52 protein-coding genes and 2 rRNA genes (2 of these 54 only partly in view) are annotated in these 56,972 nt (G+C 69.7%); 27 read left to right on the forward strand and 27 right to left on the reverse strand.

The window, feature by feature from the left end:
* Together SACGLDRAFT_RS02915 and rrf are read left to right on the forward strand one after the other, a co-directional pair.
* Positions 1-2,033 (forward strand): 23S ribosomal RNA (locus SACGLDRAFT_RS02915) (it extends 1,098 nt beyond the left edge of the window).
* Between the two features lie 70 nt (positions 2,034-2,103).
* A 5S ribosomal RNA gene (gene rrf / locus SACGLDRAFT_RS02920) occupies positions 2,104-2,220 on the forward strand.
* 73 nt (positions 2,221-2,293) lie between these two features.
* Here rrf and SACGLDRAFT_RS02925 read toward each other — a convergent pair.
* The 5 genes from SACGLDRAFT_RS02925 to SACGLDRAFT_RS02940 all read right to left on the reverse strand — a co-directional run bounded on the left by SACGLDRAFT_RS02925 (position 2,294) and on the right by SACGLDRAFT_RS02940 (position 7,028).
* Positions 2,294-2,746, reverse strand: a complete 453-nt coding sequence (locus SACGLDRAFT_RS02925) for a flavodoxin family protein (RefSeq protein ID WP_005461624.1) — start codon at positions 2,744-2,746, stop codon at positions 2,294-2,296.
* Between the two features lie 93 nt (positions 2,747-2,839).
* Complete coding sequence (locus SACGLDRAFT_RS02930; protein WP_040918447.1) at positions 2,840-4,492, reverse strand: phospho-sugar mutase; 1,653 nt, start codon at positions 4,490-4,492, stop codon at positions 2,840-2,842.
* A 182-nt stretch (positions 4,493-4,674) separates the two neighbouring features.
* Positions 4,675-4,857, reverse strand: coding sequence for a hypothetical protein (locus tag SACGLDRAFT_RS22235; protein ID WP_157608749.1), 183 nt, complete (start codon positions 4,855-4,857; stop codon positions 4,675-4,677).
* Positions 4,858-4,872: 15 nt separating this feature from the next.
* Positions 4,873-5,682, reverse strand: coding sequence for a purine-nucleoside phosphorylase (locus tag SACGLDRAFT_RS02935; RefSeq protein WP_040918450.1), 810 nt, complete (start codon positions 5,680-5,682; stop codon positions 4,873-4,875).
* An 86-nt stretch (positions 5,683-5,768) separates the two neighbouring features.
* A complete protein-coding gene (locus SACGLDRAFT_RS02940) occupies positions 5,769-7,028 on the reverse strand; it encodes a serine/threonine-protein kinase (RefSeq protein WP_005461627.1) in 1,260 nt (419 codons plus the stop codon).
* A gap of 108 nt (positions 7,029-7,136) precedes the next feature.
* Between SACGLDRAFT_RS02940 and SACGLDRAFT_RS02945 the strand changes: the two genes are divergently transcribed.
* From SACGLDRAFT_RS02945 to SACGLDRAFT_RS02970, 6 genes are all read left to right on the forward strand, one after another.
* Positions 7,137-8,987: a methylmalonyl-CoA mutase family protein gene (locus tag SACGLDRAFT_RS02945; RefSeq protein ID WP_005461629.1), complete on the forward strand. Its 1,851-nt coding sequence runs from the start codon at positions 7,137-7,139 to the stop codon at positions 8,985-8,987.
* Positions 8,984-11,164 (forward strand): methylmalonyl-CoA mutase, encoded by a 2,181-nt coding sequence (gene scpA / locus SACGLDRAFT_RS02950; RefSeq protein WP_005461630.1) that lies wholly within the window; start codon positions 8,984-8,986, stop codon positions 11,162-11,164. Before SACGLDRAFT_RS02945 ends, scpA begins: the two co-directional genes overlap by 4 nt.
* A gap of 2 nt (positions 11,165-11,166) precedes the next feature.
* A complete protein-coding gene (meaB, locus tag SACGLDRAFT_RS02955) occupies positions 11,167-12,168 on the forward strand; it encodes a methylmalonyl Co-A mutase-associated GTPase MeaB (RefSeq protein ID WP_005461632.1) in 1,002 nt (333 codons plus the stop codon).
* Between the two features lie 32 nt (positions 12,169-12,200).
* On the forward strand, positions 12,201-12,509 hold the full coding sequence (locus SACGLDRAFT_RS02960; protein WP_332306647.1) for a hypothetical protein: 309 nt from the start codon (positions 12,201-12,203) through the stop codon (positions 12,507-12,509).
* A 206-nt stretch (positions 12,510-12,715) separates the two neighbouring features.
* Positions 12,716-13,996, forward strand: a complete 1,281-nt coding sequence (locus tag SACGLDRAFT_RS02965; RefSeq protein ID WP_005461635.1) for a M20 family metallopeptidase — start codon at positions 12,716-12,718, stop codon at positions 13,994-13,996.
* Between the two features lie 256 nt (positions 13,997-14,252).
* Complete coding sequence (locus SACGLDRAFT_RS02970; RefSeq protein ID WP_005461636.1) at positions 14,253-15,083, forward strand: DUF559 domain-containing protein; 831 nt, start codon at positions 14,253-14,255, stop codon at positions 15,081-15,083.
* Between the two features lie 160 nt (positions 15,084-15,243).
* Here the strand turns inward: SACGLDRAFT_RS02970 and SACGLDRAFT_RS02975 are convergent, their stop codons facing one another.
* Entirely contained in the window at positions 15,244-15,696 is a 453-nt protein-coding gene (locus SACGLDRAFT_RS02975; RefSeq protein WP_040918455.1) for a gamma-glutamylcyclotransferase, read from the reverse strand.
* A 99-nt stretch (positions 15,697-15,795) separates the two neighbouring features.
* Here SACGLDRAFT_RS02975 and SACGLDRAFT_RS02980 point away from each other — a divergent pair, with 99 nt between their 5' ends.
* A complete protein-coding gene (locus SACGLDRAFT_RS02980) occupies positions 15,796-17,196 on the forward strand; it encodes an NAD(P)H-quinone dehydrogenase (RefSeq protein ID WP_005461638.1) in 1,401 nt (466 codons plus the stop codon).
* 135 nt (positions 17,197-17,331) lie between these two features.
* Positions 17,332-18,138 carry a VOC family protein gene (locus SACGLDRAFT_RS02985; RefSeq protein ID WP_005461639.1) on the forward strand — a complete coding sequence of 269 codons (807 nt, stop codon included), beginning with the start codon at positions 17,332-17,334 and terminating at the stop codon, positions 18,136-18,138.
* Between the two features lie 63 nt (positions 18,139-18,201).
* Here SACGLDRAFT_RS02985 and SACGLDRAFT_RS02990 read toward each other — a convergent pair whose 3' ends face one another.
* The 5 genes from SACGLDRAFT_RS02990 to SACGLDRAFT_RS03010 all read right to left on the reverse strand — a co-directional run bounded on the left by SACGLDRAFT_RS02990 (position 18,202) and on the right by SACGLDRAFT_RS03010 (position 22,611).
* On the reverse strand, positions 18,202-18,801 hold the full coding sequence (locus SACGLDRAFT_RS02990; RefSeq protein WP_005461640.1) for a DUF305 domain-containing protein: 600 nt from the start codon (positions 18,799-18,801) through the stop codon (positions 18,202-18,204).
* Between the two features lie 79 nt (positions 18,802-18,880).
* A complete protein-coding gene (locus SACGLDRAFT_RS02995) occupies positions 18,881-19,486 on the reverse strand; it encodes a DUF305 domain-containing protein (protein ID WP_005461641.1) in 606 nt (201 codons plus the stop codon).
* An 80-nt stretch (positions 19,487-19,566) separates the two neighbouring features.
* Positions 19,567-19,962: a DUF6153 family protein gene (locus SACGLDRAFT_RS03000; RefSeq protein WP_005461642.1), complete on the reverse strand. Its 396-nt coding sequence runs from the start codon at positions 19,960-19,962 to the stop codon at positions 19,567-19,569.
* 151 nt (positions 19,963-20,113) lie between these two features.
* Positions 20,114-21,628 (reverse strand): glycerol kinase GlpK, encoded by a 1,515-nt coding sequence (gene glpK / locus SACGLDRAFT_RS03005; protein ID WP_005461643.1) that lies wholly within the window; start codon positions 21,626-21,628, stop codon positions 20,114-20,116.
* 29 nt (positions 21,629-21,657) lie between these two features.
* Positions 21,658-22,611: an MIP/aquaporin family protein gene (locus SACGLDRAFT_RS03010; protein WP_005461645.1), complete on the reverse strand. Its 954-nt coding sequence runs from the start codon at positions 22,609-22,611 to the stop codon at positions 21,658-21,660.
* Positions 22,612-22,813: 202 nt separating this feature from the next.
* On the opposite strand from SACGLDRAFT_RS03010, the gene glpD reads away from it, so the two are divergent.
* Positions 22,814-24,529: a glycerol-3-phosphate dehydrogenase gene (glpD, locus tag SACGLDRAFT_RS03015; protein ID WP_005461646.1), complete on the forward strand. Its 1,716-nt coding sequence runs from the start codon at positions 22,814-22,816 to the stop codon at positions 24,527-24,529.
* 71 nt (positions 24,530-24,600) lie between these two features.
* Here glpD and SACGLDRAFT_RS03020 read toward each other — a convergent pair whose 3' ends face one another.
* The 3 genes from SACGLDRAFT_RS03020 to SACGLDRAFT_RS03030 all read right to left on the reverse strand — a co-directional run bounded on the left by SACGLDRAFT_RS03020 (position 24,601) and on the right by SACGLDRAFT_RS03030 (position 27,409).
* Positions 24,601-25,116: a GNAT family N-acetyltransferase gene (locus SACGLDRAFT_RS03020; RefSeq protein WP_005461647.1), complete on the reverse strand. Its 516-nt coding sequence runs from the start codon at positions 25,114-25,116 to the stop codon at positions 24,601-24,603.
* 46 nt (positions 25,117-25,162) lie between these two features.
* Positions 25,163-25,567, reverse strand: coding sequence for a DUF1707 SHOCT-like domain-containing protein (locus tag SACGLDRAFT_RS03025; protein ID WP_040919529.1), 405 nt, complete (start codon positions 25,565-25,567; stop codon positions 25,163-25,165).
* A 72-nt stretch (positions 25,568-25,639) separates the two neighbouring features.
* On the reverse strand, positions 25,640-27,409 hold the full coding sequence (locus tag SACGLDRAFT_RS03030) for an acetyl/propionyl/methylcrotonyl-CoA carboxylase subunit alpha (RefSeq protein ID WP_005461649.1): 1,770 nt from the start codon (positions 27,407-27,409) through the stop codon (positions 25,640-25,642).
* Between the two features lie 181 nt (positions 27,410-27,590).
* On the opposite strand from SACGLDRAFT_RS03030, the gene SACGLDRAFT_RS03035 reads away from it, so the two are divergent.
* Entirely contained in the window at positions 27,591-28,313 is a 723-nt protein-coding gene (locus tag SACGLDRAFT_RS03035) for a hypothetical protein (RefSeq protein WP_005461650.1), read from the forward strand.
* A 6-nt stretch (positions 28,314-28,319) separates the two neighbouring features.
* Here the strand turns inward: SACGLDRAFT_RS03035 and SACGLDRAFT_RS03040 are convergent, their stop codons facing one another.
* Genes SACGLDRAFT_RS03040 through SACGLDRAFT_RS03050 form a run of 3 tightly spaced genes read right to left on the reverse strand, consistent with a single transcriptional unit; the run spans position 28,320 to position 30,886 of the window.
* On the reverse strand, positions 28,320-28,949 hold the full coding sequence (locus SACGLDRAFT_RS03040; protein WP_005461651.1) for a Maf family protein: 630 nt from the start codon (positions 28,947-28,949) through the stop codon (positions 28,320-28,322).
* Positions 28,950-28,987: 38 nt separating this feature from the next.
* A complete protein-coding gene (locus SACGLDRAFT_RS03045; protein ID WP_005461652.1) occupies positions 28,988-29,209 on the reverse strand; it encodes an acyl-CoA carboxylase subunit epsilon in 222 nt (73 codons plus the stop codon).
* Between the two features lie 36 nt (positions 29,210-29,245).
* The gene (locus SACGLDRAFT_RS03050) at positions 29,246-30,886 is read right to left on the reverse strand and encodes an acyl-CoA carboxylase subunit beta (protein ID WP_005461653.1); all 1,641 of its coding nucleotides are present in this window, start codon (positions 30,884-30,886) and stop codon (positions 29,246-29,248) included.
* Positions 30,887-30,989: 103 nt separating this feature from the next.
* On the opposite strand from SACGLDRAFT_RS03050, the gene SACGLDRAFT_RS03055 reads away from it, so the two are divergent.
* The 7 genes from SACGLDRAFT_RS03055 to SACGLDRAFT_RS03085 all read left to right on the forward strand — a co-directional run bounded on the left by SACGLDRAFT_RS03055 (position 30,990) and on the right by SACGLDRAFT_RS03085 (position 36,590).
* Positions 30,990-31,823 carry a biotin--[acetyl-CoA-carboxylase] ligase gene (locus tag SACGLDRAFT_RS03055; RefSeq protein WP_005461654.1) on the forward strand — a complete coding sequence of 278 codons (834 nt, stop codon included), beginning with the start codon at positions 30,990-30,992 and terminating at the stop codon, positions 31,821-31,823.
* 82 nt (positions 31,824-31,905) lie between these two features.
* Complete coding sequence (locus SACGLDRAFT_RS03060) at positions 31,906-32,481, forward strand: PH domain-containing protein (RefSeq protein WP_005461655.1); 576 nt, start codon at positions 31,906-31,908, stop codon at positions 32,479-32,481.
* A complete protein-coding gene (locus SACGLDRAFT_RS03065) occupies positions 32,468-33,412 on the forward strand; it encodes a hydroxymethylglutaryl-CoA lyase (RefSeq protein WP_005461657.1) in 945 nt (314 codons plus the stop codon). Before SACGLDRAFT_RS03060 ends, SACGLDRAFT_RS03065 begins: the two co-directional genes overlap by 14 nt.
* A gap of 129 nt (positions 33,413-33,541) precedes the next feature.
* Positions 33,542-33,985: a YbaB/EbfC family nucleoid-associated protein gene (locus SACGLDRAFT_RS03070; protein WP_005461659.1), complete on the forward strand. Its 444-nt coding sequence runs from the start codon at positions 33,542-33,544 to the stop codon at positions 33,983-33,985.
* On the forward strand, positions 33,982-34,320 hold the full coding sequence (locus tag SACGLDRAFT_RS03075; RefSeq protein ID WP_005461660.1) for a type VII secretion target: 339 nt from the start codon (positions 33,982-33,984) through the stop codon (positions 34,318-34,320). Before SACGLDRAFT_RS03070 ends, SACGLDRAFT_RS03075 begins: the two co-directional genes overlap by 4 nt.
* Before the next feature lie 9 nt (positions 34,321-34,329).
* Complete coding sequence (locus SACGLDRAFT_RS03080) at positions 34,330-36,321, forward strand: TNT domain-containing protein (RefSeq protein ID WP_005461661.1); 1,992 nt, start codon at positions 34,330-34,332, stop codon at positions 36,319-36,321.
* Positions 36,318-36,590, forward strand: coding sequence for a hypothetical protein (locus SACGLDRAFT_RS03085; RefSeq protein WP_005461662.1), 273 nt, complete (start codon positions 36,318-36,320; stop codon positions 36,588-36,590). Before SACGLDRAFT_RS03080 ends, SACGLDRAFT_RS03085 begins: the two co-directional genes overlap by 4 nt.
* A gap of 100 nt (positions 36,591-36,690) precedes the next feature.
* Here SACGLDRAFT_RS03085 and hisN read toward each other — a convergent pair whose 3' ends face one another.
* Entirely contained in the window at positions 36,691-37,491 is an 801-nt protein-coding gene (gene hisN, locus SACGLDRAFT_RS03090; protein WP_005461663.1) for a histidinol-phosphatase, read from the reverse strand.
* Positions 37,492-37,500: 9 nt separating this feature from the next.
* Here hisN and SACGLDRAFT_RS03095 point away from each other — a divergent pair, with 9 nt between their 5' ends.
* Together SACGLDRAFT_RS03095 and SACGLDRAFT_RS03100 are read left to right on the forward strand one after the other, a co-directional pair.
* Positions 37,501-38,223 (forward strand): response regulator transcription factor, encoded by a 723-nt coding sequence (locus SACGLDRAFT_RS03095; RefSeq protein WP_005461664.1) that lies wholly within the window; start codon positions 37,501-37,503, stop codon positions 38,221-38,223.
* A 6-nt stretch (positions 38,224-38,229) separates the two neighbouring features.
* On the forward strand, positions 38,230-39,513 hold the full coding sequence (locus tag SACGLDRAFT_RS03100) for an ATP-binding protein (RefSeq protein WP_005461666.1): 1,284 nt from the start codon (positions 38,230-38,232) through the stop codon (positions 39,511-39,513).
* Here the strand turns inward: SACGLDRAFT_RS03100 and SACGLDRAFT_RS03105 are convergent.
* Both SACGLDRAFT_RS03105 and SACGLDRAFT_RS03110 read right to left on the reverse strand, forming a co-directional pair.
* Positions 39,510-40,052, reverse strand: a complete 543-nt coding sequence (locus SACGLDRAFT_RS03105; RefSeq protein WP_040919531.1) for a GtrA family protein — start codon at positions 40,050-40,052, stop codon at positions 39,510-39,512. The two genes, SACGLDRAFT_RS03100 and SACGLDRAFT_RS03105, sit on opposite strands and share 4 nt — an antisense overlap.
* Before the next feature lie 10 nt (positions 40,053-40,062).
* Complete coding sequence (locus tag SACGLDRAFT_RS03110) at positions 40,063-42,219, reverse strand: sigma-70 family RNA polymerase sigma factor (RefSeq protein WP_005461669.1); 2,157 nt, start codon at positions 42,217-42,219, stop codon at positions 40,063-40,065.
* A gap of 234 nt (positions 42,220-42,453) precedes the next feature.
* Between SACGLDRAFT_RS03110 and SACGLDRAFT_RS03115 the strand changes: the two genes are divergently transcribed.
* From SACGLDRAFT_RS03115 to purE, 3 genes are read left to right on the forward strand one after another with little or no spacing between them, the layout of a single operon-like run.
* Positions 42,454-43,812 (forward strand): glycosyltransferase 87 family protein, encoded by a 1,359-nt coding sequence (locus SACGLDRAFT_RS03115; RefSeq protein ID WP_005461670.1) that lies wholly within the window; start codon positions 42,454-42,456, stop codon positions 43,810-43,812.
* A 13-nt stretch (positions 43,813-43,825) separates the two neighbouring features.
* Positions 43,826-45,007, forward strand: coding sequence for a 5-(carboxyamino)imidazole ribonucleotide synthase (locus tag SACGLDRAFT_RS03120; protein WP_005461672.1), 1,182 nt, complete (start codon positions 43,826-43,828; stop codon positions 45,005-45,007).
* Positions 45,008-45,045: 38 nt separating this feature from the next.
* Entirely contained in the window at positions 45,046-45,552 is a 507-nt protein-coding gene (gene purE / locus SACGLDRAFT_RS03125) for a 5-(carboxyamino)imidazole ribonucleotide mutase (protein WP_005461673.1), read from the forward strand.
* Between the two features lie 13 nt (positions 45,553-45,565).
* On the opposite strand, the gene SACGLDRAFT_RS03130 is transcribed toward purE, so the two are convergent.
* Complete coding sequence (locus SACGLDRAFT_RS03130; protein WP_005461674.1) at positions 45,566-47,224, reverse strand: class I adenylate-forming enzyme family protein; 1,659 nt, start codon at positions 47,222-47,224, stop codon at positions 45,566-45,568.
* A gap of 194 nt (positions 47,225-47,418) precedes the next feature.
* Entirely contained in the window at positions 47,419-47,814 is a 396-nt protein-coding gene (locus tag SACGLDRAFT_RS21735) for an SDR family NAD(P)-dependent oxidoreductase (protein WP_005461675.1), read from the reverse strand.
* A gap of 96 nt (positions 47,815-47,910) precedes the next feature.
* Here SACGLDRAFT_RS21735 and SACGLDRAFT_RS03140 point away from each other — a divergent pair, with 96 nt between their 5' ends.
* The gene (locus SACGLDRAFT_RS03140) at positions 47,911-48,414 is read left to right on the forward strand and encodes a GNAT family N-acetyltransferase (RefSeq protein ID WP_005461676.1); all 504 of its coding nucleotides are present in this window, start codon (positions 47,911-47,913) and stop codon (positions 48,412-48,414) included.
* 7 nt (positions 48,415-48,421) lie between these two features.
* On the opposite strand, the gene SACGLDRAFT_RS03145 is transcribed toward SACGLDRAFT_RS03140, so the two are convergent.
* From SACGLDRAFT_RS03145 to SACGLDRAFT_RS03155, 3 genes are read right to left on the reverse strand one after another with little or no spacing between them, the layout of a single operon-like run.
* Positions 48,422-49,126: a TIGR03089 family protein gene (locus tag SACGLDRAFT_RS03145; protein WP_005461677.1), complete on the reverse strand. Its 705-nt coding sequence runs from the start codon at positions 49,124-49,126 to the stop codon at positions 48,422-48,424.
* Positions 49,127-49,181: 55 nt separating this feature from the next.
* A complete protein-coding gene (locus SACGLDRAFT_RS03150; RefSeq protein ID WP_005461678.1) occupies positions 49,182-50,654 on the reverse strand; it encodes an LCP family protein in 1,473 nt (490 codons plus the stop codon).
* Between the two features lie 43 nt (positions 50,655-50,697).
* The gene (locus SACGLDRAFT_RS03155) at positions 50,698-52,296 is read right to left on the reverse strand and encodes an LCP family protein (protein ID WP_005461679.1); all 1,599 of its coding nucleotides are present in this window, start codon (positions 52,294-52,296) and stop codon (positions 50,698-50,700) included.
* A gap of 177 nt (positions 52,297-52,473) precedes the next feature.
* On the opposite strand from SACGLDRAFT_RS03155, the gene rfbB reads away from it, so the two are divergent.
* Both rfbB and rfbD read left to right on the forward strand, forming a co-directional pair.
* On the forward strand, positions 52,474-53,466 hold the full coding sequence (gene rfbB / locus SACGLDRAFT_RS03160; protein WP_005461681.1) for a dTDP-glucose 4,6-dehydratase: 993 nt from the start codon (positions 52,474-52,476) through the stop codon (positions 53,464-53,466).
* A gap of 78 nt (positions 53,467-53,544) precedes the next feature.
* Positions 53,545-54,495 carry a dTDP-4-dehydrorhamnose reductase gene (gene rfbD / locus SACGLDRAFT_RS03165; RefSeq protein ID WP_005461682.1) on the forward strand — a complete coding sequence of 317 codons (951 nt, stop codon included), beginning with the start codon at positions 53,545-53,547 and terminating at the stop codon, positions 54,493-54,495.
* On the opposite strand, the gene SACGLDRAFT_RS03170 is transcribed toward rfbD, so the two are convergent.
* Together SACGLDRAFT_RS03170 and SACGLDRAFT_RS03175 are read right to left on the reverse strand one after the other, a co-directional pair.
* A complete protein-coding gene (locus SACGLDRAFT_RS03170) occupies positions 54,471-55,553 on the reverse strand; it encodes a glycosyltransferase family 4 protein (protein WP_005461685.1) in 1,083 nt (360 codons plus the stop codon). The genes rfbD and SACGLDRAFT_RS03170 overlap by 25 nt on opposite strands.
* Positions 55,546-56,972: the 3' portion of a glycosyltransferase gene (locus SACGLDRAFT_RS03175; protein ID WP_005461689.1), read on the reverse strand. 1,096 nt of this gene lie beyond the right edge of the window; only the last 1,427 of its 2,523 coding nucleotides appear in the window; the start codon falls outside the window, past its right edge; the stop codon is at positions 55,546-55,548. Before SACGLDRAFT_RS03175 ends, SACGLDRAFT_RS03170 begins: the two co-directional genes overlap by 8 nt.

Genomic DNA, 56,972 nt, shown 5'->3' on the forward strand with positions numbered 1-56,972 from the left:
TGCTGAGTGGGAAAGGATGTGGAGTCGCTGAGACAACCAGGAGGTTGGCTTAGAAGCAGCCATCCTTGAAAGAGTGCGTAATAGCTCACTGGTCAAGTGGTTCTGCGCCGACAATGTAGCGGGGCTAAGCACACCGCCGAAGCTGTGTCATTCACATGTGTGATCGGCTCGAGTCCTTCGGGGTTCGGGTCCAGTCGTGTGGATGGGTAGGGGAGCGTCCTGCATCCAGGGAAGCGGCCGGGGAACCGAGTCGTGGAGGGTGCGGGAGTGAGAATGCAGGCATGAGTAGCGAATGCAGAGTGAGAATCTCTGCCGCCGGATGACCAAGGGTTCCTGGGCCAGGTTGTTCCGCCCAGGGTAAGTCGGGACCTAAGGCGAGGCCGACAGGCGTAGTCGATGGACAACGGGTTGATATTCCCGTACCCGCGTAGGCGCGTCCCTGGTGAGGCAGGTGAGACTAACCACCCGCTCCGCGCGTTCGCCCTTCGGGGTGGTGTGTGGGGTGCGTGGGACCTGAGCTTGTAGTAGCCAAGCGATGGGGTGACGCAGGAAGGTAGCCCCGCCAGTCAGTGGTGATACTGGTGTAAGCGTGTGGCCCGCTCGATAGGCAAATCCGTCGAGCTGTCCTTCGAGGACGAGGGTGAGGCGTGATGCATAGCCGTTGCGGCGAAGTAGGGTGATCCTCTGCTGCCGAGAAAAGCCTCTAGCGAGTGCCTTCGCGGCCCGTACCCCAAACCGACACAGGTGGTCAGGTAGAGAATACCAAGGCGATCGGGTGAACTGTGGTTAAGGAACTCGGCAAATTGCCCCCGTAACTTCGGGAGAAGGGGGGCCAAAGCACCTGAAGCTCCTTGCGGGCTAGGGTGGGTTGGCCGCAGAGACCAGCGGAAAGCGACTGTTTATTAAAAACACAGGTCCATGCGAAGACGTAAGTCGATGTATATGGACTGACGCCTGCCCGGTGCTGGAACGTTAAGAGGACCGGTTAGCCCCTTTCGGGGGGTGAAGCTGAGAATTTAAGCGCCAGTAAACGGCGGTGGTAACTATAACCATCCTAAGGTAGCGAAATTCCTTGTCGGGTAAGTTCCGACCTGCACGAATGGCGTAACGACTTTCCGGCTGTCTCAACCACAGGCCCGGCGAAATTGCACTACGAGTAAAGATGCTCGTTTCGCGCGGCAGGACGGAAAGACCCCGGGACCTTTACTACAGCTTGGTATTGGTTTTCGGTTCGGCTTGTGTAGGATAGGTGGGAGACTGGGAAGCGGCCACGCCAGTGGTCGTGGAGTCGCTGTTGAAATACCACTCTGGCCGGATTGGGAATCTAACCTCGGACCGTGATCCGGTTCAGGGACAGTGCCTGGTGGGTAGTTTAACTGGGGCGGTTGCCTCCTAAAGGGTAACGGAGGCGCCCAAAGGTTCCCTCAGCCTGGTTGGCAATCAGGTGTTGAGTGTAAGTGCACAAGGGAGCTTGACTGTGAGACCGACGGGTCGAGCAGGTGCGAAAGCAGGGACTAGTGATCCGGCACCTCCTGGTGGAAGGGGTGTCGCTCAACGGATAAAAGGTACCCCGGGGATAACAGGCTGATCTTGCCCAAGAGTCCATATCGACGGCATGGTTTGGCACCTCGATGTCGGCTCGTCGCATCCTGGGGCCGGAGTAGGTCCCAAGGGTTGGGCTGTTCGCCCATTAAAGCGGCACGCGAGCTGGGTTTAGAACGTCGTGAGACAGTTCGGTCCCTATCCGCCGCGCGCGTTGGAGACTTGAGGAAGGCTGTCCCTAGTACGAGAGGACCGGGACGGACGAACCTCTGGTATGCCAGTTGTCCCGCCAGGGGCATGGCTGGTTAGCTACGTTCGGAAGGGATAACCGCTGAAGGCATCTAAGCGGGAAGCCTGTTCCAAGATGAGGTCTCCCACCACCATGGAGTGGGTAAGGCCCCCCAGAGACGATGGGGTTGATAGGCCAGACATGGACGCACAGTAATGTGTTTATGAGTGGACTGGTACTAATCGGCCGAGGGCTTGACCACAAAGACGCTACGCACCCACTCTGCGACTCTGAAACACCACCCTGGTGTGCCAGTGGTTGTTTCACAGAGTTTCGGTGGTAATAGCGGTGGGGAAACGCCCGGTCCCATTCCGAACCCGGAAGCTAAGCCCACCAGCGCCGATGGTACTGCACCCGCCGGGGTGTGGGAGAGTAGGACACCGCCGAACATATTCTTCCAGCCGGGGCCCGTCAGACACCTGACGGGCCCCGGTTTTTGTGTTGTTTTTTTATTTCGAGAAATCAGGACATGAGCCCGGCGGCCACCGTCGCGCCGAGCTCCCAGCATGCTTCGAGATCGTCCTTGGTGGGTTCGCCGTGGACCACCACCGCCGGAGCGGCCTGTTGCCAACCCAGCCCCGTGACCACCGTGTCGATCGATTTCGTGGCGCCTTCCGTGCCTTGATTGCCGTGCACGTAGTAGCCGAAAGGGCGTTTACGGGTCGCTTCAAGACACGGGTAGTAGATCGTGTCGAAGAAATGCTTCAACGCCCCCGACATGTAGCCCAAATTGGCCGGTGTCCCGAGCAGGTAGGCGTCGGCGGCCAGTACGTCCGACGCGGTGGCCGACAAAGCGGGCTCGCGCACGACCTCGACACCGCTGATCTCGGGGTCGGTGGCTCCGGACAGCACGGCGTCCAACATGGCCGCGAGATGTGGGGAAGGGGTGTGATGGACGATCAGCAACCTGGCCACGGTATTCGAGCGTGCCCGGTCGGGCGTGGTGGCGCAAGGGAAGTGCTGTGGAGACCACCGCGACGGGAGGCGCTGGTCTCCACAGCGGTGACGTCACCGGGTGGTGAGCAGATTCGTGACGTCGTCGCGTAGGGCGGCGAGGGTTTCCCGCGCGGCGCGGCGGGTCTCGGCGAGGTCCTCCGGTGCCGGCGCCGGCGTCGTGACTTCGAGATACGCCTTCACCTTGGGTTCCGTGCCCGACAAGCGCACGATCACGCGGATGCGTTCCCCGCTCAACTTGAGCGCCTGGGCTTCCGGGAGTTCCTCGGCGGTGACCGAGATTCCCGCCAGTGTCGTTGGGGGCTCGGCGCGAAGCCGCTCCATGACCGCGGCCCGCTCGGCGAGGTCGGCGAACCGAGGAGCGACCTGCCCGGTGACGGAGACGCCGTGCGCCAACGTGAGATCGTCGAGGAGATCCAGCAGCGTACGGCCTTGGCTTTTGGCCTCGGCGGCGACGTCGGCCGCGAACACGGCCGCAGCGATACCGTCCTTGTCCTTCACGAAGTCGGGATTGACGCAGAGCCCCAGTGCTTCCTCGTAGGCGTAAACGAGCCGTTCGCCCGCCCGCATCAGCCATTTGAAGCCGGTCAGCGTGCGTGCGTGGCGAGCACCGTGCGCTTGTGCCACCTGAGCGAGCAGGGAGGACGACACGAGAGTCGTGGCCACGAGGGGGTCAGCCGTCTGGGTGCGCGCCAGCAGCCGGTCGCCGAGCAGCACTCCGGTCTCGTCGCCGGTCAGCATGCGCCACGTGCCGTCGCGGTCCCGAGTGCCGACGGCGCACCGGTCGGCGTCGGGGTCCAGCGCGATGGCGAGATCGGCGTCGATGTCGGCGGCGAGGTTCAGCAGCAGATCGGTGGCGCCCGGTTCCTCGGGGTTGGGGAACGCGACCGTGGGGAAGTCCGGATCGGGTTCCGCCTGCGCTTCGACGAGGTGGACGTCGGTGAAACCCGCGCGGTGCAACGCGTCGCGTACCACCGTGCCTCCGACACCGTGCAGGGGGGTGACGGCGATTCGCAGGTCGCGTGCCCCGCTCGTGGCGAGCTCGGCGACCCTGTCGAGATAGGAGTCGAGGATTTCCTCACCGAGGGGACGAGCGCCCTTCCCCCTGGGTATCGACACCGCCGCGGGAGCCGCCGTGATCTCCGCTTCGATCTCCGAGTCCGCGGGCGGGATGATCTGGATCCCGGTGTGGTCGAACACCTTGTACCCGTTGTCGGCCGGGGGATTGTGGGACGCGGTGATCTGAATTCCGGCGCACGCGCCGAGGTTCAGCGTGGCGTAGGCGAGTACCGGAGTCGGGAGAGGACGCGGCAGCACTCGGACGTCGAACCCGGCGGCGTCGAGTACTTCGGCGGCGGCCGCGGCGAACCGTTCGGAGCCGTGCCGGGCGTCGCGGCCGACCACGACCGTGCCACTCGGAGCGCGCTTGGCGAGCCACGCCGCGAGGCCGGCCGTGGTGCGCACGACCACCGCGGTGTTCATTCCGTTGGGACCGGCCCTCACCGGTCCGCGGAGACCCGCCGTGCCGAAGGTGAGGGTCCCGTTCATGCGGTCGTCGAGTTCGGACAGAGCGTCGGGGTCTCCCGCCATCGCGCGGGCGAGCAGGTCTTGCATCTGCGCACGCGAGTCGGCGTCGACGTCGTCGGCGATCCAGCGGAACGTCGTGTCCCGGAGCTCGGGAGTGAGCCGAGGCGGTTTCTGTTGCATCACGTCATAGTGGCAAGGGGAGTCGCGAGCGGAGCGCGCGACCCCCGCGTGACCGAATCCACGATTATCGATCGTGTCGCAAAATGCAGTCCTCATATTGCAGAACAGAGCCCTGATCTGCATTGACGAAATATTTCCCCGCATAATCCGCGACGGCATCGCTCAGTGTCAGCGATGCCGCGCTAGCAGCACACGATCGGGTTATTGTCTCCTTGCCAATCATCCGACAGATTTTTCTCGCCACCGCGGAACACCGCGAACTCTCCATCGGGCATGGCCGGGCCGCTGCCCACGGGAAAGGAATCGACGATGACACCACTGTTCGTATTCACCGATGTGCCGATCACCGTTGGTGCGACGACCAAGAAGTGAACGGCGCCTCAGGCGCGAGTGACGAGGTCCCGCAACAGGGTCCCCATGCGTTCGGCCGACGCCCGGCCCGCTTCGAGAACCTCCTCGTGGTTCAGCGGTTCACCCGTCATGCCCGCAGCGAGGTTGGTGACCAGTGACAGTCCGAAGACCTCGACGCCTGCGGCGCGGGCCGCGATGGCTTCCAGCACGGTGGACATGCCCACGAGGTCGGCGCCGAGCGTGCGGAGCATGCGGATCTCGGCGGGGGTCTCGAAGTGGGGGCCGGGAAGGCCCGCGTAGACGCCCTCGGCCAGAGTGGGGTCGATCTCCTTGGCGATCTTGCGCAACCGCTCGGAGTACAGGTCGACCAGGTCGACGAAGTTCGCACCCGTGATGGGCGAGGTGGCCGTCATGTTCAGGTGGTCGGAGATGAGCACGGGCTGACCGACCCGGAAACCCTCGCGCAGACCTCCCGCGGCGTTGGTCAGCAACACCGCACGGACCCCCGCCGCGGCGGCGGTGCGCACGGCGTGGACGACCCTGGCCACACCCTTGCCCTCGTAGAGGTGGGTGCGGCCGAGCAGGACGAGGACCCGCTTGTCCCCGACCTCCACCAGGCGGGCGGTGCTGCCGTGCCCGACCGCGCTGGGAGTTTCGAAACCGGGCAGCTCCCCGAGCGGGATCTCCGCTCGGGGCTCGCCGATCACGTCGGCGGCGGGTCGCCAGCCGGAACCGAGAACGACGGCGATGTCGAACGCCTCGACGCCGGCGCGGTCGGTCAGGACGGACGCGGACGCGGCGGCGAGGTCATGTGGCTGCGTGTTGCTGTTGGAGTTCACGACCGTGGAGCTTAGGACCCGGTGAACCACGCCCGGCCCACCGGACCGTCGGGGGCGGGGTGTCCGACGAGGTCGGAGCCGCTCGGCTAGCCGGCCAGCAGGCGGGCGAGAGCGAAACCTAAAGCAGCGGTGAGGACGAACACCACCACGGCCACCCCGTAGAGAACGCCTCTGCGCTCGGACACCGTGGCCACCAGGCCGGTGAACAGGTCCGCGTTCGGCCGGGGCAGCCAACCCCACCGCGGCGTGGTCGGCTTCGCGGTGACGGACCTGCGAGCGGGCTGCCGCGGCTCCCGCCCGGCGGACGACGTCGCGGAGTCCTCGACGGCGAACGGCAGCGGGCCCGGATCGGGGGCCAGTTCCGCCTCGCCGTCACTCGCCCCACCCGTGTCGTCGGGGGCGTCGCTCAGCATCGGAACACGGGGAATCACCCTGGTGGCGCTGGCCTCGTCGCGGACACGGCCGGCGTCGCTCTCGGTGAAGAGCTCGGCGGGGAAAAGCGTGTGTCCCGGTTCGGTGAGCAACGGGTACAGCCTGCGACGCACTTCCGACAGCGACATGCGCTCGGAGGGTTTCTTCATCATCAGCCCGCGGATCACCGGCGCCAGCGGGCCGGGGGACGGACGTGGCACGTCACCCTGGACGACGCTGACCACGGTTTCCAGCGGATCGCCGTCGGCGTCGTACGGCGGGCGCCCCTCGGTGGCGGCGAACAGCGTCGCCCCCAGTCCCCACAGGTCGGCCGTGTAGGTGACGGGACCGCCGGTGGCGACCTCGGGCGCGATGAACGCCGGGGACCCCAGCATCATGCCCGTGTGCGTCATCGTCGCCTCGGAGACGTTGCGGGCGATGCCGAAGTCGGTGAGCTTGACGCGGCCGTCGTCGGCCACGAGCACGTTGCCCGGCTTGACGTCGCGATGGGTGATGCCCGCGGCGTGGGCCGCCTCCAGCGCGGCCGCGACGGCCTCGCCCACGGTCGCGGCCTGTGCGACCGTGAGCCTGCCCACCTGTCGGAGCAGTCCGGCGAGGCTCCGGGAGGGCAGCAGTTCCATCACGACGTACGGGTCGTCGTGCTCCCTGACGACGTCGTGCAGGATCACCACGTTGGGGTGGGACAGCACGGCGATCGCTCTGGCCTCGCGCAGCGTCCGTTCCCGTAGTTCGGCGACCCTGGCAGGGGGCACACCGGGCGGCATGCGGACCTCCTTCACCGCCACGGGACGGTGGAGGAACTCGTCGTAGGCCGACCACACGGTGCCCATGGACCCGGAGCCGAGCACGGACCGCAGCCGGTAGCGGCCGGCCACGAGTCGTCGGTCGTCAGTCGGAGCGGACACGCGTTCCATTGTCGCCGACCGGGGCCGCGCCGCCCCTCAGGCTCTCGGGACGGGCGTTTCGCGGCAGAGATCAGTGTCATAGTGCAGGGGAAAAACCCAGCCCTAGGATGACTGGCTATGGGCAAGGGCGCTGAGCGCACGGGGCTCACCGGCGAACTGGCACTGGCGGCCGAGTTCGAGACACCGAGCCGACAGGAGTGGGAACGCCTGGTCGAGAAGGTGCTCGAACGAACGGGTTCGAGCCGTGACCGGTTGGTGACCACCACCGACGACGGCATCGAGGTGCTGCCTCTCTACACCGCCGACGACCCCGCGCCCCCCGCCGGTTTCCCCGGCGTGCCCCCGTTCGTCCGAGGTTCCCGTCCCGACGGTCACGTGCGTGAGGGCTGGGACGTTCGGGCCCTGCACGAGGTGGTCGACGCGGCCGCCGGTAACGAAGCCGTGCTCGCCGACCTCGAAGGCGGGGTGACGTCGCTCTGGCTGCGGGTGGGCGAAGGCGGTGTGCCGGTGTCCTCCCTCGGCGACGTGCTGCGCGAGGTGCGCCTCGATCTCGCGCCCGTCGTCCTCGACGCGGGGGCGGAGTACGAGCGGGCGGCGGAGGCCCTCCTCGCGCTGCACGCCGAGCAGGGCGTGCCCGACACCGAGGTCACGGGCAACCTCGGCGCCGACCCGATCGGGCTGCGGGCCCGCACGGGCCGCGAACACGACGTCGCCCCCGCGGCGGCGCTCACCGCCCGGCTCGCGAGGCGGCACCCGCGGCTGTCGACGCTCGTGGCCGACGGTCTGCCCTACCACGAGGCGGGCGGCTCCGACGCCCAGGAACTCGGCGCGGCGACGGCCACTGCCGTGGCGTACCTACGGGCCCTGACCGAGGCGGGGCTCGACGTGGCGGACGCCGCGGCTCGCATCGAGTTCCGTCTGGTGGCCACCACCGACCAGTTCGGCACCATCGCGAAGTTGCGGGCCGCGCGCAGGGTGTGGGCGCGGGTCATGGAGGTGTGCGGAGCGCCCGACGTCGCCATGCGCCAGCACGCGGTCACCTCGCCGGCCATGCTGACCCGTCGCGATCCCGCCGTGAACCTGCTGCGCACCACCGTCGCGAGTTTCGCGGCGGGCATCGGTGGGGCGGACGCGATCACCGTGCTGCCGTTCGACCACGCCATCGGGCTTCCCGACCGGTTCTCGCGGCGACTCGCCCGCAACACCCAGGCCATCCTGCTGGAGGAGAGCAAGCTCGCCGCGGTGATCGACCCGGCGGGCGGCTCGTGGTACGTCGAGAACCTCACCGACGCCCTCGCCCACAAGGCCTGGGACGAGTTCACGGCCATCGAGAAGGCGGGCGGCATCGAGTCCGAGCTCGCTTCCGGGGCGTTGGCCGACCGACTCGCGCGCACCTGGCGGGCGCGGTCCCGGCGAATCGCCACGCGACGCGACGCCATCACCGGGGTCAACGAGTTCCCGCTGCTGGAGGACAAGACCTTCGACCGCGCACCTCGGCCCGAGGTGGCGACCGGTGGCCTGCCGAGGGTGCGTTACGCGCAGGACTACGAACGGCTGCGCGACCGCTCCGACGCGCACCTGGCGGAACACGGCAGCAGGCCGAAGATCTTCCTCGCCACCCTCGGCTCGCTCGCCGAGCACACGGCGCGGGCCACGTTCGCGGCCAACCTGTTCCTCGCGGGTGGGATCGAGCCGGTGAACCCCGGCCTCTCCGAGGCCACCACCGACGAGCTCGTCCGGGCGTTCCGCGACAGCACGACCCCGGTGGCCTGCGTGTGCGGCACCGACGAGGCCTACGCCGACCGCGCGGCCGAGGTGGCGAGAGCGCTGCGCGAGGCGGGAGCCACCACGGTGTTCCTCGCGGGCCGCCCCTCGGACGTCGACGGCGTCGACGGACACGTCCACCGAGGCTGTGACGCGCTCGCCGTCCTCACCGACACTCTCGACACCCTGGGAGTCGCGCCATGACGATCCCCGACTTCGGCGACATCGAACTCGGTTCCCCCTCGGGTTCCGATTCGGACAGGCAGAAGTGGATGGAGGCCGTGCGCGCGGCCACCGGCAAGGACGTCGACGCGCTGGTGTGGGAGACCCCCGAGGGCATCGGCGTCAAACCGCTGTACACGGCCGAGGACCTCGCCGGACTCGACTTCCTGCGGACGTATCCCGGTATCGCGCCGTACCTGCGGGGCCCGTACCCCACGATGTACACGACACAGCCGTGGACCATCCGGCAGTACGCCGGTTTCTCCACGGCCGAGGAGTCCAACGCCTTCTACCGGCGCAACCTCGCCGCGGGCCAGAAGGGCCTGTCGGTGGCGTTCGACCTCGCCACCCACCGCGGCTACGACTCCGACCACCCGAGGGTGTCCGGTGACGTCGGGATGGCCGGGGTGGCCATCGACTCGATCTACGACATGCGGCAGCTCTTCGACGGCATCCCGCTCGACCGCATGAGCGTGTCGATGACGATGAACGGTGCCGTGCTGCCCGTGCTGGCGTTGTACGTGGTGGCGGCCGAAGAGCAAGGTGTGCGTCCCGAACAGCTCGCGGGGACCATCCAGAACGACATCCTCAAGGAGTTCATGGTCCGCAACACCTACATCTACCCGCCGCAGCCGTCGATGCGGATCATCTCCGACATCTTCGCCTACACGTCGCGGCACATGCCGAAGTTCAACTCGATCTCGATCTCCGGCTACCACATGCAGGAGGCCGGGGCCACGGCCGACCTGGAGCTGGCGTACACACTCGCCGACGGCGTCGAGTACATCCGGGCGGGACTGGCCGCGGGGCTCGACATCGACGCGTTCGCGCCGCGGCTGTCGTTCTTCTGGGCGATCGGCATGAACTTCTTCATGGAGGTCGCGAAGCTGCGGGCGGCCCGGCTGCTGTGGGCGAAACTCGTGAAGCGGTTCGAGCCGCGCAACCCCAAGTCGCTGAGCCTGCGCACGCACTCCCAGACCTCCGGGTGGTCGCTCACGGCGCAGGACGTCTACAACAACGTGGTCCGGACCTGCGTCGAGGCGATGGCCGCCACGCAGGGCCACACGCAGTCGCTGCACACCAACGCCCTCGACGAGGCGTTGGCGCTGCCCACCGACACCAGCGCCCGCATCGCGCGCAACACGCAGCTTCTGCTCCAGCAGGAGTCCGGCACCACGAATGTCATCGACCCGTGGGGCGGCAGCGCGTACGTCGAGCGGCTCACCTACGAGCTGGCGAAGCGGGCGTGGGGACACATCGAGGAGGTCGAGGCCGCGGGCGGGATGGCGAAGGCCATCGACGCGGGCATCCCCAAGCTCCGCATCGAGGAGGCCGCGGCTCGCACGCAGGCCCGTATCGACTCGGGCAGGCAGCCGGTGATCGGTGTCAACAAGTACCGCGTCGGAGCGGAGGACGACATCGAGCTCGAGGTCCTCAAGATCGACAACGCCGAGGTGCGGGCGCAGCAGATCGAGAAGCTGCGCAGGCTGCGTGCCGAACGCGACGAGGAGGCGACGAGGGAGGCCCTGCGCAGGCTCACCGCGGGCGCGGAGGGCGACGGCAACCTGCTCGAACTCGCTATCGACGCGGCGAGGGCCAAGGCCACGGTCGGCGAGATCTCCGAGGCCCTGGAGAAGATCTGGGGCAGGCATTCCGGTCAGATCCGTACCATTTCCGGCGTGTATCGCGAGGAGGTCGGCAACACGTCGAACGTGGAGACCGCCAGGCGGCGGGTCGAGGCGTTCGCCGAGGAGGAGGGCCGCCGTCCGCGCATCCTCGTGGCCAAGATGGGACAGGACGGTCACGACCGTGGCCAGAAGGTGATCGCCTCCGCGTTCGCCGACCTCGGTTTCGACGTCGACGTCGGCCCGCTGTTCTCCACCCCGGCGGAGGTCGCGCGGCAGGCCGTCGAGGCCGACGTGCACATCGTCGGGGTGTCGTCGCTGGCGGCGGGGCACCTCTCGCTCGTCCCGGCGTTGCGGGAGGAGCTGGAGCGGCTCGGCAGGGACGACATCATGATCGTGTGCGGCGGGGTCATCCCACCGCAGGACTACGACGCGCTGCGCGAGGCCGGTGCGGTCGCGATCTTCGGACCGGGCACCGTGATCGCCGACTCGGCCATCACGCTGCTCGACGAACTCGAGGCTCGACTCTCGTAGGCATGGCACGCATCCTCGACGTCTCCGCCTACGCCAAGGGAGTCCTCGACGGCGACCGCGGCATGCTCGCCAGGGCGATCACCCTGGTGGAGTCGCAACGCGCCGACCACCGCGAACGGGCTCAGGAGCTGCTCGTCGAACTGCTGCCCCACGCGGGCGGCGCGTTCCGGGTGGGCATCACGGGCGTGCCCGGCGTGGGGAAGTCGACGTTCATCGACCAGCTCGGCACCCGGCTCACCGCCGCGGGACATCGGGTCGCCGTCCTGGCGGTCGACCCGTCGTCCACCCGCACCGGCGGCAGCATCCTCGGTGACAAGACGCGAATGGCTCGGCTCGCCGTCGACCCGGCCGCGTTCATCAGGCCCTCGCCCACCTCGGGCACGCTCGGCGGGGTGGCCAGGGCCACCCGCGAGACCATCGTGCTGATGGAGGCCGCGGGCTACGACGTCGTGCTGGTCGAGACCGTGGGCGTCGGGCAGTCGGAGGTCACCGTCGCCGGCATGGTCGACTCCTTCCTCTTCCTCACACTGGCACGCACGGGCGACCAGCTGCAGGGCATCAAGAAGGGCGTGCTCGAACTCGCCGACGTCATCGCCGTCAACAAGGCCGACGGCGAACACGAGCGGGACGCGCGGCGCGCGGCCAGGGAGCTCTCCGGGGCCCTGCGCATGATCTACGGGCCCGACGCGGCCTGGACCCCGCCCGTGCTCACCTGCAGCGGGCTCACGGGAGCGGGCCTCGACACCGTGTGGCAGCAGCTCGAACGGCATCGAGCGCACCTGGCGGAGTCCGGGGAGCTGGAGGCCAAGCGGCAACAGCAGCAGGTGGACTGGACCTGGGCGATGGTGCGCGATCAGCTGCTCGACCGGCTGGAACGGCATCCCGGTGTGCGCGAGATCGTCGACGAGGTGGAAAGCGACGTCCGGGAGGGCCGCAGCACCGCGACTCTGGCCGCCGAACGCATCCTGAGGGCGTTCGGCGGCGAGTCCTCGTCCGGGGGCTGACGCACCGCCGTCTCTCACGGCAGACTGTGAGCGTGCGTGTTCTGTCGGTTGTGCTCAGTGTGCTCGCCGTCCTCGTGATGTCCGCCACCGGTCCCGCTCCCGAGGCGCGTGCCGCGGTCGACGGCCCGGTGCTCGCCCACGCGTTGGCCCAGGACTCCGAGGAGTCGAGTTCGTCGTCCTCCTCCGAGACGGCCGAGGAAGGGCCGGAGCTCGATCCCCAGACCGAGGCCGAGGCGCAGAAGAACCGGAGCAGGATCGTCGTGGGCATCATCGCCGCGGCGTTGCTCGGCATCGTGGCCTGGGGGCGGTACCTACGGAGCAAGAAGGCCAAGAGCGGCTAGGGCTCCACGTACAGCGTGACCGAACGATCCGTCACCGTTTAGCGCAAACGGGCTACCTTCTGTCTACCCATTAGGACATCTGGGTTACGCATACGCTGGTTGGTGTCAAACTGAGAGCAAATGCGTACGGCAACGACTTACCAGCGGACGACAGAGGTACGCGACAGTTCCAACCTCGCCACGCTGGTTGCGTGCGGAGGTGCGGCGTGACCGTTCTGGACTCGCGCCCCGAGGTGCCGGGCGAATCCGACCACGACGCGTCGGTCGAAGCCCTGCTCGCCGCCTCGGGTGCGGCCACCATCGGTGATGTGGGACAGGGACGTGGCCCGGCCTGGCTCGACGCCTGGCTGACCGACCGTGCGACGGACGTGGTGGCGTGGCGCAGGCACATCCACGCCCACCCCGAACTCGCCCGGCGGGAATACGGGACCACCGAACTCATCACCAAGCTGCTCACCTCGGCCGGGCTGCGGCCGAAGGTGTTGCCCGGTGGCACCGGCGTCGTATGCGACGTCGGGACCGGGTCGCGATGTGTGGCGTTGCGGGCGGACCTGGACGCCCTTCCGCTGACCGAGGCCACGGGGTTGCCCTTCGCCTCCACCGTGGACGGTGTCGCCCATGCATGCGGCCACGACGTGCACACCACGGTGCTGCTCGGCGCCGGGCTCGCCCTGGCCACCGCCGACGAGCTCCCCGGCAGGGTGCGGCTCGTCTTCCAGCCCGCCGAGGAGGTTATGCCGGGCGGTGCGCTCGACGCCATCGACGCCGGGGTGCTCGACGGGGTGGAGCGCATCTTCGGGCTGCACTGCGACCCCCGGCTGCCGGCCGGCAAGATCGGGACGCGGGTGGGAGCGTTGACGTCCGCCGCTGACCTGGTGGAACTCACGTTGACCTCGCCGGGTGGGCACACCTCGCGGCCTCACCTCACGGCCGACCTCGTGCACGGTCTCGGTACCGTTATCACGTCGTTGCCCGCGGTGCTGTCGCGGCGCGTGGACCCGAGGTCGGGCACCGTGCTCGTGTGGGGCGCCGTGCACGCCGGTGAGGCGGCCAACGCCGTGCCGCAGGAGGGGATACTGCGTGGCACGCTTCGGACCGCCGACCGCGACACGTGGCGGATTCTGGAGCCGTTGGTCGAGTCGTCGGTCAAGGCCCTGCTCGCGCCCACCGGGGTGGGGTACGAGCTGAACTACCGGCGGGGAGTCCCGCCCGTGGTGAGTGACGAGGAGAGCACCACGCTGCTGCGCGCGGGCGTTGAGGCGGCGCTCGGGCCCGACGCGCTGGCCCCCACGGAGCAGTCGTCGGGTGGTGAGGACTTCGGGTGGTACCTGGAGCACGTGCCCGGCGCGTTCGCCCGGCTCGGAGTGTGGTCGGGCGAGGGGCAGATGCGTGACCTGCACCAGCCGACGTTCGAGGCCGACGAGCGTGCTCTCCTCACCGGCATCCGGGTGATGGTTCACACGGCCCTGGCGGCGCTGGCCTCCTGACCCCCGCGTGTCCGCAGGCTGCGCACTCGTGTCCGCAGGCTGTGTACGCGTGTTCGCACTTTTCGTACGGGTGTTCGCGTCGTGCGATGCGAACACCCGTACCTAGGCTGCGGACACGAGTTGTCCACAGATTCGCGAGTTGTCCACAGGCTGTGGACAACTCGTGGTGTGGCGTCCGAAGGGCGTCCAACCTGGGAGGATGCCGCAGAACTGGGGAGTTCGTGGAGTTGTCTCGCGGCGGGAAGCCGCCGCCATCATGGGTGAAAGGGCGCTAAGGACGGCCCTCGAGGTCGGGACGTTGACCCAACCATGGCGAGGGGTCGTGGTGCGGACGGCCGACCTGAGTGATCTTCGTACGCGCGCCGAGGCGGCCGTGTTGTTCGTCGGGGACCCCGTGGTGGTGTCGGGGCCCACGGCGCTGGCCTTGCACGGGTGCGCCGCGGTGAGCGGCACCGGTCCGATTCATGTCACGGTGCCGTATTCGCGGTCGGCGCGGTCGCGGCCGGGGCTGGTGATGCACCAGAACCGGTACGGACCGGACGACGTCGTCGAGGTCGAGGGACTTCCCGTGTTCGCACTCGACCTCGCGGTCTCGGAGCAGCTGTGCGACGGTGACAGACGGGTGGCGTTCGGATGTCTCGACGAGGTGCTGCGTCGTCACGCCGATCCGGAGTCGTTCCGGGCCGCGGTGCGGGAACGACTCGCCGCGCGCGACGACCGGCGGCACGTCGCCAGGGCTTTAGCGCTCACCGAACTTGCCACGGGGCGTGCGGACTCGCCGCCGGAAAGCTCGCTGCTGATGATCGTGGTGGAGGCCGGGTTCCCCGTTCCGGAGGCGCAGGTGCCGGTGCACACGATCGACGGTCGGTTGCTCTACGTACTCGACCTGGCCTGGGAGTCGTGGCGGATCGCCTTGGAATATGACGGCTACGACGCTCACGAAAGCCGGGAAGCCTACGACGCCGAGCGCGACCGGAGGCTGGCCGGGCGTGGATGGCGGGTGATCAGGGCAAAGGCTCGAGACCTCCGTGACCCGTCGCGGGTGCTGAACGAGTTGGCGCAGGCCTTTGCCGAACGCTCGCGCTAGGCCGTGTCCGCAGTCTGTGTACTCGTGTCCGCAGGTTGGGGACGGGTGTTCGCACTTCTCGTACGGAGATTGGAGGTCTAAGGGAGCGTGTCCGCGCCGTAGGCTGCGGACACGCGTACGGGATCTGCGGACACGCGTACGGGATCTGCGGACACGCGGGTTAGGGGCCGATGCGCTTGCAGGGGCGGGTGCGCAGGTCGTCGACGTAGTCGGCGGGGGCGCCCGCTGCTTCGGCCGCGTCGGCGAGCACACCCAGGTAGCGGGCCGAGGGCAGGCCACCTTCGTACGCGTCGAGGACGTACAGCCACGCCAGCGCCGACCCGTCCATGGTCTGCACGCGCAACCTGATCTTCGTGTGCAACCCGAGCTCGCCGCCCTCCCACTGGTCGAGACGTGACTCGTCCAGCGGCGTGACGTCGTAGAGCACGACGAAAACTCGCGATCCGGGGTCCTCGACGATGGTGGCGAGTGCGCCCTCCCAGTTCAGGTCCTCGCCGCCGAAGGTGAGCCGCCAGCCTTCCAGCCAGCCGGTACCCGCCATCGGCGAGTGCGGGGCTCGCTCCGTCATCTGGGAGGGATCCATGTTGGACCCGTACGCGGCATAGAGGGGCACGCCCCCCAGGGTAGCGACCACTGAGTCACCCGAGCGGATGCACTCCGTGTGTCCCCGCATAGAGTTGGGGAGCAGTGCCGTGCTGAGGAGGGAACGAAGTTGACCAAGATCGTGATCATGGGTGGCGGTCCCGCGGGGTACGAGGCGGCCCTGGTCGCGGCACAACACGACGCGGATGTCACCGTGGTCGAGCGTGACGGTCTCGGTGGCGCGTGCGTGCTGTACGACTGTGTTCCCTCCAAGACGTTCATCGCCTCGTCCGGCGCTCAGGCGAGCTTGCAGAACTTCGGCGAGCTGGGCATCCGGGTGAGCCCGCCGACCATCGACCTGCCGGCCGTGCACGGCCGGGTACGGGGACTGGCGCTCGCCCAGTCGGCCGACATCCGGGCCCGCGTGCAGCGGGAAGGCGTGCGCGTGATCAATGGCACGGCCCGTTTCCGGGACGCCGAGCCCGGCCTCGCGACCCACAAGGTGGGGGTGACCCGCCCCGACACCGACGAGGAGGAGATCCTCGACGCCGACGTGGTGCTGGTGGCCACGGGCGCGACGCCCAGGGTGCTGCCGGGGGCCGTGCCGGACGGGGAGCGGATCCTGGACTGGCGGCAGCTCTATGACCTGCGTGAACTGCCCGAGCACCTCGTCGTGATCGGGTCGGGCGTCACGGGCGCGGAGTTCGCCTCGGCCTACACCGAGATGGGCGTGAAGGTCACCTTGGTGTCGAGCCGGGACCGCGTGCTGCCGCACGAGGACGCCGACGCCGCCGCGGTGCTGGAGGAGGTCTTCTCCAAGCGCGGCACCACGGTCGTGAAGCACGCGCGGGCCGACCGCGTCGAGCGCACGGACGACGGGGTGGTCGTGCACCTTGCGGACGGCAGGCAGATCGAGGCCAGCCACGCTCTGATGACCGTCGGTTCGGTGCCCAACACCAGTGACATCGGCCTCGAACGGGTCGGCATCGAGCCCGGCCCCGGTGGTTTCATCAACGTCGACCGGGTCTCACGGACCAGCGCTCCCGGCGTGTACGCGGCCGGCGACTGCACGGGCGTACTCATGCTGGCGTCGGTGGCGAGCATGCAGGGGCGGATCGCGATGTGGCACGCCCTGGGGGAGGGCGTGGCGCCGATCCGGCTGCGCACGGTGGCGGCCAACGTGTTCACCCACCCCGAGATCGCCACGGTGGGGGTGAGCCAGAAGGCCATCGACTCCGGTGAGGTGCCCGCTCGCACGATCATGCTGCCGCTGGCCACGAACGCCCGCGCGAAGATGGAGGGGGTGCGCCACGGCTTCGTGAAGCTGTTCTGCCGTCCCGCGACGGGTGTCGTGGTGGGCGGTGTCGTGGTGGCTCCCAACGCGAGCGAGCTGATCCTGCCCATCGCGTTGGCGGTGCAGAACCAGCTCACGGTGGACAACTTGGCGCTGACGTTCTCGGTGTATCCGTCGCTGTCCGGGTCGATCACCGAGGCGGGGCGTCAGCTCATGCGTCACGACGACCTCGACTGACGCCTCCGGGTTACGCGGAGACGCTCTCCGTTGGCGGGCGTCCCTGCTCGCGCGCATTCTGGATGGACCCGGCGGTGGCGTGGATCGACGTCTCGCCGGCAGCTCTGTCCACCAGCGCACGCCAGGAGTCCAGCGATGGCTGTTCGCGACACGCCCTATCCCGACGGAACCCCGTGCTGGATCGACCTCATGGTGCCGGATCCCCGAATGGCGATGGACTTCTACGGGGCGTTGTTCGGTTGGGACTTCGCCGACCAGGGTGATGCAGCGGGCAACTACCTGCTGTGCTCGGTGGATGGGCGGGTGGTGGCCGGGATGGGCGGTTCCTCCCCGGACCGCGAGGCCCCATCGGTCTGGACCACTTACCTCGCGACCTCCGATGTCGACGCCACGGCCGCGAGGATCACCGAAGCGGGCGGGCGGCTGCTCATGGCGCCCATGGACGTGATGGCGGAAGGCCGGATGGTGATGGCCTCCGACCCGACGGGCGCGGTGTTCGGCCTGTGGCAGGCCGGCAACACCGTTGGCGTGCAGCTGACCGACATGCCCTCGGCCCTGGTCTGGAACGAGTGCATGACCCGTGACTTCGAGGCGGCGAAGGAGTTCTACCGGCGCGTTTTCGGCTACACCGTCCAGGACATGGAGGACGAGGAGTTCGACTACGCCACCCTGCTGGTGGGCGACCGCATCGTGGGAGGTGTGGGCAGGTTGCCTTCCGAGGTGCCCGCCGACGTGCCGCCGCACTGGATGTCGTACTTCGGCGTCACGGACACCGACGCGACGGTGGCCAGGGCGATCGCGTTGGGCGGCACCGTGGTCTCACCGCCCACCGACAGCCCGTACGGGCGGATGGCCGCCATCGCCGACAACCAGGGCGTGGCATTGTCGGTGATCACCGTGGCGGCCGAGCCGGAGGAGCAGCGGGCCGGCTCGCCGTTCTGACGGCGGGCCCCCGTACCGGGCCGTCGGTGGTGGCCGCCGGGAGGGCGTCCGGTTCCTGGGGCCTTACTGTGCGGCGAGTGTTCTCATCTCGTCGATTTCCTTGTTGTGCCGGTCGATGATGTCCTGGGCGTACATCGAGGCGAGAGCGTTGCGACCGTCGCGGAGTTGAGCTTCGGCCATGTGGACGGCGCCTTCGTGGTGTTCGATCATGGTTTGCAGCCACAGCGCGTCGAACTCCTCCCCCGAGCTCTGCTGGAGTGCCTGGAACGTCTCCTCGGTCATGAGGTGTGAGTGGTCGTGGTCTCGTTCTCCCTCGCCCGGTGTGGCCGTTTCCCCCCACAGGATCGGCAGGGCTAGGAGTCGCTCCAACTCCGGTTCCTGCGCCGCTTTGATGCGTCGGGCGAGGTCGGCGATCTCCGGGTTGGACGCGTGTTCCAGGGCGAGGTCGGCGACCACGACGGCCTGTTCGTGGTGCGGGATCATCCTGGTGGCGAACTCGACGTCGCCGCGGTTGTGGTCGCTGGTGGGTTCGGACGTGGCGGAGGCCGTTTTCGGCGCCGTGCTCGGGGGAGGGCTCGGTTCGGTGGTGTTCTCGGTGCCGCAGGCGGCGGTGAGGGTGAGCAGGAGAGCCAGCGAGGGCAGAATGCGACGTGTGTGCGGCAACGGAGGTCCTTCGTGTGGGAAGGTCGGCAGGGGGAAGGGGCCTGCGGACCCGGCGGCCGGGCCCGCAGGCGGGAGTCGCTCAGCTTTCCAGCAGTGAGCGCATCTCGGTGATCTCGGCTTCCTGAGTGTCGATGATGCGACGGGCGAGGTCCTTCACCTCGGGGTCACTGCCCTTGTCCAGCACGGTGTTGGACATGTCGACGGCACCCTGGTGGTGCTCGATCATCAGCTCCAGGAACAGCCGGTCGAACTCGGTGCCGTTGGCCTGTTCGAGTTTCCGCATGTCCTCGGCGCCCATTCCGGGCATCTCGCCGTGACCCATGTCGCCGTGGTCCATGCCGGGCATGTCATGGCCGACACCCCAGGCGTCGAGCCAGCCTCTCATCTGCTCGATCTCGGGGCCCTGCGCCTGTTCGATGCGGTCGGCGAGGTCGAGGATCTGCGGGTTGTCGGTGCGGCCTTCGGCGAGTTCGGCCATCTCGATGGCCCCCACGTGGTGGGGGATCATCTGCCGGACGAAGGCCACGTCCGCCTCGTTGTGGGCCTGCTGTTGCGCCGACGTGCTCGTTTCGGGGCGGGAGCCCGCGTCACCCGCGGTTTCCGTACTGCCGCCTCCGGCGCATCCGGTGGCCACCGCCGCGGCCATCGCCGCCACGAGGGCAGCGCGAACCAGGGACTTCTTCATGCTGGGTTCTTCCTCCGCTTGACTGCGTTACCTGTGTCTGCCGGGACGCCGCACGAGCTCGGCTCGGCGACGTGGTGACATCACAGCCGCAGCACACAGAGGTCGTAGGCGAAGCCGCTGGTGAGCGGAAGGGGAACAGGCGGGGCGCGTCCCCCACCGGTGTGGGCCGCACGCGGTCTGAGCCTGGCGACGGTGCCAGGGAAGCGACGGACGAATCTCACGGCGAGCAGCAGGACGATCGAGCCGACGAGCACCGCGAAGCACAGGTGGCCCAGTACCGACGAGTGGTCGTGCGACGGTGCCGGCGAATCGTCGGGCACCGGGCCGTGGTGTTCGACGGCGACCTGCTGGAGAGCGGTCGCGGAGCCGGTGTGCTCGCTGTGCTGGTCCACCACGTGATGCATGGTGACCAGCCCCAGCAACACCAGACAGAGCAGCAGCCAGCGTGGTATCACGCTCCGGCGTCCGTCGGTCACCGTGGCTCTCCGTCGAAGGAATCGTCGGTCACTACCGGAACCAGGGTAGTGACCCGGTACCGCCTCGCGCGTGGGCAGGGCTTTGCGGGGGCGGCGCCGGGTCACTGTTTTCACCCTCTCGGAAGGCGACCCGACGCCGTTTCCGTGGTTTTCAGCCGCCGTCTTCGACCCAGTCGAAGGTCCTCGTGACGGCCTTCTTCCAGTTGCGGTACTCGCGTTCGCGCCGGGCCTCGTCCATGTTCGGCTCCCAGCGCTTGTCCTCGGCCCAGTTGTTGCGGATGTCGTCCTCGCTTTCCCAGAAGCCGACGGCGAGTCCCGCGGCGTAGGCGGCGCCGAGCGCGGTGGTCTCGTTGACCTTGGGGCGGATCACCGACACGCCCAGGATGTCGGCCTGGAACTGCATGAGCAGGTCGTTGACCACCATCCCGCCGTCCACTTTGAGCGTCTTCAGCGGAACACCGGAGTCGGCGTTCATCGCCTCGATCACCTCGCGGGTCTGGAACGCCGTGGCTTCGAGCACCGCGCGGCACAGGTGTCCTTTGTTGACGTACCGGGTCAGACCGACGACGGCGCCTCGGGCGTCGGAACGCCAGTACGGTGCGAACAGCCCGGAGAACGCGGGCACGATGTAGGCGCCGCCGTTGTCCTCCACTGTGCGTGCGTGGTCCTCGATCTCGGCCGCCGAGCTGATCATCTTGAGGTTGTCACGCAACCACTGCACCAGCGACCCGGTGACGGCGATGGAGCCTTCGAGCGCGTACACGGTGGGCTTCGACCCGATCTTGTAACAGACGGTGGTGAGCAGGCCGTTCTGCGACATGACCTTGTCGGTGCCCGTGTTGAGCAACACGAAGTTGCCGGTGCCGTAGGTGTTCTTGGCCTCCCCGACCGACAGGCAGGCCTGCCCGAAGGTGGCCGCCTGCTGGTCGCCGAGAATGCCGGAGATGGGCACCCCACCGAGCGCGCCGCGCTCACGGGTGGTTCCGTAGGTCTCGGACGACGATCGGATCTCCGGCAGCATGGACGTCGGGATGCCCATGTCGGCGGCGATGTCCTCGTCCCAGGAGAGGGTGTCGAGGTCCATCAACAGCGTGCGCGAGGCGTTGGTGGGGTCGGTGACGTGGATGCCGCCGTCGACGCCACCCGTCATGTTCCACAACACCCAGGTGTCCATGTTGCCGAACAGCAGGTCGCCGTTGTCGGCACGCTCTCGTGCACCCTCCACGTTGTCCAGAATCCACTTGATCTTGGGTCCGGAGAAGTACGTGGCCAACGGCAGTCCGGTCCGGTCGCGGTAGCGTTCCTGCCCATCGCCGAGCGCGCCGAGCTCCTGGATGATGCGGTCGGTGCGGGTGTCCTGCCAGACGATGGCGTTGTAGACGGGTTTACCGGTCTTGCGGTCCCACACCAGCGTGGTCTCGCGTTGGTTGGTGATGCCGACGGCGGCGATGTCCCCCGCGGTGAGGTCCGCGTTGGCGAGTGCTCCGGCGGCGGTGGCCCTGACGTTGGCCCAGATCTCCTCCGCGTCGTGCTCGACCCACCCCGCCTTGGGGAAGATCTGCTTGTGCTCTCGTTGGTCGGAAGCCACGACCTGCCCGGAGCGATCGAAGATCATCGTGCGAGTCGACGTGGTGCCCTGGTCGATCGCGGCGACGTACGAAGCCATGATGTCCTTTCCTCGTGCTCGGCCGCCGGTCACTCGGCCGACTTGCGGGTCTCGGTCTCGTCGGTGGGCTCGGGCACCCGTCCCGGCGGGGGCGCCTCGACCTCGCCGGAGAGTTCCTGCCTGGCCTTGAGGACCTGACCGATGAAGAGGTCGTAGACCAGGATGCCGACCACACCGCCGATGAGGGGGCCGACGATCGGGATCCACCAGTAGTTGCTGAACCATTCGCCGTTGCCGGGGAACGCCGCTTCGCCCCAGCCCGCGAAGAACGCCAGCAGTCGGGGGCCGAAGTCACGGGCCGGGTTGATGGCGTATCCGGCGTTGGTGCCGAAGCTCAACCCGATGGCCACCACGACGAAACCGGTAACCCACGGACCGAAGTTGCTCTGTGGCGCCTGGTTACGGCTGTCGATCAGGGCGGCGATGGCCAACACGAGAATGGCCGTGCCCACGATCTGGTCGACCAGCGGCCCCCACACTCCGCCTCCGAAGTACTCGGCGGGGAACGTCGCAAAGATGGAGAAGCTCGGTACCGACTCGGCCTTGTCCGCGAAGCCTTCGGCCGCGTTGAACGCGTTGATGGCGTCGGAGTAGACCCAGTACACGATGGCCGCGCCGACGAACGCGCCGAGGATTTGTGCCACCCAGTAAGCCGGTACTTTCGCCCAGGGGAACTGGCGTCTTACGGCGAATGCCAGTGTCACGGCGGGGTTGATGTGGGCACCGCTGATCCCGCCCGCGACGTAGACACCGAACGTCACCGCGAGACCCCAGCCGAACGCGATGATCAGCCAGTTGCCCGGTCCGAAGGCGTCCATTTGTCGTCCGGACCCCGGTAGACCGGCGAGCGCGACAGCGACCGAACCACATCCCAGCAGGATGAGTACCGCTGTCCCCAGGAATTCGGCCAGCAGCTCTCCTCCGGTGTTCGACCGAAGTCTGGCTAGGCTGCTGGTTTGGTGACGGGAGTCCTTCACACTCATGCCACACCTCCGCCTTCAGCCGGGACGTCGTTATCCCTTCACCTCATCGTGCTCTGTCGACACCGCCCGAACAACATCTGAACGGCGCAGTGCGGTTCAGGTTGATTGCCCCTGATTGCCCACACCGGAACGTGGGAAGCTCAATAAGTGCTGTGGACGTGAGATCCGACGGCGAGATGTCCGCCGAGGCGAGGAGGCGAGAGTGACTGTGTCGTTGGGACCGGCGAATCGCGAGGAGTCGTGGCAGCGACTGGGCAGCGAGAGTTTCGACCTCGTCGTTGTGGGCGGGGGTGTGGTCGGCGTGGGCGCGGCTCTCGACGCGGCCACTCGGGGACTCCGGGTCGCCCTGGTGGAGGCGCGCGATCTCGCCTCGGGAACGTCGAGCAGATCGAGCAAGTTGTTCCACGGAGGGTTGCGCTACCTCGAACAACTCGAATTCGGATTGGTGCGGGAAGCGCTACGGGAGCGGGAGCTCATGCTGACCACCATCGCCCCGCACCTGGTGAAGCCGGTGAGCTTTCTGTACCCGTTGACTCACCGGCTGTGGGAGCGCCCCTACACGGCGGCGGGGCTGCTGCTGTACGACACGATGGGCGGCGCGCGCTCGGTTCCGGGGCAGAAACACCTGACCAGGGCCGGGGCGCTGCGTATGGTGCCCGCGTTGAAACGGGACGCGCTCATCGGCGGTATCCGCTACTACGACGCGACGGCCGACGACGCCCGGCACACGATGATGGTGGCGAGGACCGCGGCCCACTACGGCGCCGTGGTGCGGACGTCCACACAGGTCGTGAAGTTCCTGCGCGAGGCCGACCGCGTCACCGGGGTGCGGGTTCGCGACGTGGAGGACGGCAGGGAGACCGACGTCCGGGCATCCGTCGTGGTCAACTGCACCGGCGTGTGGACGGACGAGCTGCAGCACCTTGCGGGCAGCCGGGGACGGTTCCGGGTGCGGGCCAGCAAGGGCGTGCACATCGTGGTGCCGCGCGATCGCATCGTGTCGGAGACCGGGCTGATCCTGCGCACGGAGAAGTCGGTGTTGTTCGTCATCCCGTGGCGGAGCAACCACTGGATCGTGGGCACCACCGACACCGACTGGCACCTCGACCTCGCGCACCCGGCCGCTACCAAGAGTGACATCGACTACATTCTGGACCACGTGAACCGGGTCCTGGCGACTCCGCTGACCCACGACGACATCGAGGGTGTCTACGCCGGACTGCGCCCGTTGCTGGCGGGGGAGAGCGAGGAGACCTCGAAGCTGTCCCGCGAGCACGCGGTGGCGAGGGTGGCTCCCGGCCTGGTCGCCATCGCGGGCGGCAAGTACACGACCTACCGGGTCATGGCGGCGGACGCCGTGGACGCCGCGGCGGCCGACCTGCCGGGGCGAGCTCGACCGTCCATCACGAACAAGGTGCCGCTGCTGGGCGCGGACGGCTATCACGCGCTGGTGAACCAGGCCGATCAGATCGCGGCCACGCATGGGCTGCATCCGTATCGGGTGCGGCATCTGCTCGACCGGTACGGCTCGCTCGTGTGGGAGGTGCTCGCGCAGGCCAAGGACAGGCCCGAGTTGCTGAAGCCGATCGACGCGGCGCCCGACTACCTGCGGGTGGAGGCGGTGTACGCGGCAAGCCACGAGGGCGCGCTCCATCTGGAGGACGTGCTGGCACGGCGCATGCGCATCTCGATCGAGTACCCGCATCGCGGGGTGGACTGCGCCGAGCAGGTGGCCGACCTGGTGGGTGAGGTGCTGGGTTGGTCCGCCGAGACGAAGGCGCGGGAGGTGGAGGTGTACCGCGCGAGGGTCAACGCCGAGCGGGAGTCGCAGAGCGAGCTGAACGACGAGGGGGCCGACGCGCGCAGGCTGGCGGCTCCGGAGGCCAGGGCGGGCCTGGTCGACGTGGCCGCGAGCTGACTTTCCGGGAGCCGGGGCTCCCCGAGCCCGGTGGCCCCGCTCCCGTTCGGGGGTCGAGGTCCGTCGTGGTGTCAGGCGTCGGTGGCGGTTAGCCGGTGCCGGAGCAGGTCCCCGTCGGAGCCCGCCGGGGTGAAGCCGCAGCGTCGGGCCACCTCACGGGAGGCGTGGTTGTCCGGTGAGTGGGCGTAGCAGATCTCCCGCAGCCCCAACGCGTCGAAACCGAAGCGCACCACCGCACCCACCACCGCGGTGGCGACGCCCTTGCCCCGCGCGGCGGGGGTGACCCACACGGCCACCTCCGCGGTGCCCTCGGTCGGGTCGAGGTCCTTGAGCCCCACCTCGCCCAGCAGTTCCCCGGTCGTCGGCTCCGCGATCGCCCAGGAACACCGCCGGTCGGCGGCCCATTCCTCGGCGCGTCGGCGCACGTAGTCGCCGGCGGCGTCGAGCGTGTCGACCACGTAGGAGACGAACCGGCGCATGAGCGGGTCGGCGAAGGCCGCGACGAGTGCGGGACGGTCGTCCACGAGGTGATCCGCCCTCAGTTGCCGCAGGTAGTACCCACCCGTGTTGATCTCGACCGGTTCCACGTTCGGCAGTCTAGGAGTTCGTGCCGCGGCGAGCGGTGTCGCGCGCTCAGCGGCGGTGCCGACCGAGCGATCCCACGAGCAGCGCCACCACGACGGGAAGGACGAACATGAAGATCCCGAACCGGCCCGCGGTGAAGAACAGCGCGATGGCCAGCACCGCCGCGATGGGGACGGCCATCGCCGAGAGGCGGCGGCCGAGCGGCGGTGTCGGAACGGTCGCGCGCACCGCCTCGACCTCCGGCGCCGGTTTCAGCACGGAGGGGTAGGGCTCGGGCAGGTCGGAGAAGACCGCGGCGAGGTCACCCCTCGTCTTGGCAGAGCTGACCGCCGCCGAGCGTTCGTCGTACTCGACGAGATCGAGCCGCCCCGTGCGAACGTGCTCGGCCAGCGCGTCCAGGGCTTCGGCGCGCTCGGCGTCGCTGAGGCGGAAGTTCGGTCGGTCGACGGTCACCACACGATGGTAGGTCGCCGACGACGCCGACCACCAACGTCCGACGCTCCGTGAACGCCCCGACGCGCCGGGTCAGTCCTTGATCTCCAGCAGCACGGCCCCCTGGCTCACCGACGCACCGACTTCGGCGGACAGTCCCGTGACCGTGCCCGCCTTGTGGGCGGTGACCGGATTCTCCATCTTCATGGCTTCCAGCACGACCACAAGGTCGCCCGCCTCCACCTGTTGGCCCTCGGTGACGGCGACCTTGACGATGGTGCCCTGCATGGGCGCGGTGACGGCGTCGCCACTGGCCACGGTCTTGGTGCCGCCCCCGCGTTTGCGCGGCTTGGGCTTGGCGGTGCGGGATGCGCCCCCGAGGGAGAGGTTGCCGGGCAGCGACACCTCAAGCCGGCGGCCCCCGACCTCCACCACCACGGTCTGCCGCGGGGTCTCGTCCTCGGCCACCTCGTTCGGCGCGGTGAACGGTTCGATGGTGTTGTCGAACTCGGTTTCGATCCAGCGGGTGTGCACGGAGAAGCCCGTGCCATCGCCGACGAACGCCTCGTCCCGCAGTACCGCGCGGTGGAAAGGCAGCACGGTGGCGATGCCTTCGACGGTCATCTCGTCGAGGGCGCGCCGGGCGCGTTCGATCGCCTGCTGCCGGTCGGCTCCCGTGACGATCAGCTTGGCGAGCATCGAGTCGAACTGGCCGCCGACCACGGTGCCCTCCTCGACCCCCGAGTCGACGCGCACGCCGGGACCCGTGGGGAGCACGAGCTTCGTCACGGTGCCGGGGGCGGGCAGGAAGTTACGACCGGCGTCCTCGCCGTTGATGCGGAACTCGATGGAGTGTCCGCGCGGGGTCGGGTCCTCCGGGAACGGGAGCGTGCCGCCCTCGGCGATGCGGAACTGCTCGCGCACGAGGTCGATCCCGGTGGTCTCCTCCGAGACGGGGTGTTCCACCTGCAGCCGGGTGTTGACCTCCAGGAACGAGATCGTGCCATCGGCACCCACGAGGTACTCCACGGTGCCCGCGCCGGAGTAGCCGGCCTCGCGGCAGATGGCTTTGGCGGAGCTGTGGATGATCTCGCGCTGTTCGTCGGTGAGGAAGGGCGCGGGCGCCTCCTCGACGAGTTTCTGGTGACGACGCTGCAACGAGCAGTCGCGCGTGCCCACGACGACGACGTTGCCGTGCTTGTCGGCCAGCACCTGCGCCTCGACGTGCCGAGGCTTGTCGAGGTAGCGCTCGACGAAGCACTCGCCGCGCCCGAACGCGGCGACCGCCTCGCGGGTGGCCGACTCGAACAGCTCGGGAATCTCCTCCCGCGTGCGCGCCACCTTCAGGCCACGACCGCCACCACCGAACGCGGCCTTGATGGCCACCGGTAGCCCGTACTCGTCGGCGAACGCCACGATCTCCTCGGCGCTCGACACCGGGTCCTTCGTACCGGGCACCAGGGGAGCGCCCGCCTTCATGGCGATGTGTCGAGCGGTGACCTTGTCGCCGAGGTCGCGGATGGCCTGTGGGCTGGGCCCGATCCACGTGAGACCCGCGTCGAGCACGGCCTGCGCGAAATCGGCGTTTTCGGACAGAAAGCCGTAGCCGGGGTGTACGGAGTCGGCTCCGGAGCGCTTGGCCACGTCGAGCAGTTTGTCGATGACGAGGTAGGTCTCCGCCGCCGTGGAACCCCGGAGGGCGAACGCCTCATCGGCCATCCGTACGTGCGGTGCGTCGCGGTCGGGATCGGCGTAGACGGCGACACTGGCCAGTCCCGCGTCCCGTGCTGCGCGGATGACCCGCACGGCGATCTCCCCGCGGTTGGCGATGAGCACCTTTCGCACGGCGGCTGGTTCCGGCACGCTTACCTCCTCGTTAGCTGCTCACGCGAGAGTCTACGGACGCCGCCCGGACGGTGAGACGAGAGAAGAGTCACCCCTCGTGAGGGAAAGTCACTGTCTCGGCTGGTCGGCGGGTCAAGGTCCGAACCACTTCTTGGGGACTGCCTTACCCTCTTCGCAAAAAGCAGTGAGGAGGTCGGTCGTGACGCGCGCTTCGCCACCCCGGAGCGTGGTGGTGACCGTGGCGGTTGCCTGGGTTCTCGCCCTCGCCGCCCAGGTGGCCGCCGCCGTGTGGGGGTCGACCGCGTCCGATCCCGCGCGGCCCGAGCCACCGCGGTCGGCGGACGACGTCGGGTGCGGCGACGAACCGTGCCGGGTGCTCGCGTCCACCGTGGTCAACGGGATGCCGGTGGAGCTCCTGGCCGATCGCGAGGGCGGTCACGGCAGGCTCAGAGCGGGTGCGCCCTCGGGCGGGACGGTCACTGCCATGGCGTTGACCGAGCAGGGGGTGCGGCTCCACCACGACTCGTTGCGGTGTGCGGCGAGCGCGACTCCCGTGTGTCTCGTGCGGGGGCCTCTCGACGGTGGCACGGCGGGGGAGGTGCACGCCTGGCGTGCGGACTCCTGGGAGGCCGTGGGCGGCGTCCACTTCGCCGACGTGGGGATAGTGCTCGACGACGTGGTGGGCACCGCGTCGCCCGAGGTTCTCCTCCTGCGGCAGACCTGCACCGACGAGGAGGAGCCCACCGTGCGAAGGGCCGGTTGCTCCGATCCGGGGGTCCTGGCCGAGGTGGTGCGGCTCGACGGCGAGCGGGTCGGGTGCACGGAACCCGTGAACCTGCCCAGCGAGCTGCGTGGGTGGCCCGAGGTGGACGTCAGGGAAGCCGAGCTGACCGAATGCCCGGAGGATCTGGACGTACGGTGAGGCCGCTCACGAGCGGGCGCGCTCGCCCCAGAACGTGACCACGCCGACCCCGACCTCCGCGAGGAGCTGCCGGGTCAGCGGCAGGCTGATGCCGATGACGCTGGACGGATCGCCGTCCACGCCCTCGACGAACCAGCCGCCCAGCCCGTCGAGCGTGAACGCGCCCGCGACCGCCAGCGGCTCGCCGGTGGCGAGGTAGGCGTCGAGTTCCGTGTCGCTGGGGGTGGAGAACCGCACGGTGGTGACCCGCGTGCCTTCCGCGCGTGCCACCACGGCGCCGTCCCCGGAGCGGACCACGGCGTGGCCGGTCAACAACTCGCCCGTGCCGCCCGCCATGTCCTTCCACCGCGTGCGGGCGACCTCGACCGTGCCCGGTTTGCCCACGACCCGACCGCCGATGGAGAGCATGGAGTCGCAGCCGACCACCACGGTGTCCTCCGCGCCGTCCAGGCGAGAGGCGACCTCGTCGGCCTTGGCGGCGGCGAGGGCGGTCACGAGCTCGGCGGGGGTGGGATCGGACAGTGACGCGGCGATCGCGTCCTCATCGACCCCGGAGACCACGACCTCGGGCTCGATCCCGGCGGCACGCAGGACGGCCAGCCGGGCGGGGGAAGCGGAAGCCAGGACGAAACGCACCCCGCAAGGCTAGGACATGCCGTGGGGCGGCTCCGCGGTCAGGCCGGGTAGGCCGACGCCCGCCACGCGGTGGGGCCGGGCCGGGCGGGCAGCCGCAACCGGGAGGCGGGATCGGCCCAGCGCGAGGACGGCCGGGACGCCTCCCCTCCGGCCGCGCCCGCCGAGGCGAGCCCCGCCACGACGACGGTGAGCGCGGCCAGTTCCGCGTCGTCGGGACGGCCCTTCACGACGTGCAGCAGCGGGGTGCCCTCGTCAGCCATCGGCCACCTTCCGGAGGTTCGGGGATACCACGGCGGTCACAGGGGGATGTTGCCGTGCTTCTTGGGCGGGAGCGTCTCGCGCTTGTCGCGGAGCATCCGGAGTGCCCGCGCGACGTGGCCGCGCGTGTGGGACGGCGGGATCACGCTGTCCACGTACCCGCGCTCGGCGGCGACGTACGGGTTGCACAACGTGTCCTCGTACTCCTGGATCAACTGGGCCCGCAGCGCCTCGACGTCCTCGCCCTTCTCGGCCGCCTCGGCGAGCCGCTTGCGGTGCACGATGTTGGCCGCGCCCTGGGCGCCCATGACCGCGATCTGGGCCGTGGGCCACGCGATGTTGATGTCCGCGCCGAGGTGCTTGGAGCCCATGACGTCGTACGCGCCGCCGTAGGCCTTGCGCGTGATGACGGTGACCAGGGGCACCGTGGCCTCCGCGTAGGCGTAGAGCAGCTTCGCGCCCCGGCGGATGATGCCGTTCCACTCCTGGTCGGTGCCCGGCAGGAAGCCGGGGACGTCCACGAACGTCAGCACCGGGATGTTGAAGGCGTCGCAGGTGCGCACGAAGCGCGCCGCCTTCTCGGAGGCGTTGATGTCGAGGCAGCCCGCGAACTGGGTCGGCTGGTTCGCCACCACGCCCACGCTGTGTCCCTCGACCCGGCCGAAGCCGACGATCACGTTGGGCGCGAACAGTTCGTGGACCTCGCAGAACTCGCCGTCGTCCACGACGCGCGAGATGACCTCGTGCATGTCGTACGGCTGGTTGGCGGAGTCCGGGATCAGCGTGTCGAGTTCGCGGTCGGAGTCGGTCACGCCGTCGGCGATGGAGCCCTCACCCGGCTCGGGCGAGTCGAAGACCGGAGGCTCGGACAGGTTGTTGGACGGCAGGTACGACAGCAGCTCCTTGACGTAGGAGATGGCGTCCTCCTCGTCCGAGGCGAGGTAGTGGGCGTTGCCCGACTTCGTGTTGTGGGTCCGCCCGCCGCCGAGTTCCTCCAGCGTCACCTCCTCACCGGTCACCGTCTTGATGACGTCGGGACCGGTGATGAACATCTGCGAGGTCTTGTCGACCATCACCACGAAGTCGGTGAGCGCGGGCGAGTAGACGTGGCCACCCGCGTTGGCGCCCATGATCAACGAGATCTGGGGGATCACGCCGGAGGCGTGCGTGTTGCGGCGGAAGATCTCGGCGTAGAGCCCGAGCGAGACCACGCCCTCCTGGATGCGCGCGCCGCCGCCCTCGTTGATGCCGATGATCGGTCGGCCGGTCTTCATGGCGAGGTCCATGACCTTGACGATCTTCTCGCCGTAGACCTCGCCGAGCGAGCCACCGAACACGGTGACGTCCTGGCTGAACACGCACACCGGGCGGCCGTCGATGGTGCCGTAGCCGGTGACGACGCCGTCGCCGTAGGGCCGGTTGCGGTCCTGGCCGAAGTTGGTGGAGCGGTGGCGGGCCAGCGCGTCGAGCTCCACGAAGGACCCGGGGTCGAGCAGGAGGTCGATGCGTTCCCTGGCGGTCTTCTTGCCCTTGGCGTGCTGCCGTTCGACGGCTCGCGCAGAGCCCGCGTGGACGGCCTCCGAGTCGCGGCGGTAGAGGTCGGCGAGCTTGCCCGCCGTGGTGTGGATGTCCGGCTCGTCTGCTGGTGGCGTCCCGAGTGGCTCCGTCGCGCTGCTCATGGTCGCAGAGCTTAATCAGCGGAGGCCCCTCACAGGCGTCTCGCGTAGGCAATCTCACCGGGGGCGAGGTGCAAACGACTCTCCGCTGTCTAGGGTGAGGCTCGTGACAGCGCCACGACACATCGACGCGGGCCGGTTGCGTTCGCAGTTGCTCGCGCCCGTCGGGCCCTATCCCTCGATCGACGTCGTCGCCCGGACCGGCTCGACGAACGCCGACCTGCGGGCGGCGGTGGTCGAGGGGGAGCCGGACCGCACCGTGTTGATTGCCGAGGAGCAGACGGCCGGATCGGGACGCAGGGGCCGGAGCTGGGCCTCGCCGCCGGGACAGGGCCTGTACCTGAGCGTGCTGCTGCGACCCACCGAGGTGCCCATGGCGGCCCTCGGGTCGCTCGCCGTCGTGGCGGGGCTCGCGCTGACCGACCTCACGGCCGAACTCGGGGTCGACGCGGTGTTGAAGTGGCCCAACGACCTCCTCGCGGGCCCGCAGCGGGCGAAGTGCGCCGGGGTGCTCGCCGAGGCCGTCTCCTCCGACGAACAGGCCGTGGTGCTGGGCATCGGCCTGAACGTGCTCCCTCTGCGGGAGCGGGTGCGTCCGGGGCCCGGCGGACTGCCCGTGACCTCGCTCGCCGAACAGGGGGCTCGCATCACCGACCGCACCGACCTCGCCGCTCTGCTGCTGGCCGCGCTGCACGAGCGGGAACTGCCCTGGCGGTACGCGCACGGCGATCTCGCGGCCGCCGGGCTGCTGGACACCTACCGCGAGCGCTGCGACACCCTCGGACAGCAGGTGCGGTTGGAGGTCGCGGGCGGACGGTCCCGATTGGTCACGGCCGTCGACGTCGACGCGAGCGGTGCTCTCGTGGTGGACGAGGAGGACGGGAGCAGGCACACCGTGTTCGCCGCCGACGTGGTGCATCTGAGGCCGGTGCCGAGGTAGTTCGCGTCCCGTTCCGAACGTGCGCGTGAATCGCCGTCACACGCGGTACGGTGAGCAGCACGGCGAAGCACGAGTGGTGGGGGTGTTCGAGGTGGCCTATCCCGACAGTCTGCTCAGCGAGGGTGAGCGGGTCGTCGCGCACAAGCATCCGCACTTCAAGATGCTCATCTTCCCCGTGATCGTCCTGCTGGTGACCCTGGTGGCGGGGGGCTGGCTCGGGTGGCGGGCCCAGGATTTCGAGTCGCCGTGGGACACGGTCGCCACCATCGCCGTCGCCGCCGTCGGCGGCATCCTGGTGATCTGGTTGTTCCTCGTGCCGTTCGTCCGGTGGCGCACCACGCACTTCGTCGTCACCACGGACCGGGTCATCGTCCGCGAAGGCGTGATCAAGCGCACCGGCATCGACATCCCCATGCAGCGCATCAACAGCGTGCGGTTCGAGCACGGGCTCGTGGACCGCATCTTCGGCTGCGGCACGCTCGTCATCGAGTCGGCGTCGGACGAACCGCTGACGTTCGACGACATCCCGCAGGTCGAGAAGATGCACACCTACATCTACCGCCAGGTCAACGACAATCCCTACGACGACTACGACGCCCCGCGTGCGGGCGGTCACGAATCCGGTGTCGAATGGCGGGAGCGCTATGGGCGTGCGTGAACTCGGACTTCCGGAGCGGATCGGCTCGACCGATTCGCTGCCGTCGAAGGTGACCATCTGGGAGGTCGGGCCCCGCGACGGGCTCCAGAACGAGGCCGAGGTCGTGCCCGTCGAGGTGAAGCTCGAATTCCTCGACCGGCTCGCCGGAGCGGGACTGACGACGCTGGAGGCGACGAGTTTCGTGCATCCCAAGTGGGTGCCGCAGCTCGCCGACGCCGAGGAGGTGCTGGCTCGCCTGCATCGGCACGACGGGGTGCGCTACCCAGTGCTGGTGCCCAACGAGCGGGGGCTCGACCGGGCGCTCGCGGCGGACGTGACCCACATCGCCGTGTTCGCCAGTGCCACCGAGACCTTCGCCCGGCGCAACCTCAACTCCGGTCTCGACGCGCAGTTCGCCATGTTCGAGCCGGTGATCGGCCGGGCGCGGGAGGCGGGCCTGGACGTCAGGGGCTACGTGTCCATGTGCTTCGGCGACCCGTGGGAGGGCGCTGTTCCGCCGGAGCAGGTGGTCGCGGTGGGCAAGCGGCTGCTCGACGCCGGCTGTTCCCAGTTGTCCCTCGGCGACACCATCGGCGTCGCCACCGCGGCGAGTGTCGAACGGGTGCTCGACGCGTTCACCGAGGCCGGGGTCACGATCGGCGACCTGGCCGTGCACTTCCACGACACCTACGGGCAGGCGTTGGCCAACACCCTCGCCGCGCTGCGCAAGGGAGTGACGACGGTGGACTCCTCGGCGGGAGGCCTCGGGGGCTGCCCGTACGCGGAGTCGGCCACCGGCAATCTCGCCACCGAAGACCTCGTATGGTTACTCGACGGACTCGGTGTCGAACACGGCGTCGATCTCGACGCTCTCGTCGAGACCAGTGTGTGGATGGCCGGGAAGCTGGGCAGGCCGAGTCCGTCTCGGGTCGTCCGCGCGCTCGCGGGATGAGGGCGCCTCACTCGTCAAGCCGATCGCGGCGAATGCCGATGAGCACCGGGGAACCGATCCGGCGCAGCGTGCGTCCAACTCGGGGCCACTGCTGTCGTCAGTGACCCTTCGAAAGTCGGGGGAGGGGCCGTGACCGAGTACCGGGCGCAGGTGGAGGAACTGCTCGCCGACTATCGTCGCAGCAGGGAACAGCTTGCGGACGTGCACAGACGGCTCGCGCAGGTCAGTGCGTCGGCGCAGAGCGCCGACGGGATGGTGACCGCGACGGTGGGGGCCCGTGGCGAACTCACCGATCTCGTGCTCGACAGTGAGGCCTACACGCGGTACCGGCCTTCGGAGCTGGCGGCTCACATCGTGCGCGCGGCGAGGGAAGCCGCCGCGGAGGCGTTCTGCGGGGCCGAGGAGATCATGGCTGCCGCGCTCGGACGCGACGTCGATCCGGGCGCGCTGTTGTCCGGAACCGCCGACCTCACCGCGTCCGAACTCGCCGTCGAGGAGGCTGCCGACGAGTCCGACGAGACGTTCGAGGACCAGAACTGGCTCGACGACAGCGAATGGTCGAGGTCACGATGAGTCAGTCGGGCGGCTTCGGGATCGACGCGCACGGGCTCGACGCGCGGGCGGGGGAGTTCGCGACGTTGGCCGAACGGGTGCGTGCCGTGGCCGGGGAGCTGGCCGACGTCCTGGACGCCACCCCCACGCCGTGGGGCTCCGACGCCGTGGGCGAGAGCTTCGCCGCCGGGCACGTCGAGGCGGCGGAGCGCACGAGGGAACAGTTGGCGCGGCTGGCCGGTGAGTTCGAGGAGTTCGGCACCGCCCTGGCCGAGGCGGCGAAGGCGTACGTCGCCGCCGACACCACCGCCGCCGACGAGGTGCGGGCGGTCGACGAACCGGACCGTGCGGGGTGAGGCGGGCCGATGGGGATCGAACTGCCTGCCGAACTGGCCGCCGTCGCACGGGCGATCGGGGTGAGCTGGCCCGAGGCCGACGAGGACGCGCTCCGGGAGCAAGCCGAGTCGTGGCGTAGAGCCGCGCGGGAACTGACCACGCTCGCCGGTGACGCGGACGCGTGCGCCGTCGGAGCTCTCAAGGCCCTGAGCGGGGCCGTGGCGGAGACCGTTCGGCAGCGCTGGGCCTCGCTCGGTGACGCCGACTCGGGATTGCTGGCCGAGGTGACGCGTGGCGCCACGCAGGCGGCCGACCGGTTGGAGCACGCCGCCGAGCAGGTGAGCAAGGCGAAGGTCGAACTCGTGCGGCGGCTCGTGGACGCGGCGAAGACCTTCGACGCCGTCGTGGTGGCCGCCGACTCCGGACATCCGTCGGCGTTGCTCGGGCTCGACACGATGTTGCGGGGCGCGGCGGGCGACCTCGGTGCGGTGACCCGTGACCTGGTGGACTCCGTGGCCGCTCCGGCGGAGTCGCTCCCGCGGCCAGGGGTGGAGGCAGGAGCCGACGGGATCGACGCCGTGCCCCCCGACGCCTCGAAGCTCGGTGAAGTTCCCGAGCCCGAGGAGACCGGGGAAACTCGTGACACCGAGGAGGCCGCCGGCACTCCCGGCGAGCACGTCGACGAGGGAACCTCCGGCGAGGAGCCACCGTCGACGGAGGACACCGCCTCCGACGAACTCTCCACAGAGGACACCGGACCCATCGCGATCTCGCAGATTCCCACCCCGCCGAGCGGGCAGCGGGCCGTTCCCGGTCTCGGAGCCGACGCGCCCACTCCTCCCAGCGGGACGGTTCTCGGGCAGGCCGGGGCCCCGGCCCCGTATGCCGTGGCCCCGCTGCAGCAGGGGCAGACCCATTTGTCCGGGTTCGCGCCCTCGGCCGTGCCGAACCCGATGCCGAACCCCATGGCGAGCCCGATGCCGAACGTCTCCCCGAATCCGATGCCGGGCCCCGTGCCCGGTCCGGCGCCGTACGCGTCGCCGCAGTGGGGTGGGTACGCGGTGGCCTCGAACCAACCCGCCGCGCAGTACGTGCCTCCCGCGTCGCAGGGGCGGTACCAGGCGGCACAGTGGAACCCGGCGGTGCCGTACGTGCCGCAGGGGACACCCGCGCCGCCGCAACCGCCGCGGGGGCATCCGCAGCAACCGGTCCAGGCGCCCGCGTCGCAGCCACCCCAAGGGCACCCGCAGCAGCCGCGGCAGTCGCCCGCCGGGCAGCCCCCGCCTCCCGCGCCGCATCCGGGCGCCGCCGCCGTCGCCGTGGGCGCGCCGCGGAAGGAGCGGGAGAGCATCGTCGCGCTGTTCGTCGTCCACATGTTTCCGATCGGGCACCTGCCGGTGCCCTCCGACCGACCCGCGCGCCAGTTGCCCGTGCCTTCGGGCGACACGGCGTGCGGGGTGTTGCGGTTTCCGCCTCACGACCACCCGGAATCCGACACGGTCGAGGTCGAACGGGCGTTGGCCGAGCTTCGGGGAGGCGGCCGGAAGCCCGCGCCTCCTCCCGCCGAGGTGCTGCCCGGTGTGCCGGAGGACATCACCGAGGGGTACGACCCGCTCGGTGAGAACTCCGAGTCGGAGTGGAACCGTCGCTACCTCGTGCGCGACGGGGAGAAGCCCGAGTACGCCTGGCCGCCGCCCGAGCGGTTCCCCGAGGGCTGTCACGAACGTGGGGAGCCCGTCCTGCTGGAGGAGGGAACCGTGCTCGACCGTTTCGGCACCGCGCACGGTCGCGTTTTCTCCGCCGACGGCACTCGGTTCGCGTCGCGTTCCCTGCCACCCCGCTACCTCGACAGCGGATACCGCCGTTACCGGGTGGTCAAGCGGATGCCCGCGTGGAAGGCGGTCTCGGCGCCGTGGTTCGGTCAACCCGGCGGCGGGGTGCGCTACCGGACCGTGTACTCGGCGGCCGAGCTCGTCGTGCTCGGCCACCTGGCGGACATCACGTTCGAGGAGAGGGCATGAACAGCGAGTCGATCAAGCGTTGGCTGGACGCCGTGGGGGTGCCCGGCGAGGTGGTCTCGGTCGGCAGCGAGACCGACAACGCCTGGTGCCTGCTCCGGACCGAGGACGAGGGCCAGGACGGCGAGGTCGCGTGGGAGGTTTTCTGGCGGGAGCAGGGCAACCGCTACGACTGGGCTCGGTTCACCAACGAGCAGGTCGCCTGCCACTACCTCTTCGGCAGACTCGCGTGGGCGCAGGTGGCCAGGGGCGCCGTCGGCGTGCTGCCCTGAGCCGGGCGCGGTGCGCCTCGCCGAGCCCCGCGGTGACGGCATCCGGCGAGGGATGAGCTCGCGCGGCCGAGGCCGGGAGGACGCCGCGCCTCCCACCGCGTCAGGACTCGGCGGGCGTGGCGACGAGCTCCAACGCGCGGTCGTGCAGCAGGCCGTTGGTGGACAGCGCCGAGCCTCCGTCGAACCGGGGCGCGCCCGAGAGGTCGCTGAACCGGCCGCCCGCCTCGGTCACCAGCACGCGCACGGCCGCGACGTCCCACGGGTTCACGATCGGCTCGATCGCGATGTCGAGCGCTCCTTCCGCGACGAGGCAGTGTTGCCAGAAGTCCCCGAAGGCCCGGCTTTCCCAGCAGGCGTCCACGAGCCTCAGGTAGGCCTCGCGCGAGTGGTACTCGACCCAGGAGCCGAGGTCGGTGGTGGAGACCGTCGCGTCCTCCAGCGTGGAGACCCGCGACACGGAGATCCGGCGCTCGCCCGCCGAGTCGCGCAGCCACGCTCCCCGGCCGGTGGCGGCCCACCAGCGCCTGCCGAGCAGTGGGGCGCTCACCACACCGACCACCGGGACACCGTCGTCCACGAGCGCGATCAACGTGGCCCACACCGGCACGCCGCGGAGGAAGTTCTTCGTGCCGTCGATGGGGTCGATCACCCACACCCGGCCGGGCGCCGTCGCCGAGCCCCCACGCTCCTCGCCCGCCACCGCGTCCTCGGGACGCTCCGTAGCGAGGATTTCACGTACCGCGTCCTCGACGGCCGTGTCGGCGTCCGTCACGGGGGTCCGGTCGGGCTTGCGGTCCACATTGAGGTCGAGCGCGCGGAAACGCGTCGTGGTGATCGAGTCGGCGGCGTCCGCCAGCCGCTTCGCCAAGGCGAGGTCAACGGAGTATTCCAACACGGTCACGATGGTTTCATGAGGGGTCGCCGTAAGGTTGGCAAGGTGAGCGTGGTCCTACTTGCCGAAGACGATCCGGCGATCGCCGAGCCGCTGTCGCGCGCCTTGCGCAGGGAGGGGTACGAGGTCACGGTGGTGTCCGACGGACCGTCGGCGTTGGACGCCACGACTCGGGGTCGGGTCGACCTGTTGGTGCTCGACCTGGGATTGCCGGGCATGGACGGTCTCGAAGTGTGCAGGCGGCTGAGGTCCACCGACCAGAACCTGCCGGTGTTGATGCTGACCGCCAGAACCGACGAGGTGGACTTCGTCGTGGGGCTCGACGCGGGCGCCGACGACTACGTGGCCAAGCCGTTCCGCCTGGCCGAGCTGCTCGCGCGCATTCGCGCGCTGCTGCGCCGGCGTGCGCCGGAGGTACTGGAGTCCGGGGGTGTGCGCATGGACGTCGGTGCCAGGGTCGTCACCGTGGACGGCAGGGAGATCTCGCTGGCCAACAAGGAGTTCGAACTGCTGCGGGTGCTGCTCACCAAGGCCGGGCAGGTGGTCAGCAGGGAGGAGATCCTTTCCGAGGTGTGGAACGACCTCTCCCCGGAGACCTCGAAGACGTCGAAGACACTGGACATGCACATGTCGTGGTTACGGCGCAAACTCGCGCGGGCGGCCAACGGGACGGCCCGCAGACAGGGTGAGGAACACATCGCCACCGTTCGCGGCGTCGGGTTCCGGTTCAACACCGACTAGGACGCCATGCGTCGCCGCATTCTGCTCGCGATCCTGTCGGCCGTGGCCGTAACGGGAGTCGCCCTCGGGGTGCCGCTGGGCATCACCGGATGGCTCCTCGTGGACAACCTCACCAGGGAGGACCTGGCGTCGAGTGCGCAGCGCATCGCGGCCATCCTCGACGACCAGCTCGCCAGCGGCCAACAGCTCGATCTCAGCCACGTGCGGGTCGCGGTGCCGAAGAACGGCAATCTCACCGTGCTCCGCCCCGGAGAGCCTCCGTTGCGTTACGGACGGCCACTCGGGTCGGACGTCGTCGTGGAGACGGTGCCGATAGCCCAGAACGGCACCGTGCGGCTGGCCATCCCGGCTCAGCCGATGCGTACCCAGCAGACGCAGGTGGCGGCGGCGGTGTTGCTGCTCGTGGTGATGTCCGTGGGCACGGGCACCGTGGTGGCCACCGTGACCGCCCGTCGGCTCGCCAGACCGCTGCGGCACGTGGCCGATCGCGCGGCCCGCCTGGGCAGCGGCGACTTCCATCCCGACTCGCGGCGATACGGGGTCGCCGAGCTGGACATGGTGGCCGACGCGCTCGACGCCTCCGCCACCGCGCTCGCCCAGCTCGTCCAGCGGGAGCGGCAGCTCGTCGGTGACGTCTCCCACCAACTTCGCAGTCGACTCACCGCGTTGCAGCTGCGGCTGGAGACCCTCATGGAACACCCCGACACGGAGGTGGCGGAGGCGGCGCGGAGCGCGCAGGAGCAGGCCGACAGGTTGGCCGCCGTACTCGACGACCTGCTCGCCGCGGCGCGTGCGGCGAGCGAGGTGGGTGCCGAGCCCATCGACCTGTCCGTGCTGCTCGGCGAGGTCGCCGACGAGTGGCGTCCCGTGCTCAAACGGCACAACCGTTCCCTGCGGTTGCGCGTCGGTGAGGGGTTGTGGGCGAGGGCCACGCCGGGGCGCCTGCGCGAGATCCTGAGCGTGCTGCTCGACAACTCCGTCAAACACGGTGCGGGCACCGTCACGGTGACCGCGCGCAAGGACGACAACAACCGAACCGTGGTGGTGCAGGTGTCCGACACGGGTACGGGCATTCCCGACGACCTCGCCTCCCACGTGTTCGAGCGCGGGTTCTCCGGCAGCGGTTCGACCGGCGTGGGGCTCGCGTTGGCGCGCGCGCTCGCCGAGGCCGACGGGGGCAGGCTCGAACTGTCGGTGAAACGGCCCGCGACGTTCAGTCTGTTCCTGCGCGTGCCGAGGACCAGCGACGTGGCCGAGGGGAACTGGCCCGTCGAGCGGGTGCCGCGCTAGCGGCGGGAGCCCGCGGTCGCGGTGTCGTCGGTGGGGACGTCACGCCGCTTGCGGCCGAGTTCGTCGGGGAAGACCCACCGGCGCAGTCCCCAGAACCGGAACGCCATCGCCAGCAGCATGCCGATGACCGACCCGCTGGCGAAGTCGGCGACTTCCTGTACGAACCGCGAGACGTGAGGCACCTCCAGGTGGAACACGTATCGCGACATGTACAGCGGGATGAGGTTGATGGCCACGGCCACGCCGCTGACGAGGAAGAACAACGCGGCTTCGTGGGCGCGTTCCCGGCCGCCCCTGGTGCGGAAGGACCACTCGCGGTTCAGGATGTACGACACGATGGTGGCGATCATGATCGCGATGGCCTTGGCCGTCGTGGGCTTCGGCGCCAGGAATGTCAGCTTCAGCAGGTACCAGATGCCGTTGTCGACGAGGAACGTCGTGCCACCCACCACCGCGAACTTGAGCAGCTCCCGGTGCTTGACCGCGAGCGCGCGCAGCGGTTCGGGCAGGTGGGCGAGAACGGTTCCGACGACGGCCACGTGGCGCAGTCTACGCAGATCCACATGGCCGAACGCGGCCCCCGAGAGGTCGCCGACGTCGTTCTCGCGGTGACGAACCGATCGGTGACCCTGCGTCGTCGGCCTCGGGTGTCGCGGAAGTGGTCTCGGCCACGGGCGCCTCGCTCGTGGGCGCGGGCCCCGTCGTCTCGTCCTCCGTCGTCTCGTCCTCGGTGCCGGGGGTGACGGATTCGGCCAGCAGCGAGACGAGGTCGACGCCGGCCGACGCGGTGTCCTCCCCGATCGTGGCCGTGACCGTCACCGTGTCGATCCCGGAGAGCAGGGGGACGTGTGCCCAAAGTCGTGCGGTGTCGCCGGGATCGAGTGGCGAGCGGGAGACGCAGTCCAGCGTGTGGTCCCCGCGGTCGCACCGTAGCCGGTGGGAGTGGAGCACCAGTCCGGGCGCGTCGAGGGACACCGACGCGTCGGCCGCGCGCACCCCGGCGCTTCGCACCGTGACCCGCACGAGCCGCCCCACAGAGCTGACATCGAGCTCGACCACGTCCCGCCGGACGGTGATCGGGACGGTGAAGCGCGCCGGGGCCGCTCCGGTGGCGGTCACCCGCCCTCGCGCGGTGCCCGAATCGGCCTCGGGGGAGGCCGCCACTCGAAACCGCAGCACCTTCTGGTCGTCGGGGGCGAGAGCGTCGGAGACGGTGCAGACCACGGTGCCCTCGCCCTCGGGGCAGGCGACGGGGGACACCGCGGAGGTCCGAACCTCGGTTCCGTCGTCCGGTGAGACGGCCGACACACCGGGCGGCAGGGTCAGCTCCACGGCGGTGCGTTCCGCCGTGACCGCGCCGTCGTTGCGCACGGTGACGTCGAGATCGGTGGCCCGGCCTCCCGCGTCCACGGTGAGGCCATCGTCCGGCACGGACGCCGAGACCCGCGGACGGGACACGGCCTTGGTCGGCGGGGCGAGGCCGGGGTCCTCGTCGGGGTCGGGAGCCGGTTCCGGGCGACTCGGTGGCTCGGTGGGGGAGGGGGCGGGTGGCCTGGAGTCCTCCGAGGGCGCCGGGCGCAGGGGCGGGGGCGGGAAGACGGTCGGTCGCGGCCGGTAGGAGTCCGGGCGCGGTTGCGGGGCGGGCAGCGGAGGAAACGACGGCAACTCGGTCGGTCCCTCCGGGGTCGGCGACGACGGGGCGGGTTCGGACACCGCGGGCCGGGGTGGCTGCGCGGTCTGGGGCCGGTGGGCCACGGGCTCCCCGCTCACCCCACCCGCGGCCAACGCGACGGCCACGGCGGTGACGAGGGCGACTCCCGACACGGCGACGCCCAGGAAGTGGCGTGGTCCGGTCTCCGGCGTGCTCGTGTCCGTCGTGCCCGCGGTGGCGGTGGTCGCCGCCGCGACGGGCGGGGTCGGGCCGCCGGCGAGGTAACCGAGGGCGCCGCCGCCGAGCACGAGGAACGCCACCACGCCGCGCAGCGAGGAGTTGATGTCGGCGAGCTCGTCGGCCAGGGCCCGGCAGCGGGCGCAGTGGTCGAGGTGTTGCTCCACCTGGGCGCGTTCCCGAAGCGACAGGCCGTCGCGGGTCCATGCGCCGAGCTTGTTCGCCGTGGCCCGGCACCGGGGCGACGACGTCTCCGCCAGATGGGCCTGGAGGTACTCCTGGCGCAGCCCCGCGCGAGCGCGGTAGGCCAGTGCCGACACCGCGTTCGGCGACATCCCCAGCAGCGGGGCCACCTCGGAGGCGCTCTGTTGTTCGATCACCGTGTGCCACAGCACGGTCTGCCAGCGTTCGGGCAGCCGCCGGAACGCGCGTGCCACCAAGCTGCGCTCCAGCTCCTCCACCGCCGGATCGGTGAACTCCGTCACCCCACCGACCGCCGTGAGGTTCTCGGTGGGCCGCACTCGGTCCGAGCCCCTCGACCGGCTGTAGGCGGTGTTGCGCACCGTGGTGAGCAGGTACGCGCGAAAGGCGTGGTCGGGGCCCTTGCCGTCACGGAGCGCGTCGAGCACCTTCGCGAACGACTCCGACACCACGTCGTCGGCGTCGGCCGTGGTCGGGCACAGCTGCCGTGCCAGCCGTGCGGCGGCTTCGACGTGGCGTTCGTAGAGCGTGCCGTACTCCTCGATCCGGCCCGCGCGGACCGACGCGATGAGGTCGGCGTCGCTGCGGTCGTACGGACCCGCGGAGTCGGTGGTCACGGCTGTCCTCCCTGCTGGCGAAGAATCGTGAGGGCGGGGTTCGGTCAGTGTGCCGACCCGCCCGACGGCAGCATGCCTCGGGGCACGCCGGGCGGGGAGAGCGACACTCGCTGTCACTCCATCGAGCGACATGGTTCGTCGGGGGCGGAAGTGGGGTCCTCGGTCCTTCGAGACCCTTTCGTGATTTCCTTGTCCCGTGAGGCAGTCGATGTGTGACGAGTGGTGACGCGCCCGATGTCCACCACGACCACCGGCTCCGACGTCCGTGTCGGTGAGGAGCCCAGTCTTTCGCTGAGGGCCGCCCTCGGCAGGTTGTCGGTCCGTCCGCGTTCGGTGGCCCTGTTGCTGGCGCTCCCCGTAGTGGCGGTGATCGCCGGGGTGCTCGGCTGGCTGCTGGACTGGCGGTTGGGGGTCGACAGCGCCGTCTACCGGGCGGGCGCGCTGACGTTGTTGCAGGGCGACCCGCTGTACGCGGGGGACACCCTGGGGTCCGAGCCGTGGTGGGCGTTGCTGCCGTTCACCTATCCTCCCGCGGCCGCCCTGCTGTTCACGCCCCTGGCGTTCTTCCCCGTGCAGGTCGCCTGGGGGCTGGTCGCCGCGGTCTCGTTCCTCGCTCTCGCGCTGGTGATCCGGGTGACGATCGCGGCGCTGCCGCGCCTGGCCGGTGACCTGCCGCGGTGGGCCTCTCCCGCGCGCGCCACGCTGATCTTCACGATCGTCTTCCTGGGGCTGGAGCCCGTGTGGCGCACGATCTTCCTCGGCCAGATCAACATCATCCTGATGGCGCTGGTCATGGTCGACGTGCTCGTCGTGTGCCGTAAGGACAGCCGGTGGGGCGGGGTGCTCGTCGGCATCGCCGCCGCCGTCAAGCTCACGCCGTTGATCTTCATTCCGCACCTGTTGTTCACCGGTCGGAAGTGGGACGCCGCGAGGGCGCTCGGCACGTTCGTCGGGTTGCAGGCGCTGATGTTCGCGATCGCGCCGTCCGACGCCGTGCGGTTTTGGACCCACACGGTGTTCAACCAGGGGCGGATCGGCCCGATGCACTGGGCGGGCAACCAGTCTCTGAACGGCCTGCTGAACCGTGTCACCGACCTGGCGCCGTGGGCGTCGACGGCGGCGCTGGGCATCGGCGCGTTGCTGGCGCCGCTGGCCATCTGGGCCATGCTGCGTTTCCACCGCCGCGGACAGCACCTCTACGCCCTGCTGGTGACGGCGTTCTACGCGCTGCTGGTCTCGCCCGTGTCGTGGTCGCACCACTGGGTGTGGGCGGTGCCGCTCATCGTCGTGCTGGTGGCGCGGCTTCCGCGGACGACTCCCGCCACGGCGTGGCGTCGGTGGTTGCTGGCGGGCTCGGTGATCGTCGTGTTCGTCAGTTGTGTGCTGCTGGTGCTGCCCAACGGCCGCAACCTCGAACTGCACTGGGAGGTCTGGCAGTTCGTCCTCGGCAGCGCGTACCTGCTGGTGCCCGTGGCGCTGGCGCTCGCCCTGGGGCTTCGCTGGTTGACGCGCCGCAGGCGAGCCGCCGCGGTGGCGGACGCGGGCGGCGGAGCGTCCCGGCCTGAGGCGAGCCGTCGCGTGAGTGCCCCGTAGGCTGGAGGCCACCATGGACACCCGAACAGGACTGCCCGTCGTGGGGATGGTGGGCGGCGGCCAGCTCGCCAGGATGACCCACCAGGCCGCTATCTCGCTCGGCCTGTCGCTGCGCGTGCTCGCGGCGGGCGAGGCCGACTCCGCCGGTCTCGTGGCCAGCGACGTCGTGCGCGGTCACCACACGGATCTGGAGGCCCTGCGCTCCTTCGCGCGCGACGTCGACGTGGTGACGTTCGACCACGAACACGTTCCCGGTGAGCACCTGCGGGTCCTGGAGGCGGAGGGCGTCGTGCTCCGTCCGGGGCCGTCGGCGCTCGCGTTCGCCCAGAACAAGCTGCTCATGCGCGAGCGGATCGCCGGCCTCGGTCTTCCCGGCCCGGCGTTCGCCGAGGTCTCGGGCGTGGAGGACGTGTGCAAGTTCGGTGAGTCGTACTCGTGGCCCGTGGTGCTCAAGGCCGCGAGCGGCGGTTACGACGGTCGCGGAGTGTGGCTGGTCGACTCCCCCGACGAGGCGCGCTCGCTCGTGCCCGAGCTGCTGGAGGCGGGCACGCCGCTGCTCGCGGAGCGGAAGGTCGCGATGCGGCGGGAGCTGTCGGCGCTGGTGGCCCGTTCTCCGTACGGGCAGGGGTCGGCGTGGCCGGTGGTGGAGACCGTGCAACGGGACGGCATCAACACCGAGGTGCTCGCCCCCGCGCCGGGGCTCACCGAGGAGCGGACCCACCAGGCGCAGGAACTGGCGTTGCGCATCGCCGAGGAACTCGACGTCGTGGGCGTGCTCGCGGTGGAGCTGTTCGAGACCGACACGGGGTTGCTCGTCAACGAACTCGCCATGCGCCCGCACAACTCCGGCCACTGGACGATGGACGGTTCCCGCACCTCGCAGTTCGAGCAGCACGTGCGGGCCGTGCTCGACTACCCGCTCGGGGTCACGGAACTGTTGTCGCCCACGGTGATGGCCAACGTCCTCGGGGCGCCGAAGCTTCCGGAGATGAGTCCCGACGAGCGGCTGCACCACCTCTTCGCGCGGTTCCCGGACGTGCGGGTCCACCTGTACGGCAAGGGGGAGCGGCCCGGTCGCAAACTCGGCCACGTCAACGTTCTCGGCCCCGTCACCGACGACACCCGGCGCCGAGCTCGGTTGGCCGCGCACTGGCTGTCGCACGCCGAATGGCTCGACGGCTACCAAGTCCACTGACCCGCACGACCTGCGTCCCGTAGCGGAAGGAGCACCACGTGACCACGCCCGCCGTCGGCCTCATCATGGGCAGCGACTCCGACTGGCCGGTGTTGGAGGCCGCCGCGACGGCACTCGACGAGTTCGACGTGCCCTACGAGGTCGGGGTCTACTCCGCGCACCGCACCCCCCAGCGGATGCTGGACTACGCGCGTTCCGCCGCCGAACGCGGGCTGCGGGTGATCATCGCGGGCGCGGGCGGGGCCGCGCACCTGCCCGGCATGGTCGCGGCCGCCACGCCGCTGCCCGTGATCGGTGTCCCGGTGCCGTTGAAGCACCTCGACGGTCTCGACTCGTTGCTGTCGATCGTGCAGATGCCCGCGGGGGTTCCCGTCGCCACCGTGTCGGTGGGCGGGGCACGCAACGCGGGACTGCTGGCGGTGCGGATGCTCGCCGCCTCCGACGCCGCCCTGCGTGAGCGGATGGAACGTTTCCAGGCCGATCTGGAGGCCCTCGTGCTCGACAAGGACGCCGCGTTGCGGCAGCGGGTCGCCGAAGGCCGGTGACGGAGTCCGCGCCTCACCGCAGCCGCTCGCGCAGCTGACGTTTGAGGACCTTGCCCGCCCCGGAGACGGGGATCGCGTCGACGAAGTGCACTTCGCGCAGTCGCTTGTAGGGCGGCACCTGTGCGTTCACGGCCGTCAGGATCGACTCCGCGGTGACGTCGTCCGCGCGGGGTGAGGGCACCACGAAGGCGACGGGCAGTTCGCCGACCTCGGTCACGGGACGACCCACCACGGCCGCGGAGGCCACGTCGGGTAGCGCGAGGAGCAGCTCCTCCAGCTCTCGCGGGTACACGTTGTAGCCCTTGTACAGCAGCACATCCTTCTTGCGGTCTACAATGGACAGAAAGCCGTCGTCGTCGAGCATCCCGATGTCGCCCGTGCGCAGCCAGCCGTGGTCGAGCACGGCGGCGGTCTCCTCGGGACGGTTGTGGTAGCCCTGCATCACCTGGGGTCCCCGAACGCACACCTCGCCCGGCGTGTTCGGCGGTAGCGTGTCCCGTTCCGGGTCACCGTCGACGGCGACGATGCGTACCTCGGTGTCGAACAGCGGCACGCCCACCGTTCCCACCTTGCGGGTGCCGGACCGCCAGCTCGGGTTCGCCGTGACTCCCATCGTCGCCTCGGTGAGCCCGTAGCCCTCGGAGAGCACCGCGTCCGGGAAGCGAGCGAGCAGGGCTTCCCCCAGCACCGTCGGCATCGGCGCGGCGCCCGAGGACAAGGCCCGCACCGACGACAGATCCGCGGTGTGGAAGTCCTCGCACTTCACCAGGGCGGCGTAGAGAGCGGGGGCGCCGCTCAGCGTCGTCACCCCCAGCCGTTCGGCGTCGGCCACGTAGGCACGGGGGTCGAAGCGGTCGTGGATGGTGACGCTCGTGCCGCTGAGCACCCCGATGTTCAGACCGCCGAGTCCCATCGCGTGGAACCACGGGGTGAGGTTGAGCGTCGCGCCGGTGCCGAGGCGACTCGGCCATTCGGCGTCGTCCCCGATCTGGATCACCGTGACGTCGCCGGAGTCGTCGAGCGACGGCACGCCGCCGGAGCCCCAGCAGGCGTACTGCAACGCGTTGACGACGACGTTGCGGTGGGTCAGCCGTACTCCCTTCGACCGGCCGGTGGTGCCGCCGGTGTAACCGAGGTGAGCGAGGTCGGTCCGAGGATCGATCTCCACCTCGGGGCGCGTGGGAGGCGCCTCGGCCACGAAGCGGTCGAAGTCGAGCGCGTCCGTCTCGCGCGGCGAGACCGTGACGACGAGGTCGACGTCGATGTCGCGCAGTGACTCGGCGACCCGGCCGTGGGTGACCACCACCCGAGCCCCGCAGTCGGCGAGCTGGTCGGCGAGCGCGCGCGGCGGCAACAGCGGGTTGACCGGGCTGAAAGTGGCCCCCGCAAGCAGCGTGCCGTAGTAGGCGACGGGGAAGGCCGGGCAGTTCGGCAGGTGCAGGGCCACGACGTCACCGCGTTCCAACCCGTGGCGCCCCAGGGCGGTCGCGAACCGACACGCTTGCTCCCACACCTGCGAGAACGTCAACTCCTCACCGGCGTGTCGGAAGGCGACCCGGTCGCCGTAGCGTCGCGCGGCACCGGCAAGTATCGACCCCACGGGGACGTCCGGGTAGGGCAACGACGTCGGCAGTCCGGGAGGCCGGGGAGACGGCGGTGTGGTGGTCGTCACCGTTCGACGGTACGAAGCCGTGTCGAGCGGCGACAAGGAGACAGGACCGGGTGGAGTAACCCTTCGGCACGGGCGCCCAAACGGGGCTCGGCGGATTGGGCGGAGCGCACGACGCGAGGCCGTGTCGCGCGAACGGGCCTCCGGGCCGTCCGGCGCTGGCGCCCGCGTCGACCAGCAGTGTTGTGTCGGTGACGTTACGGCCCCCTTCGCCGGCCAGGTAGGCCACGGCGGCGATGTCGTCGAGGAACAGGTCGGACAGCGGGCCGCCCCGGGAGTACGCCCGCGTTGTTGACGAGGACGTCGAGCCCACCCAGCTCCTCGACGGGGCGGTCCACGGCGGACACCACCGCGTCGGCGTCGGAGCTGTCGGCCCGGATAGCCAGTCCACGGCGTCCGAGCCCCTCGATCTCGGCCACCACTTCCTTGGCGCGGTCGGAACTGCCGACATAGGTGACGGCCACGTCCATGCCGTCGCGTGCCAGCCGCAGTGCGACGGCGGCACCGATACCCCTGCTGCCTCCGGGGACCGGAGCGATTAGCTTGGTGCCCGTGACTTCCTCCCGTATGGACTCATTTGTCGGGCACAACACATTCGCCGCGGTGATCGACTTCCTTGGGGGGCGTGAATCACGTTCCGGGAAGCGGGTCGATGAGAACCGGTCGACGCGCCTTCCAGGCTGGGCACTGTGAGCGACAACGACGCGGCCGGGGACGGTATCGAGATCCGGGAGGTGGCGGTGGACTCGGCCGAGGCCGCGGCCCTGCTGCGGACCTACTTCGACGACGTCGCCGGCCGCTACTACGGACGCCCGGCCGCCGAGGCGGAACTCGACGAGGCGATGGCGGCAGATCCCAGCGACGCGTTCTCCCCGCCGCACGGCGCGTTCCTCATGGCCCGGCGCGGCGACGAACCGGTCGGCTGCGTCGGCCTGGCACCGTTGAGCGAGGGGGTCCTCGAACTGGGGCGCATGTTCGTGCTTCCGGCGGTCCGCGGCCGTGGTCTGGGGACTCGCCTGTTGAACGCCGCCGAGGAGATCGCCCGCGGCCGGGGCGCGCCCGCGATCCGGTTGAACACCCGCCACGACCTGGTGGAGGCGCGGGCGCTGTACCGGGCGAACGGTTACGGGGAGATCCCCGCCTACACCGACGGCCCCTACGCCGAGGTGTTCTTCGAGAAGCGGTTGCGCTGACGGCGAGTCAGGAGAGATCGACCGTGACGCGCTCGGCGTCACGATGGGCCTGCGTGCGTGCCGGGTCCGGGTTCGTCACCTGCACCACGTGCGCGCCGACCGCGATCGGTGCCAGGAGCGCGTCCACCACACCGTCCGGGAGCGTCCACTCGCGGGTGGACAGTACGCGGTCGCCGTCACCGACCCCCAACGCGGCGGCGCGTTCGCGGGCGAGCCGCAGCAGGTCGTCGACGGTCGTGCCGAGCAGTGCGGGGGTGTCGCCGTCGACGGGGAACAGGGGCGAGAACTCGTCACCGCACGTGCGAGCCTCAGTCAGGTAGTCGAACGCGTCGTCGGGCGTCGTGGTGAGACCGCGTCCGAGGGGGTCCAGCGCCACGATCGCCGTCGACCGAGCCGCGCTGCCGTCGGCGTCGGGGCCGACGAAGGCGACGACGGCCTCGGCCGGGTCGGACACCACGTGGGCTCCGCACCACCACGCGCCGAGCAACACGCCCGCGGTCTGCCAGTGGGCCGGGAGAGCGACGGCGACCTCGTCCCCCGGTTCGACGTCGAACTCCTCCACGAGCCAGTTGGCGGTCTTGGCCGCCCAGTTGGCCAGCGTGGCGACCGAGAGCTCGATCCGGCTGCCGTCGGCGTCGTCGTAGTGGGTGATGACGGGCCGACCCGCCGACGTCCTCAGCAAGGGCCGCAGGAGGTGCTCGGTGAGGCTCATGCGCCCAAACTAGCGTGCCCGCGCGTCGGCGTCGCACCGTGTCCGCCGCGCGAGCTCAGTTGACGCAGGGCACGCTGTCGGCCGTGATCTCGGTGTCTGCGTCCGAGGCGCTCCGCGGGGCGGAGCCGCCGCCGCTCGGTTCCCGCGTCGAGGACTTGTCCGCCGACACGGTGTCGGCCACGAACTTCCGCACTTCCTCGACGTCGACCTGCACGATGCTCTGCTTGCCGTCGGGGCTCCACGCGGCGATGTCGACGACGGGGATCGTCACGAACGAGAAGTCGCCCGAGGCGATGCCGCGCGTTTGTTGCGCGAACTTCAACAGGTCCAGTTCGGAGTCGAGCACGAGGGACTTCCGCAGGGTCGCGGCGAGTTTCTCCAGCCGGTCGGCGTCGGTGAGCGTACCCGCCGACAGCACCTTGTTGAGCGCCGATGCGAGGAACACCTGTTGACGTTGGATGCGGTCCAGGTCGCCTCGGGGCAAGTTCTTGCGTTGCCGCACGAACGACAGAGCCTCCCCGCCGGAGACGGTCTGCACGCCCGCCGCGAAGTTGGCGCCGGAGTCGGGGTCGGAGGTGGCGTGGTTGAGACACACCTCCACGCCGCCGAGAGTCTCGGTGAGCAGGTAGAAGCCCAGCAGGTTCACCTCGGCGTAGTGGTCGATGCGGATCCGGGTGAACTTCTGCACCGTGCGCACCAGCGCGGCGCGTCCCGCCTGGGCGGACTCGCGCTCCACCTCGGCACGGTCGGTGACGCCTTCGGCGCGCAGCTCGTTCGCGGCCCGGTACTTGGCCTCCCCGTACACCGAGTTGATCTTCGCGTGCCGGTCGCCGCCCGGCACCGCCACCCAGGTGTCGCGTGGGATGGAGATCCCCGTCGGGGACGAGCCGTCGTGCGGGATGCGCAGGATGATCAGCGTGTCGGTACTGATGCCCGGATTGTCCTCGGTACGCAACTGCCTGAGCACGTCCGGCGGGAGTGGATTGCCCTCCATGTCGGTGCGGGAGTCGGTGCCCACGAGGAGGATGTCGGTGGCCCCGTCGTCTTCGGGGGGCGGGGGCTCGTCGTCCGGTGCGTCGTCGTCGTTCACGCGCAGCGCGTCGGTGGTGGTGACGTTGTCCTGAAGCGCGTCGAGCGTCGAGTAGGCGTAGCCGGTCACGCCCAGGGCGGCCACCGACAGCAGGGCGACGACCGACCGCACGACGGCCTTGACGGCCCTGCGTCCGCGTCGCGGTGACGGCCTCCGGCGTGCCGCGTCGGCCTCCGTGTTCCCCGCGCACGTGTCCTCCGCGGCCTCCGGGGCCCCCTCGGTTTCCGCGTTCTTCGCGGTCTCCGTGCCCTCCGGGCCTGTCGCGCGGATGCGCTCGGAGGTGTCCTCGTCCGCGTCCGCCTCGCCGGCTTCGCGGACCTCCGGTTCGGGACCGTCGGTGGTCGAGGCCTCGTCGGGACGCGGTTCGCCGTCCCGACGCTCGGAAGCCCCCTCGATCGCGTCCACCTCGTCGGTGGGACGCGCTTCACCCTCGTCCACGGTGGTTCCCCTCCACCCGCGTGCTGGTTACCAGCACGTCAGCTTAGTTGATGCAGGGGATCCCTCCGGCCGTGATCGGTCCGTCCTCCTCATCGTCCTCGGGCGTCTGGTTCTCCGGCGCGTCGGTCTGCTGTGTCGTGTCGGTCTGTTGCCGCGCCATCGAACCGTGGGAGAGGAGCTGGTCCACCTGGTTCGGACCTTCCATGAGCTCGTTCGGGGCCCCCGTCGGCACGGTGAAGTTGGCGCCGAGGTGCACGGCGAGCGTTCCGGGGGGCAGTTGCGGGTCGACCTCGACGGGGAAGCCGCCGCCGAGGGCCTCGTTCAGCAATTCGCCGCCCGCCTGCTCGCCCTGGGCGTGGTAGATCACCGTGGAGCTCAGCGGGTCCGTCGACGCGTAGCTCTCGCCGCCGAAGCCCTGTGCGGTCAGCAACGCGCGGGTGGCGTCTCCCGCCCCGGTGCCCGTGCCGTCGTAGATGTCGACGGCGTACGCCTCGGCTCCCGGAACCCTTCCGGGAACGTCCATGCGCGGGTCGCCCTCGGCCTCGTACGGGATGAGCTCGTTGACGAACGCCCGGACCTGGGCCGGGTCGATCTCCAGGACGGCGGCGCCGTTGATCTTGGCGTCACCCACCACGGGAATCGTGTGGAACTCGATGTTGCCGCCGGTCAGCCCGCGCATCTGGTTGGCGAACTCCAGCAGGTCCCAGTCCTTGGAGAGGACGACCGAGTTCTGCACGGCCTCGATGACCCCCGAGAGGTTCACCGGGTTCAGCAGGATCTCCTTGGAGAGCAGTTTGCGGGCCAGTCCGGACAGGAACGCCTGCTGCCGCTGGATGCGGTCGAAGTCCCCGCGGGGAAGGCCGTGGCGCTGCCGGACGAACGCGAGGGCCTGGACGCCCTTGATGGTCTGAACCCCCGCGGGCAGGTTGATGCCGGACTTCTCCTCCTTGACCGGTGCCTTGAGGCACACCTCGATGCCACCGACGGCCTCGGTGATCTCGTAGAAGCTCGCCAGGTTCACCTCGGCGTACCGGTCGATCATGCCGGGCCTGCCGAGCAGGTTCTCGATGGTGGCGATGAGGTTCTTCCGGCCCTCGACCTTCGCCTGTTCCTGGATGACGTTGCTGTCGGTCTCGCCCTGGGCGGTGAGCGTGTTGACGGTGTCGTTGTAGGCGTAGGCGAACGCGCTGTTGAGCCTGTTGTAGCCGTAGCCGCCCGCGATCTCCACCCACGAGTCGCGGGGGAACGAGATGGCGACGGCGCTCGTGCCGTCCTGCGGGATGTGCACCAGGATCATGGTGTCGGTCTGCCTGTCGCCCTTCTCCACGCCCGCGTGGAGCTTGGCGAGCACCTCCGGGGGAAGCGGCTTGCCCTCCTTGTCGGTGCGGCTGTCGAGACCGACGAGAAGGATGTCGACGGAGCCGTCGAGAGGTGGGGCACCGGGATCGGCGTTGTCGAACACGTCCGTGGTGTTCAGGTTCGACTGCGCCGATTCCAGGACTTGCCACCCGTAGTAGGTGACCACCAGTACCGCCACGGACAGCAGTGCCACGAGGGTCCGGCCCCCCGCCAGTCCGATCCTGCCCAACCGGGATTTGCGTGCTCCCGGTGCATCGACCTGCTTTCGTGCACCGTCGGTCACGTGTCATTCCTCCCCAGTGGCGTGGTCCGGGCGGCCAGATTACTGGCGCTTCGCACACCAAGACGCAATCGAGATCGAAAACGTTGCTTTGCTGTTGTGATCGGTTGCGGTCGGTTGCGTTGGAATGCGGCGATGCGTGGCACACTGCGGGACGGAGCACGTTCACGGGAGGACGCGATGCGAGTACTAGTCACCGGCGGCGCGGGATTCATCGGGTCGCACTACGTGCGGCAGGCCCTCTCCGGGGAGTACGCCGCGTTGCGCGACGCGGAGATCGTCGTCCTCGACAAGCTGACGTACGCCGGCAACAAGAGCAATCTCGATCCCGTGGCCGACAACCCGAGGCTGCGATTTGTTCGCGGGGACATCTGCGACCCGGCCGTGGTCGCCGAGGTCATGAATGGTGTGGACCTCGTGGTGCACTTCGCCGCGGAGTCGCATGTGGATCGATCGATCCTCGGATCGGCGGATTTCGTCCTCACCAACGTGCTCGGCACCCAGACGTTGTTGCAGGCCGCGTTGGACGCGGGTGTCGGCAAGTTCGTGCACGTGTCGACCGACGAGGTGTACGGGTCGATCGAGCAGGGGTCATGGCCGGAGGATCACGCGCTGGAGCCGAACTCGCCGTACTCGGCGTCGAAGGCGTCGTCGGATCTCATCGCGCGATCGTTCCACCGCACGTACGGGCTGCCGGTGTGCATCACTCGGTGCTCCAACAACTACGGTCCGTATCAGTTCCCGGAGAAGGTCATCCCGCTGTTCGTCACCAACTTGCTCGACGGCAAGCCGGTTCCGCTGTACGGCGACGGCCTCAACGTCCGTGACTGGCTGCATGTGGACGACCACTGTCGGGGTATTCAGCTCGTGGCCGAAAAGGGACGTCCCGGCGAGATCTACAACATCGGGGGCGGCACCGAGCTGACCAACCGGGAATTGACCGAACGGCTGCTCGCCGCGGTGGGAGCCGGTTGGGAGATGGTGGAACGGGTCCCGGACCGCAAGGGGCACGACCGACGGTACTCGGTGGACATCACGAAGATCACCCGAGAGCTCGGCTACCGTCCGCGGGTGGACTTCGAGACCGGCCTCGCCGACACTGTGCGCTGGTACGCGGACAACCGGCAGTGGTGGGAGCCGCTCAAGGAACGCGCCGCCCTGGCCGCGGGGTGAGTCGCCCTCGCGCGTGCCCACGAAAGAAAAGGTTCGACGGCGGCCGAACGGCCGGCTGACACGAGGCGGAGAGTGGCGATGAGTCGAGCGACCGGAGCGGACGACGCGGAGCTGGCGATCCTGGTTCCGGGAGGCGGCGGGCAGCTCGGCCGCGATCTGGTGGCAGCGGGCCGGGCACTCGGCGAGCGGGTCGAGGTGATCGCTCCCGGCTCCGACGAACTGGACGTCACCGAACCCGGAGCCGTGGTGGAGGCGGTCGCCGACCTCGCCGTCGGCGCGGCACAGACGGGACGCCGCGCGGTGGTGGTCAACGCCGCCGCCTACACGGCGGTGGACGCCGCTGAGGAGAACGAGGAGACCGCGTTCGCCGTGAACGCCGACGGGCCGAGGATGCTCGCGGCCGTGTGCTCGTCACGCGGCGTACCGCTGGTGCACGTCTCCACCGACTACGTGTTCCCCGGTGACGCCGAAAGGCCGTACGAGCCCGACGACCCGCTCGGGCCGCGCAGTGCCTACGGTCGCACGAAGGCCGCCGGTGAGGACGCCGTGCTCGGCTCCGGCGCGCTCGCGTGGGTGGTGCGCACCTCGTGGTTGTACGGCACGTCGGGACGCAACTTCGTGAAGACGATGATCGATCTGGAGTCCACTCGCGACACTTTGTCCGTTGTGGATGATCAGGTCGGAAGCCCCACGTACTCGGCCGATCTCGCGCGCGGCCTTCTGGAACTGGCCGAACGAATCGCGTCCGGCCGAGCTCCGAAGTCCACCGTGTTGCACTACGCCAACACGGGGGAGACCACCTGGTGCGGCCTGGCGCGTGCGGTCTTCGCCGAACTCGGTGCCGATCCGCAGCGAGTCCGGCCGTGCACGACCGAGGAGTTCCCCCGGCCCGCGCCACGCCCGGCGTACTCGGTGTTGTCCACCGCCTCGTGGACCGCGGCGGGGTTGTCGGCACCGCGTCCGTGGCGAGACGCGCTCGCGGCGTTCTTCGCCGATCTGCGGTCTCAGGACTCCAGCGCGCGGCGGTAGGCCGCGAGTGTGGTCTCCGCGCATCGGCGCCAGGTGAAGCTCGCCGCGTGCGCCCTGCGGGTCGCCGACGCCGAGGCGGCGGGTGGCTGCGCGGCGGCCTCGCGCAGGGCCTCGGCGAGTGCGTCGACCTCGCCGTACGGCACCAGCCGCGCGAGTCCGCCGGACACCTCGCGCAGGGTGGGCACGTCGGTGCACACGACGGGCACGTCGCACGCCATCGCTTCGAGGACGGGGAGTCCGAATCCTTCGTCACGGGACGGCAGCACGAGCGCCGACGCGCCGGCCACCACCCGCTGAAGATCTACATCGGACAAATAGCCGACGTGCACCGTGCGGTCGGTGAGCGGGAAGCGACCGGGGCCCGCGAAGACGAGAGGCGGCAGATCCGGGGCGGCCTCGTGTGCTCGCAGCAACCAGTCGAGACCCTTGCGGGGTCCGGGTGCGCCCGCGAACAACAGGTACTTGTCCGGCAACCCGAGCTGCTGGCGTTTCTCCCCGGTGGGTGGCCTTCCGGTGAACCAGCCCGCGTCGACCCCGAGCGGGGTCACCTGGATCTTGTCGCGGTCGACGTCGAGGCGCTCGGCCACCGAATCCGCCACCGCGGCCGTGGGAGTGCAGATCACGTCGGCCAGTGCCGCGCCTCGCCGGACCAGGCTCGGAAGCTGCCGGTCGCTCGGGGCGAGTTCCTCGGGCGCGTCGAGGAAGGCCAGATCGTGGATCGTGAGCACCTTCGCGGCCCGCACGGCGCCGGGAAGGACGAAGTTGGTGCCGTGCACCACGTCCGTCAACCCGGCGAACGCTTCGACGGGAGGAAACTCCGAGCGCAGCCAGGCCGCCCGCAGCAGTCGCGCCGCCACGGGCATTCCTCGGGCCCGAACCCCGTGGGGAAGCACCGTGCGGAGGCGTCGCCACCCCCGCAGGGTGAACGCCACCGCCCTGGTGTCCACGTCGGACAGCGAGGCCAGGGCCTCGGACAGCGAGGCCGTGTAACGGCCGATGCCGGTGCGAGGCCCGAGCAGAGGCGTGCCGTCGAGCAACACACGCAGCCGTCTAGCCACGGCCCAGCCTCCGACGAGCGACTTTCCGAACTCGGCCGGCCACTCGGCGGGCGAGCTCCGACGGGCCTCCCTCGGCGAGATACGACTTCACCAGGTCGAGGTCACGGCGCACCAGCTCCCTCTTGCTCAACGGCGGGGCCGGTGCGAGGTGATCCGCGCCGGGAAGGCGGTCGGCCGCGGGCCGGGGGTCGCGACAGAACTCCACGAGCGGGCGTAGCACGTTCGGCCACGTGAACCGCTCCGCCACGGCCGCTATGCGGTCGCGGCAGTCCCGCGCGAACTCGGTGTCGTACAGGCAGCGCTCCAACGCGTCGGCCAAGGCCCCCGGGTCCTCCGCGGGCACCACGACCCCGAGGCGTTCCTCACGCACCAGGTCGGCGAAGGCGTCGCCGTCGGTGGTGACGATCGGCAGCCCCGCCCAGAGGTAGTCGAGCACCCTGGTGCGGAACGCGAACATCGTCTCGACGTGCTCGTAGTGGGTGGTGACGCCGCAGTTCGCGTCGAGCAGCCAGTTCTGGCGCTCGTGGTAGGGCACCCACTGCTCGTTGAAGAACACGTGCTTGCCGGTGAGCCCGAGGTCCTCGGCCAGCCGCCGGGTCCGTGCGGCGATGTCCATCTCGCCGACCTCGGGGTTCGGGTGCTTCATGCCCAGGAACACGAGCCGGGCGTCGGGACGGTTCTCGCTCAGCGTCTCGAAGGCCCGTACGAGCGTGAGCGGATCGAACCAGCTGTACACGCCGCCCGCCCACAGCACCACGCGGTCATCGTCGGCCAGCCCGAGCGCGGAACGCAGGCCGGGGCCCGTCCGGCGAGGCGGTTCGGCGGACAGGCCGAACGGCACCACGGCCAGAAGGGACCGGGTGGTCGGGTCGGCGTCGTAGAGCTGGGGCGACAACCTGCCGAGCGCGGTGAGGTGGCCCAGCCAGAAGTGTCGCTGCCGCTCGGAGGCGCACAGGAAGAAGTCCCCCCGCCGCAACTGGGCGTCGAGTACGCGGGTGACCCCGGCGAGATCGGCCTCCCGCCGGTCGTCGGGAGCGTCCTTGCCCTGTTCGAGCAGCTCCAGGTGCATGGGGTCGTACACGTCGCAGACGACGATCTTGTGCGCGTACTCGTGTTTCAGCGAGGGCGCCATCTCCAGCACGTGGCCCTGGAGGATCACGACGTCGGCCCACGCGATGTGCTCGGTGAGGCCCTGTCTCGTCGAGGCGGTGACGGTGAACGGCGCGGGCGGCGGGTCCACCATGGGATTGACGCTCACCAGCCGCACGTCGTGCTCGGCCGACAGCACGGAGGCGATGTTCCAGGCGCGGATGGCGGGCCCCGCCATCCGGCTGCTCAGGGTGTCGCCGGTGATGACACAGACGTTGCGGCGCTTGCCGAACGTCTGCTCGATGCCGAAGATCTCGGTGAGGATGTCGT

The sequence above is a fragment of the Saccharomonospora glauca K62 genome (assembly GCF_000243395.2).
Lineage (GTDB): Bacteria > Actinomycetota > Actinomycetes > Mycobacteriales > Pseudonocardiaceae > Saccharomonospora > Saccharomonospora glauca.

Excerpts from the sequence above, each read along its gene's own strand:
- SACGLDRAFT_RS03065 (WP_005461657.1), top strand. The coding sequence starts at position 32,468 with ATGGGCGTGCGTGAACTCGGACTTCCGGAGCGGATCGGCTCGACCGAT.
- SACGLDRAFT_RS03075 (WP_005461660.1), top strand. The coding sequence starts at position 33,982 with ATGAGTCAGTCGGGCGGCTTCGGGATCGACGCGCACGGGCTCGACGCG.
- SACGLDRAFT_RS03115 (WP_005461670.1), top strand. The coding sequence starts at position 42,454 with ATGTCCACCACGACCACCGGCTCCGACGTCCGTGTCGGTGAGGAGCCC.
- SACGLDRAFT_RS02930 (WP_040918447.1), bottom strand. The coding sequence starts at position 4,492 with ATGCAACAGAAACCGCCTCGGCTCACTCCCGAGCTCCGGGACACGACG.
- SACGLDRAFT_RS03120 (WP_005461672.1), top strand. The coding sequence starts at position 43,826 with ATGGACACCCGAACAGGACTGCCCGTCGTGGGGATGGTGGGCGGCGGC.
- SACGLDRAFT_RS02985 (WP_005461639.1), top strand. The coding sequence starts at position 17,332 with ATGGCTGTTCGCGACACGCCCTATCCCGACGGAACCCCGTGCTGGATC.
- SACGLDRAFT_RS02970 (WP_005461636.1), top strand. The coding sequence starts at position 14,253 with ATGGGTGAAAGGGCGCTAAGGACGGCCCTCGAGGTCGGGACGTTGACC.
- SACGLDRAFT_RS03100 (WP_005461666.1), top strand. The coding sequence starts at position 38,230 with ATGCGTCGCCGCATTCTGCTCGCGATCCTGTCGGCCGTGGCCGTAACG.
- SACGLDRAFT_RS03145 (WP_005461677.1), bottom strand. The coding sequence starts at position 49,126 with ATGAGCCTCACCGAGCACCTCCTGCGGCCCTTGCTGAGGACGTCGGCG.
- SACGLDRAFT_RS03045 (WP_005461652.1), bottom strand. The coding sequence starts at position 29,209 with ATGGCTGACGAGGGCACCCCGCTGCTGCACGTCGTGAAGGGCCGTCCC.
- SACGLDRAFT_RS02995 (WP_005461641.1), bottom strand. The coding sequence starts at position 19,486 with ATGAAGAAGTCCCTGGTTCGCGCTGCCCTCGTGGCGGCGATGGCCGCG.
- SACGLDRAFT_RS03095 (WP_005461664.1), top strand. The coding sequence starts at position 37,501 with ATGAGGGGTCGCCGTAAGGTTGGCAAGGTGAGCGTGGTCCTACTTGCC.
- SACGLDRAFT_RS03050 (WP_005461653.1), bottom strand. The coding sequence starts at position 30,886 with ATGAGCAGCGCGACGGAGCCACTCGGGACGCCACCAGCAGACGAGCCG.
- glpK (WP_005461643.1), bottom strand. The coding sequence starts at position 21,628 with ATGGCTTCGTACGTCGCCGCGATCGACCAGGGCACCACGTCGACTCGC.
- SACGLDRAFT_RS02945 (WP_005461629.1), top strand. The coding sequence starts at position 7,137 with ATGGGCAAGGGCGCTGAGCGCACGGGGCTCACCGGCGAACTGGCACTG.
- SACGLDRAFT_RS03010 (WP_005461645.1), bottom strand. The coding sequence starts at position 22,611 with ATGAGTGTGAAGGACTCCCGTCACCAAACCAGCAGCCTAGCCAGACTT.
- meaB (WP_005461632.1), top strand. The coding sequence starts at position 11,167 with ATGGCACGCATCCTCGACGTCTCCGCCTACGCCAAGGGAGTCCTCGAC.
- rfbB (WP_005461681.1), top strand. The coding sequence starts at position 52,474 with ATGCGAGTACTAGTCACCGGCGGCGCGGGATTCATCGGGTCGCACTAC.
- SACGLDRAFT_RS02940 (WP_005461627.1), bottom strand. The coding sequence starts at position 7,028 with ATGGAACGCGTGTCCGCTCCGACTGACGACCGACGACTCGTGGCCGGC.
- SACGLDRAFT_RS03085 (WP_005461662.1), top strand. The coding sequence starts at position 36,318 with ATGAACAGCGAGTCGATCAAGCGTTGGCTGGACGCCGTGGGGGTGCCC.
- SACGLDRAFT_RS03080 (WP_005461661.1), top strand. The coding sequence starts at position 34,330 with ATGGGGATCGAACTGCCTGCCGAACTGGCCGCCGTCGCACGGGCGATC.
- scpA (WP_005461630.1), top strand. The coding sequence starts at position 8,984 with ATGACGATCCCCGACTTCGGCGACATCGAACTCGGTTCCCCCTCGGGT.
- rfbD (WP_005461682.1), top strand. The coding sequence starts at position 53,545 with ATGAGTCGAGCGACCGGAGCGGACGACGCGGAGCTGGCGATCCTGGTT.